This is a genomic window from Kitasatospora sp. NPDC058115, assembly GCF_042884635.1.
In the GTDB taxonomy this organism is placed as follows: domain Bacteria; phylum Actinomycetota; class Actinomycetes; order Streptomycetales; family Streptomycetaceae; genus Kitasatospora.
On sequence record NZ_JBHVTL010000022.1, the window covers coordinates 113,923 to 160,303 of the forward strand.

Genomic DNA, 46,381 nt, shown 5'->3' on the forward strand with positions numbered 1-46,381 from the left:
CCGGCCGCCACCCGGGGGTCGGCTACCGGGCCTTCGACCTGAACGAGGTCGGCCCGGAGCGGATCCGCGCGATGCTGACCGAGATCATGGACCTGTTCCGCGCCGGTGCGCTGGCGCTGCCGCGGCTGACCACCTGGGACGTGCGCCGCGCCGTCCCGGCGTTCCGCCACATGAGCCAGGCCCGGCACGTCGGCAAGATCGTGCTGACGGTCCCGAAGGCGCCGGACCCCGAGGGGACGGTGCTGGTCACCGGCGGCACCGGGACCCTGGCCGGGCTGGTGGTGCGGCACCTGGCCGGGCGCGGTGCCCGGCACTTCGTGCTGCTGAGCCGCAGCGGCCCCGCGGCGCCCGGCGCGGACGAGCTGCGGGCCGGGCTGGCGGAGCTGGGCGCGAGCGTCGACCTGGTCGCCTGCGACGTCGCGGACCGGGCCGACCTCGCCAAGGCCCTGGCCGCGGTCCCGGCGGACCGCCCGCTGACGGCGGTGGTGCACGCGGCCGGCGTCCTCGACGACGGGGTGCTGCCCTCGCTCACCCCGGAGAAGATCGACGCGGTCATGCGGCCCAAGGCCGACGGCGCCCTGCACCTGCACGAGCTCACCGCGGGCGCCGATCTCGCCGAGTTCGTGCTGTTCTCCTCCGGCGCCGGGCTGACCGGCGCCCCCGGACAGGGCAACTACGCGGCCGCGAACGTGTTCCTGGACGCGCTCGCCTCCCACCGGCGGGCCGCCGGCCTGCCGGCGACGTCGACGGCGTGGGGCCTGTGGGAGGAGACCAGCGCGCTGACCGCCGGCATCACCGGCTCCAACCGGGCCCGCATCACCGGGTACTTCGCCCCGCTGTCCACCCCGCAGGCGCTGGCGATCCTCGACGCCGCCCGCGGCTGCGCCGAGCCGGTCCTGCTGGCGTCGCGGGTGCGCACCGACCGGCTGCGGGCCCTCGCCCGCGACGGCCACCTGCCGTCGCTGTGGCGCGGTCTGATCGCCACGCCGGTCCAGGTCCGGGCGGCGGGCGCCGACCCCGCCACCGGGGTGGCGCGGCAGCTGGCGTCGCTGGGGGAGGCCGAGCGGCTGGAGTTCCTGCTCCGCCTGGTGCGCTCGCACGCGGTCGCCGCCCTGGGCGGCGGCGACGCGGAGGCCATGGAGCCGGACCGCCCGTTCCGCGACCTCGGGTTCGACTCGCTCACCGCCGTCGACTTCCGCAACCGGCTGGCCGGTGCGACCGGCGGCCGGTTCCCGGCGACGCTGGTCTTCGACCACCCGACCCCGGCCGAGCTCGCCGGCCACCTGCGGGCGACGCTCGTCCCCGAGGCGGCGCCGAGGTCGGAGCCGGTGCTCGACGCGATCGACGGCCTGGAGCGGTCCCTGCTGGGGGAGGCGCCGGACGACGAGCTGCGGGAGCGGATCACCAGGCGCCTGCGGGCGCTGCTGAGCCGCTGGGACGACGCCCGTCCGTCCTCCGGGGCGGCGGAGGTCGCCGTCGACTCCGCGAGCGACGACGAGCTCTTCGCCCTGCTCGACGGGGACTTCCCCGACACGCCCTGAGGTCTGCGCTCGAACCCCCCGCCGTCCGGCCGACGGGGGGTTCGAGCCGCGTCCCAGACGTCGCGGACCCGGCAAGGACCCAAGAGACAGACCCCAGCCCTAGAGCGCTCCGCTCCCGCCGCAGAGGCGCTGGGCGCTCTCCAGGCACAGCGCCTCCGCCGCGGAGGTGGTGAGGCGGTGGGCGGCGGCCTCCGCGGCGGCGGTGTGCTGGAGGCCGATGACGGCGGCGGCGAGCCAGCCGGCGGGGTGGGAGCGGTCGAAGACGCCCTCCTGCTGGCCCCGGTGGACGAGGCGCTCCAGCCGGGGCGGCACGACCTCGGAGAGGGCGTTCTGGCCCGGCCGCGGGGCCCCGGGGACGGTGGGGTCGAGCAGCAGGGGATGGCGCAGCAGGAACTGCCAGCCGGCGCCGAGGAAGCGGGCCAGGGCCTCGGCGGGCGGGCCGGCGTCGAGGTCCGCCTCGTCGAGCGCGGCGAGGTACTCGGACGACGCGGCCTCGGCGAGGGCGGACACCAGGGCGTCGCGCGAGGCGAAGTGGGCATAGACGGTCTGCCGGGTGACGCCGGCCTTGGCGGCGATGTCCTCCATGCTCGCGTCGCGCCGTTCGGCGAGCAGCACTCCGGCCGCGTCGAGGATGGCGGCGATGCTGCGCCTGGCATCGGCCCGGAGGCGGCGTCGGGGGGCGGTCTGGTGCGGGTCGTCCATGGATCGACGGTAAGCGTTCCACCGAAGACTTGACAAGACGTAAGAGATGTCCAAGTCTTACGTCATGTCAAAGAAAAGCTTGGGTGGAGATCATCCGGCGGTCGAGGCACACGGTCTGGTCAAGGTCTACAAGGGCAACCGGGCACTGGACGGGATCGACCTCACGATCCCGCGCGGTCAGGTCTTCGGGTTCCTCGGCCCCAACGGGGCGGGCAAGACCACCACGATCCGGATCCTGGCCACCTTGACGGGGCTGGACGGCGGCACGGCCCGCGTCCTCGGCCACGACGTGCGGACCGAGGCGGACGCGATCCGCTCCAGGGTGGCGTTGACCGGGCAGTACGCCTCCCTCGACGAGGACCTGACCGGCTACGAGAACCTGCTGATCCTCGGCAGGCTGCACGGCCTGTCGCGGGCCGCCACGCGCCGGCGCGCCGACGCCCTGCTCTCCGCGTTCGACCTGACCGAGGCGGCCGGCCGCGCGGTGGGCGGCTACTCGGGCGGCATGCGGCGCCGGCTCGACATCGGCGCCAGCCTGATCATCACCCCCGACCTGCTGTTCCTCGACGAGCCCACCACCGGCCTCGACCCGCGCAGCCGCAACCAGGTCTGGGAGCTGGTCCGCCGGGTCGCCGCGGCCGGCACCACCGTGCTGCTCACCACCCAGTACCTGGAGGAGGCCGACCAGCTCGCCGAGCAGATCGCGGTCATCGACCACGGCCGGATCGTCGCCGAGGGCACCAGCGCCCAGCTGAAGGCCCAGGTCGGCTCCGGAACCGTGCACCTGCGACTGCTCGACGGCGAACAGCGTCCGCAGGCGCTGCAGATCCTGGCCGCGACCGTCGAGGGCGCCGTCCAGCTCGCCGCCGACCCGCTCAGCCTGTCCGTGCTGCTCGCCGACCGCCCGCACGCCACGGACGTGGCCCGGCTGGTCGGGCACGCCATGACCCGGCTCGCCGACGCGGGCGTGGGCGTCGCGGACTTCTCCCTCGGCCAGCCCAGCCTGGACGAGGCCTTCCTCACCCTGACCGGCCACCGGGCCGGCCAGGGCGCCGACGACCGTGAGGAGCCGGGCCCATGAGTGCCCCTGCCGTCCCCGTCCGCCCCGCCACGGCGGAGACCGACCCGATCGACGTCCTGCTCGCCGAGGGCCGCGAACGCCACCACGCCGGGGCGCTGACGGCCTCGGCCGCCTTCGGCCGGCGCGCCCTGCTCAAGATCAAGCACGATCCCAAGCAGCTGGTGGACGCGACCGCGATCCCGATCCTGCTGACCGTCCTGTTCACCTACCTCTTCGGCGGTGCGATCAGCGGCTCGACCAGTGAGTACCTGAAGGCGCTGCTGCCCGGCGTGCTGGGCATGAGCATCTCCATCGTCACCATGTACGGCGGGGCCCGGCTGGCCCAGGACATGCAGACCGGGGCCTTCGACCGCTTCCGCGGCCTGCCGGTCTGGCGCGGCGCCTTCGTCTTCGGCGGACTGCTCAGCGACGCCGGGCGCTACCTCTTCGCCTCCACCATCGTGGTGGGCCTCGGCCTGCTCATGGGCTACCGGCCCGACGGCGGCGTGGTGGGCGTGCTCGCCGCGGTCTGCCTGGTCATCGCCTTCGGGGTCGCGCTGTCCCTGGTGTGGTCCATGCTCGCCCTGGTCGTCCGCGACCCGGCCGTCGTCCTCAGCATCGCCAACGCCGTGCTGATGCCGCTCTCCTTCGCCAGCAACATCTTCGTCACGCCCACCACCATGCCGGGCTGGCTCCAGGCCTTCGTCGACGTCAACCCGCTCAGCCACCTCGCGACCGCCGCCCGGGACCTGATGAACGACACCGGTGACGCCGGCGGCGCGGTCCTCTGGTCCCTCGCCGCGACCGCCCTGATCGTCCTCGTCTGCGCCCCGGTCACCCTGCGCCTCTACAGCAAGCAGGGCTGACGCCGCCCGGCCCCGCCGGCGCGCGACCCCGACGCGGGAGCCCGTGCCGGACCCGATGCGAGAGCCCGTGCGAGAGCCCCGCCCGGAACCGGGCGGGGCTCTCGCGGCGCTCCGCTCAGACGCCGGCGCGCATCGCGGCCGCCAGCCGGGCGACCGTGGGGTTGTCGAAGAGCTTGCGCAGGCCGTCCTCCTGGCCCTCGGTCATGCCGAACTCCCGGCCGATCCGCTCCAGGACGCCGATCGCGTGCAGGGAGTCCCCGCCGAGCTCGAAGAAGTTGTCCCCGGTCCCGAAGTCGTCACGCTCCAGGGCCTCCTGCCAGATCCGCAGCAGGGTGCGCTCCAGGTCGTCCTGCGGGGCGGCCGGCCCGGCGCCGGCCTGCTGCTCGCGCGGGGCGGGCAGGGCCGACACGTCGACCTTGCCGTTGGCGCTCAGCGGCAGCTTCGGGATGAGCAGGTAGTGGCGCGGCACCATGTACGCGGGGAGGACCTCCTCCAGCGCGGCGCGCAGCGCGGCGGCCTCGGGGTGGGTCCGTCCCGCGGTGGCCTCCCCCTGCTCGGGCACCAGGTAGGCGACCAGCTGCCGGCTGCCCGTGCGGGGGTTGGTGTCCACGGCGACCAGCGCGTCCTGGACGCCCGGGTACTGCCGCAGCGGGGCGGTGATCTCGCCGAGCTCGATGCGGTAGCCGTTGAGCTTGATCTGCGAGTCCTCGCGCCCCAGGAAGTCGATGTCCCCGCCCGGGAGGTAGCGGCCGAGGTCGCCGGTGCGGTAGAGCCGCTCCCCGGTGCGCGGGTGCGTGACGAAGCGCTCGGCCGTCCGCTCGGGGTCGGCCCAGTAGCCGCGGGCCACGCCCACCCCGCCGATGTGGATCTCACCCGTCGCCCAGACCGGACAGGGCTCCAGCCACTGGTCGAGGACGTGCATGGTCTGGTTGGCGAGCGGCTTGCCGTACGGGATCCGCGACCACTCCGGGGGCACCGCGCCGATCGGGTACGCGATCGACCAGATGGACGCCTCGGTGGCGCCGCCCTGGCTCATCACCACGGCCTGCGGGTAGAACCCGCGGATGCGGTCCGGCAGGGCCACCGGGATCCAGTCGCCGCTCAGCATGACCAGCCGCAGCCGGTCCCCGGGCGGGGCGGCGGCCGGGTCGTGCGCCTCGATCCACACCTGCATCAGCGCCGGCACGCTGTTCCACAGCGTCACCCCGTGCCGCTCCACCAGCTCCGACCAGTGCTGCGGCTCCTGGGAGCGGCCCGGCTCCGGCAGGACGACCGCGCCGCCCGCCGCCAGCAGGCCGAAGACGTCGTACACCGAGAGGTCGAAGCTCAGCGCGGACAGCGCCAGCACGCGGTCCTGCGCCGTGACCCGGTAGCGGTCGTTGAGGTCCTGGACGGTGTTCGCCGCGGCCCGGTGGTCGATCATGACGCCCTTGGGCGTGCCGGTCGAGCCGGAGGTGAAGATCACGTACGCCAGGTCGTCCGGGGCGGGACCGGTGGCCGGCGCGGTGGCCGGTGCGGAGCGCACCTCCTCGTCGTCCAGGGTCACCAGCCGCACGCCCTCGGGCCAGCAGAGCTCCTCCCGCAGCTTCGGGGTGGTGACCACCACCTCGACCCGGCCCTGCTGGATCAGCTGCTCGCGCCGGGCGGCCGGCCAGCCCGGCTGGACCGGCAGGTAGGCGGCCCCGGACCGGGTGACGCCGAGGGCCGCCGCGACCTGCGCGTACCCCTTCTCGGCGATGACCGCGACCAGGGTGTTCGGCGTCGCGCCGAGCGACTGCAGCGCGTGGGCCAGCCGATGGGTGTCGTCGAGCAGTTCGCCGTAGGTGTGCTCGCCGTCGGCCGCGATCACCGCGACCGCGTCCGGCGTGCGCGCCGCCTGCTCCTCGACCAGGCCGCAGAGCGTGCGGTCGGGGATGGGCGCGGCGGTGGCGTTGGCCAGGCGGCGTTCCTCGGCCTGGGCCCGCGGCAGCAGGACGAGCTCCCGCTCGTCCCAGGCGGCCTCGTCGCCGAGCCGCTCCAGGACCGCGTGGTGGGCCCGGAACATCTCGTCCACCATGCCGTCGGGGAACAGCCCCTCGACGAAGTCCCAGTTGACCAGCAGCTCGCCGCGGTCCTCCAGCACCTGGTAGTCCAGCCAGACCTGCGGCGTCTGGCTGACGCCGTACACGACGTCGCCGAACACCTGGGCGGTCCCGGCGGGCCCGTCCGCGGAGTCGAAGCCGATCATGCTGGTGAACACCACCGGCATCGCGGCCCCCGGCCGGCCGCCGAGCCGCCGGGCCCGCTCCCGCAGGACGCGGATGCCCGAGTAGGCGGAGTGCCCGAGGTCGTCCAGCAGCTGGTGGTGCAGCTGCTTGGCCCGCGCGGTGAAGGAGTCGCCCGCGTCGGCCCGGGTCTCCAGCAGCACCAGCGAGGTGAAGTCGCCGATCACCTCGCCGAGCTGCGGGTGCAGCGGCGGCCGGTTGAACAGCGTCAGGTTCAGGGTGAGTTCGGGCCGCTTGGACCAGCGCCGCAGCACGTCGGCGTAGACGGTGACCAGCACCGCGGACGGGGTGAGCCCCCGGCGCCGGGCGGTCTCCTTGACGGCGGACCACTGCTCGCGCGACAGCCGGGCGTGGTGCCGGGCGAACCGCGGGCGGGAGAGCTGCCCGGGCTGGACGGCCAGCGGCAGTTCCGGGGCGGGCGGCAGCTGGTCGAGCCGGTCCAGCCAGTACTGCTTGTCGGCCTCGAAGCGGGCCTCGCCCTGCTGGCGCTGCTCGGCGAGCACGAAGTCGCGGAAGGTGACCTCGATGGGGTCGGGCGGGGAGTCCGGCCGGCTGTAGAGCCGGAACCAGTCGCGCTGGAAGATGCCGAAGCTGTACCCGTCGATGACCAGCATGTCCAGGCTCAGGTGCAGCCGCCAGCGCCGCTCGTCCAGCCGGGTCGCGTGGACCTCGAACAGCGGCCAGCGGTCGGCGGGCAGCACCTGGTGCGCCAGCCGCTCCCGGATCCGCTCGATCCCCGCCTCCTGCGCCGCCCCGTCGAGGCCGGACAGGTCCGTGACGGCGATGTCGTACGGCGGGACCTCGGGCAGGACGCGCTGACGGCCGTCGGGCTGGATGACCGCCCGGAGCATGTCGTGGCGCCGCACCAGCTGGTCGAGGCTGCGGCTCAGCCTCGGCACGTCGAGGTCGGCGGCGTCGAACTCCAGGTAGCAGTGCGTGGAGTTGCCGCCGAGCTCCACCGACGGCGTCCGGCCGACCCAGTACGCCTGCTGGATGTCCGTCAGCGGGAAGGGCTCGTGCCGCTGCGCCGGCTGCGGTTCGATCCGCGCGGGCTCGTCCCGGCTCTGGGAACGCGTGATGATCTCGATGAGTTCGTCCCGGCGGAGCTTGATCTCCTCGCGCAGTTCGGAGGTCAGCGCGCCGGGTGGGGCCGTCAGGTGGAGTTGGCCGTAGACCACTCGCATCCTGATGCCGCGGCGGTACAACTCGGCGAAGAGGTCCGTGCTCACATGCCTGCCTTCCTGGCGTTAGAGGATGAGTTCTTCGACGTCGCCGGCGGCCTCGGGCGCCTCGTCGCCGGACACGACGAGACGCTGGGCCGCGAGCGAGCGGCAGACCAGGTCGACGATGTCCGCGACGGTGGTGTCACCGAGCAGGCGCTGCGGCGGGACGTCCACGAGGAGTTCCGTGCGGAACTGGTCCCTGAGCCGCATCGCACGCAGTGAGTCCAGGCCGAGTTCTCCCAGCCGGGAGTCGGGGAACCGGGCGCGCAGCTCGTCCCGGTCGGCCGCGGCCGGCCCGGTCATCGCGGACACCCGGTCGAACAGGAGGTCGGTGAGTGCCTGCCCGGCCGCCCGCGGCTCCTCGACGGCGAGCCGCGACAGCGCGTCGGCGTCCCACCGGAGGGTCTCCTGCGGTTCGGCGTCCCGCGGCCCGGGGGCCGCCGGGAGCGCGGGGTCCTGGGCGCTCTGCGGGTCGATCCAGTACCGGCTGCGCCGGAACGGGTAGCCGGGCAGACCGGTCCGCCGGGCGCCGGTCGCGGTGAAGGCGGTCTGCCACGAGACCGCCGCCCCGGCCGTCCAGGCCCCGGCGAGCAGGTCCAGCACCGCCTCGGGGGTGGTGAGGGCGCCCGGGTCGAGCACCAGGCAGACCGTCGCGCCCCGCTCCCGCGCCAGGGCCGGCAGGTCCACGGCCGCGGCGTGCAGGAAGTCGCCCTTCGCCCAGTGGCCCGGGTCGTCCGGCGCGGCGGGGGAGACGACGGTGAGGTCCGGGGCCGCGTAGCCGATCCGGTCGGCGGTGGCCCGCAGTCCGTCCGCGGCGCCGTCCGCACCCTCCGCCGCCCGCGCGGCCGCGGCCGCGAGCGCGGCGGCGTCCTCCGTCGACAGCACGCCGGCGGCACAGGCCGCGGCGATCTCGCCGATCCCCGCGCCGGCGACGATCTGCGGCGCCGGCCCGAACGAGCACAGCAGCCGGTACAGCGCGAGCTGGAGCGCGAACGCCGCGGCGCCCCGGTGGGCCGTCAGCGGCCCGCCGAGCGAGGCCTCCAGCCGGGTGCGCAGGTCCTCGTACGCCTCGGCGAAGGCAGGGAAGCGCCCGGCCAGCGCCCGGGCCCGGTCGCCGGAGCCCGGCTCGCCGCCGGTGAAGAGCACCGCCGGCGTCGCGGTCGCGGCCGTGCCGGTGACCAGGCCGGGCGCCTGCTCGCCGCGGGCCAGCGCCGCGAGCGCGGCGAGCAGGCCGTCGCGGGAGGTGCCCACGCAGACCGCGCGGTGCCGGAAGCCGGCCCGGGTCCGGGCGAGCGAGGTCCCGATGTCCGCGGCGGAGGGGTCCGGCCGGGCGGACACGACGGCGGAGAGCTCCGCGGCCATGGCGCGCAGCGCCGGTTCGGTCCTCGCCGACAGCACCCAGGGCGTGGCGAGGTCCACCGCGCCGCCGGGCGCCGCGGCGGGCTCCGCCGCCGCCGGGGCCTGCTCGACGATCAGGTGGGCGTTGGTGCCGCTGATGCCGAACGAGGAGACGCCCGCCCGCCGGGGGCGGCCCCGGTCCGGCCACGGCGCCGCCTCGCTCGCCAGCACGACCGTGCCGGCGGACCAGTCGACATGGGTGGACGGCCGGTCGACGTGCAGCGTCCGCGCGTGCACTCCCGCGCGGATGGACATCACCGTCGTGATCACGCCCGCCACCCCGGACGCGCACTGGGTGTGGCCGATGTTCGACTTGACCGACCCCAGCCGCAGCGGCCGGTCGGCCGCCCTGGACTCGCCGTAGGCGGCGATGACGGCCTCGGCCTCGATCGAGTCGCCCAGCGCCGTGCCGGTCCCGTGCCCCTCCACCGCGTCCACCTGGTCGGGGGTGAGCCCGGAGGTCTCCAGCGCCCGGCGGATGACCGCCTCCTGCGCCGAACGGCTCGGCGAGGTCAGGCCGTTGGTCGCGCCGTCCTGGTTGACCGCGGACCCGCGGATCACCGCGAGCACCTCGTGGCCCTCGCGCTGCGCCACCGACAGGCGCTCCAGCACCAGCAGTCCGGCGCCCTCGCCGAAGCCCATGCCGTCCGCGGCGGCCGCGAAGGGCTTGCACCGTCCGTCCCCGGCGAGCGCGCCGCGGCGGGCGAACTCCACGACGACGTCCGGGGTGGCCATGATCGTGACGCCGCCGGCCAGCGCGAGCTCGCAGTCCCCGCGCCGCAGGGCCTGGCAGGCCAGGTGGACGGCGACCAGCGAGGACGAGCACGCCGTGTCGACGCTGATGGCCGGCCCGTGCAGTCCCAGGTGGTAGGCGACCCGGCCGGAGGTCGTGCTCGGGGCGCCGCCGACGACCAGCTGGCCCGCGACGTCCGCCGGGAGGGCGGCCTGCGCGCCGGCGCCGTAGTGGGAGTAGGAGACGCCGGCGTAGACGCCGGTCTGCGTGCCGCGCAGGGCGGCCGGATCCAGCCCGGCGTGCTCCACCGCGTCCCACGCGGTCTCCAGGAGCAGCCGCTGCTGCGGGTCCATCGCCAGTGCCTCGTGCTCGCCGAGCCCGAAGAACCCGGCGTCGAAGAGGTCGGCGCCCGCGACGAACCCGCCCTGGTGCGCGGCCGGCGCCGCACCGGCGTCCGGACCGGACAGGCCGACGGCGCCCCAGCCCCGGTCCTGCGGGAACGGCGAGATGCCGTCGCCCTCTCCGGCCACGAACCGCCACAGCTCCTCCGGGGAGCGCAGACCGGGGGGAAGGCGGCAGCCCATGCCGACGATCGCGATCGGTTCGTTCTCCCTGAGTTCGGCCTCGCGCAGTCTGCGGGTGGCGCGCTGGAGTTCACCGGTGGCCTTCTTCAGGTACTGACGCAGCTTCTCTTCATCAGCCATCGGTCGTGCGGCTCCCCTGTGAATTGTCCGGCCCAATTGGCGCACCCGGAGGGAATGGTTCACGCTCGCGCGGATTCCCCGTCGAACGTACTGCGCGGGCCTGCCCCCTGATACCCCACCGTTACCCCTACGTGCGGCTCTCACCTGGACGGCTAAGGGTGTGTTAGGGGTTGATCGGGCATCGGCGGCCGGGTAGCAAGAGATAGTCGCGGCGGATCGTCGCCGCGGGGTATTTCATCAGGGCGTTCAAGTGGGAGAAGAGGGCGAAAAGCCGATGGCTGAACAGGGCAATGGGCTGAGCATCAAGGCGGCGGTGGCCTGGTACCCGGCCGACAAGGAGACCGTGCCCGAGGGGTTCGGCCCGGAGGACATCGAGCGCATCGGTGTGACCGAACTGGCCGTCTCGAACGAGCTGGCGGCGCCGGAGATGGCCGTGCTGGCCGCGCGCGAGGCGATCGCGGGCAGCGGGGTGGAGGCCGGCGCCATCGGCCACCTGCTGCACTCGAACCTCTACCACCAGGGCTTCGACGTCTGGTCGGCGGCCCACTACATCGCGCAGGAGTCGGGGGCCGTCGCCGGCCTGCCGATCAACGTGCAGCAGACCTGCAACGGCGCCGCGCTGGCGCTGCACCTCGCGGCCGTGCTGCTGAGCGCCACGCCGGACTCGGACGCGGCCCTCGTCACGGCCGCGGACCGGTTCTGCGGGCCCGGCTTCGACCGCTGGCGCAGCGACGACGAGGCCGTCTACGGGGACTCGGGCGTCGCGGTGGTGCTCGGGCGCAGCGGCGGGGGCAACGACCTGCTGGACCTGCTGGCGCTGGAGATGGGCGCCGACCCGGCGTTCGAGATCCAGATGCGCGGCGACGACGCGTTCGGCCCCGCCCCGCTCCACCACGGCGCCCCGGTGGACCTGGTGCGTCCCAACAACGTCTTCCGGGCCTCGGGCCAGGCGGCGCAGCTCGGCAAGAGCGGGGTCGAGAAGCTGTTCGGCGCCGCGCAGCGGGCGATGGCCAAGGCCGGCGTCACGCCGGAGGACATCCGCTGCGTCACGATCCCGCGGCTCACCAGGCACATGCGCGAGAACGTGTTCAAGCCCGGCATCGACCTGCTCCTCGGCCGCCGGCCGGAGTACCTGGAGCACGACACCGGCTGCCTGGGCCCGGCGGAGTACCTGGCGGACCTGGCGGAGATCGCGGAGGCGCTGGAGCCCGGCGAGGTCGGCATGCTCGTCCAGGGCGGCGGTGGATTCACCTTCTCCTGCACGATCGTCCGACGGTCGGCGAACTGAATCCGACGTTCCGAAAAATGCTGATCGCCTCGGCGGGACCCTGTCCCGGTGGGGCGTTCTGCCATTTCCTTTTTCATTGTGAAGAATGCACGGGTCAATGTGCGGGATGAATCTTTCGGGAATTATCCGCGCGCTGTATCGTCGGAAGAGTCATTGAGGATCCGAGCGTCGAACCTGCCTTGGGGAGATGGACTGTGCCGGGCCAGCCTGTAGTGGTGGAAGTACCCTGGGAAAGGGTCGCGAACTCCATCGAATTCATTCCCGCAGAATATTCCGAGCGGATTCAGCCGGAATCGGTGGCGCAGGAGATGCTGCGCTGCGGGCCTGCGGAGATCGACCGGCTCGTCGCCGCGGGCCTCCCCTTCGAGGAGCGGGACGGCGTCCGCTGCTTCGACCCGAACGACCTCTACAACCTCGGCATGTACTCCGACACCTCGCAGACGCAGCCGGAGCTCGCGTTCCGGATGCTGTTCCGCTTCGCGGGCCGGCCCGTGGACGCCCTGCTGCGGGACAAGACCTGGGACTTCCAGGTCCGGCTGGAGTGCCCGGACTGCGAGGGCGAGGCGCCCTGGCGCCTGGAGGAGCCGGACATCGCGCGCTTCGGCGGCGTCGTCGCCGACGTGACGCGGCCGGAGCCCGGGGCGGGGGCGGCCACCTGGACGGCCACGGTGACCACCACGGGTGCCCACACCCCGGTGGTCTCCCCGGTCCTGCGGGAGCTGACCGCCGACTACCTGGCGGCCGGCTACCGCTGGCAGATGATCCCGGTGCCGATGCAGGCCGACTACCGGCTGGTGCACCAGCTGGGCGCGACCAGCTGCATCGCGGCCAGCCTGCTGCTGGCCGAGCGGTTCCGGGAGGCCGGCTACCGGGCCGAGGCCCGGCGGGGCTGGTTCTGCGGGGTGCTCGGCGGCGCCCTCGACCTGCCGCACGCCAGCGTCGAGCTGGAGGACGACGACGGCAAGGTCAAGACCATCGACATCGCGAAGTCGCAGCTGGCCGCCCGGCTCCCGGGGAACACCGGTGAGTTCCGGGAGCTGTGCCTCGGGTCGATCTACAACAAAGTCATTCCGTCCACGGCGCAGGGCAACGCCCCCCTGGGCCATCACGAGTGCGGCTCGCGGACGCCGCTCCACGTGCGCGCGGACATCCGATCGGTGCGTTGAGGAGACGATTGCACATGGCGATACGTGAAATCGAGCCGGTCGTACTGGACCTGGACCGGCTGGAGCAGATGGCCGAGTCCGGCTACTACAACCCCTACACGATCTTCGAGTGGCCCGACGCGATCGAGTCCGACATGCCGTGGATGAGCGAGAGCCTGACCACGCTCGCCGGCACGGAGATGTGGGACGAGCTGACCCGCGAACAGCAGCTCGCGCTCACCAGGTTCGAGGCCGTCAACTTCTTCAGCCTCAACATCCACGGCATCCGGGAGCTGCTGAGCGAGGTGGTGATGCGCATCCACGAGCGCACCTACGCCGGCGTCTCCGAGTTCCTCCACCACTTCATCGGCGAAGAGAACGAGCACATGTGGTTCTTCGCCCAGTTCTGCCTGCGCTACGGCGGCAAGCTGTACCCGGCGCAGCCGAAGCTGCAGGCCGACTCGGTGGACCACCTCTCGCCGCTCGCCCGTGAACTGGTCGTGTTCGCCCGGGTCCTGATCTTCGAGGAGATCGTCGACCACTTCAACGCCCACATGGCGACCGACATGACGCTGCCCCACATCGCCCGCGAGGTGAACCGGGTCCACCACCAGGACGAGAGCCGTCACGTCGCCTTCGGCCGGATGATGTTCACCAACCTGCTGGAGCAGGTGAAGCGGAACAACCCCGACGAGGTCCCGCTGATCGCCGAGTACCTGGAGGGCTACCTCCAGTACAGCATCGCCACCCTCTACAACCCCGCCGCCTACCGCGACGCCGGAATCCCGGACGCGCTGGCGCTGCGTCGCCGCGCCCTGGAGCACCCCGCCCGCCAGGAAGCGCACGAGCGGATTCTCAAGCGGACCCGCAAGTTCCTGGCGAAGTCGGGCGTGAGCCTCAAGGAGCCGGTCGAGTGAGTGCCGAAGCCATGAAGGGCGTGCACGAGTTCATTCTGGTCCGCAACCCCGGGCTCGAAAAGCTCGACGGCGACCTGGACCTGATCGACAGCCGGGCGATCAACTCGCTCGCCTTCGTCGAGTTCATCTTCCTGCTGGAGGAGCTGACCGGCGAGCAGATCGACCCCGAGGACGTCGACCTGGACGACTTCCGCACCCTCGACGCGATCGAAGCGCGTTTCTTCAGCCGGAAGGCGGCCTGATGACCACGGTATCCGACAACGGCCTGGGCGTTCTCGACGCGGGCCAGCTGCGCCTGCTGAGGGCGCTGGACGCGGCGTTCCTGCGCCTGGCCGACGGCTGGCAGGCACCGGAGTTCCGGTTCCCGTTCCTGATCCGCGCCCAGGACCTGGACCGCTTCGACTACTTCGACAACTTCCCGCACCTGGGCCTGGCCGCCACCCGGCTCGACCCGGCGCGCCTCGGCAAGCTGCTGGCCGAGGCCGAGCGGCCGCTCGACCGCGTCCCGCCCGGGATCATGGAGCCGACCGCGTTCGCGCTGCCGTCCGCGGCCTGCTACGCCATCTACCTGGACCTGGCCGGCCGCACGCTGCCCGACGCCGGGGTGCTGCGCACCACCGTCGCCACCTGCTTCCGCAACGAGGACCACTACGACGGCCTGCAGCGGCTGCTCGGCTTCTCCATGCGCGAGATCGTCTTCATCGGCCCGGAGGACGGCGCCAAGGAGCACCTGCGCCGGGCCAAGGAGACCGTGCTGGCGCTGCTGGACCGGCTCGGCCTGGACGTCCGGGTCGAGGTGGCCACCGACCCGTTCTTCGACAAGAACAGCGGCAAGGCCAAGATGCAGCGGCTCTTCCCGGTCAAGGAGGAGTTCGTCGTCAACGGCCTCGCGATCGGCTCGATCAACTACCACCGCAACTTCTTCGGCGAGCGGTGCTCCATCCAGGCCGGCGACGACACGGCGCACACCAGCTGCCTGGCCTTCGGGCTGGAGCGCTGGGTGCACACCCTGACCCAGCGCTTCGGCGACACCGCCGCCGCGCTGGCCGCCGTGGAGAGCCTGGGCTGATGCGCGTCACGTTGGCCGAGAAGCTCGGGATCCGGGTGAGCCTGCTGCAGTCGGGGATGGGCGGCGTCGCGGGCCCGGACCTGGCCTGCGCGGTGTCCGAGGCCGGCGCGGCGGGCTGCGCGGGCGGCTACAAGCTGGTCGGCGACGCGCTGTCGGCGATGCTCGGGCGGCTGGTCGCGGGGACCGGCCTGCCGGTCGGGGTGAACCTGATCGAGGAGGTCGTCGGGCCGCGGACGCTCGTCGAGCAGGTCGAGCAGGTGCTCGGCGAGACGCCGCCGCACGTGTACCTCTCGCTCTTCGGCCCGGCCGAGGACGCCGTGCTGAAGCGGATCACCGACGCGGGGCGCCGGCTCGTCGTCCAGGTCGGGACGGTCGAGGAGGGGCTGCGCGCGGCCGGGCACGGCGCGGTCGTCGTCGTGCAGGGCACCCAGGCCGGCGGCCACCTCCTCGGCACGGCCCACCGGGACGCCCTGGTCGGCGAGCTGCGGACGCTGCTGCCCGACGCCTGCCTGGTCGCGGCGGGCGGGATCGGCTCCCCGCGGGCGGCGGCCGAGGCGGTCGCCGCCGGCGCCGACGGCGTGCTGCTCGGCACCGCCTTCGTGGTCGCCCGCGAGTCGATGGCCCACCCGTACTTCAAGTCGGCGGTCTGCGACGCCGTCGAGGACGACACGGTCATCACCGACGTGTACGAGATCGGGTGGCCGGGCCGGCGGCACCGCGTCCTCGCGACGGACGTCACCCGCGACCCGGACCAGCCCAAGAACTTCATCGGCCGCACCGTGGTGGAGGGCAAGCCCTACGTGGTCCCGCGGTTCAGCGCCGCGGTGCCGACCGTCGCCACCAGCGGCCGCATCGAGGAGATGGCGATGTACTGCGGTCTCTCCTGCGGCGACATCGCACAGGAGGTTCCGGCCGCCGACATCGTCGCCGGATTCGCTCGCACGCTCCCGGGCCCCGGGGCCCTCGAAGCAGGGAAAGGATAGAACCATGCCAGGGTACGAGAACCTGTCCCGCCTGGACCTCACGTACCGCGAGGACGTTCCTCGGGTCCGGACGCGGGAAGGGGTGGAGATCTACTACGAGTCCCGTGGTGAGGGCACCCCGATCACGCTGCTCAACGCCTTCTTCCTGACCAGCCCCTCGTGGCGGGTCTTCACCGAGCAGCTGGAGAAGGACTACCGCCTCGTCAGCTACGACCTGTGCAACCACGGCGCGTCCTCGCACGTCGCCGAGGAGCCCACCTGGGACGAGCACATGGCCGACCTGATCGGGCTGCTGGACGCGCTGGAGATCGAGTCGACGTACCTGGTCGGCGTGTCCACCTCCACCATCCTGGCGCGCGACATGGCGATCAAGCACCCGGACCGGATCAAGGGCATCGTGCTCGCGGGCCCGGTCTTCGGCCCCAAGGGCATGCGGCGCCAGCGCCAGATCCAGCGGGCGTGGCTGCGCACCCTGGAGACCCACGGCATCGCCGCGCTCTACGAGCACCTCTACCCGGAGGTCTTCAGCGCCGAGATGAACGAGTTCCTCGGCTCCCCGGGCTTCCTCGGCTTCCGCGAGGCCTTCTCGGCGCTCTCCACCGTCGAGGACCTCGGCAACGGCCTGCGCCGCTCCATGAAGGACGACCACAAGCCGGAGCTGCTCGCCGGCATCGAGGCGCCCGCGCTGGTCGTCGTCGGCGACGACGACTTCCTGCTCAGCCCCACCGGTGCCCGCCAGCTGGCCGAGCAGTTCCCGAACGGCCGCGCCGAGGTCATGCCCACCGCCGGCCACGTGCCGTACGTGGACGACGCCGAGACGTTCCAGGACCTGGTCCACGCCTTCATCCAGGGAGTGGACACGGATGCCTGAGCAGGCGGCCGAGGTGCGGCTGCGCATCAGGGAGCTGCTCGTCGGGCTGTTCACCGACGCGGGCTTCCTGGCGGCCGTCCCCGACTCCGCATCGCTGCGCCAGGCGGGGGTCTCCTCGAACGCCCTGGTCAGCCTGCTGGTGGCGATGGAGGACGACTTCGGCTTCGAGTGGGACGACGACGTCCGCCCGGAGGTCCTGCGTTCCATCGACTCGCTCGCCGACCACGTGCTGGCGCTGCGGGTCTGAGACCGACGGTGGCCGCGTTGGAGCTCCCGGCCGGAGTGCCCCCAGACCTCCGCGCCGCCTGGAGCCCGGTGCGGCCGCCGTACGGGCCGGCCGAGGAGTTCACGGCCGGCCGTCGTGCCGCCTCGGCGGCGCTGGCCGCGGCCGGCGCCGCCGACCGGGTGGTGCCGCGGGATCCCGACGGACGGCCGCGCTTCCCGCGCGGATTCGCCGGCTCGATCTCGCACACCGGCCGGCTGGCCGTCGCGGTGGTCGCCCCCGCCGCCGCGGCGGTCGGCGTCGACATCGAGGACGCGGTCATCGGCCCCCGCGTCACCCGTTTCGTGCTGCGCGAATCCGAGCGGCACGCTCTGCTCGCGCCGCGGGCGGGATTCACCTCACGTGAGCTCTTCGCCGCCAAGGAAGCCGCTTTCAAAGCGCTCCACGGCCCGGAGACCCAAAACGACCTGTTGTTCTGGCATGTCGGGCTCAGCCGATCCGGCGACGCACTGGAAGCGTCCTACCGCGGCGCGCGGGTGCCGGTCTGGGTCCGTTCCGAGCCGGAACTCTCCATCGCTGTGGCATTTCTGCATCACCCCAACGTACAGACCACAGATGAATTCTGAGAAGGAGTCGTCGTGTCGGACCCGAGGGACATAGCGGTCATCGGCATCGGGTGCCGATTTCCGGGCGGAGTGGATTCGCCGGAGGCATTGTGGGACCTGATCGAGCGCGGAGGCGACGCGATCACCGAGATCCCGGCCGACCGGTGGGACGCCGAGGAGTACTACGACCCCGAGCAGGGCGTGCCAGGCCGCTCGGTGTCCCGGTGGGGAGGCTTCCTCACCGACATCGCCGGATTCGACGCGAAGTTCTTCAAGCTCAGTGAGCGTGAGGCGCTGGCGACCGACCCGCAGCACCGGGTGCTGCTGGAGACCGCCTGGGAGGCCGTCGAGCACGCCGGCATTCAGCCGTCCGCGCTGGCGGGCACGCGCACCGGCGTCTTCGTCGGCATGGCCCACATCGACTACGCGCTGGCCAGCCACGGGCCCCAGGAGCAGGAGCAGGTCCACCCGTACGGGTTCACCGGCCCCGCCCTGAGCATGGGCTCCGGCCGGATCGCGTTCGCGCTGGACCTCGCCGGTCCGGCCCTGAGCATCGACACCGCCTGCTCCTCGGGCCTGATGTCGGTGCACCTCGCGGTCCAGAGCATCCGCAGCGGCGAGAGCGACATGGCGCTCGCCGGCGGCTGCATGCTCATGCTCGTCCCGGAGGCGGCGACGTCCGCGTCCGGTCTCGGCATGCTCTCGCCCACCGGCCGCTGCCGGCCGTTCGACCAGGGCGCGGACGGCTTCGTCCGCTCCGAGGGCTGCGGCATCGTGCTGCTCAAGCGCGCCAGCGACGCGGTGGCCGACGGCGACCGCATCCTCGCGATCATCAAGGGCGTCGCCTCCAACCAGGACGGCCGCACCGAGACGGTCACCATGCCCTCGGAGTCCGCCCAGGTGGCCGTCCACCGGGCGGCCCTCGCCGACGCGGGCGTCGCGGCCGAGAGCGTCGGCCTCATCCAGGCCCACGGCACCGGCACCCCGGTCGGCGACCCGATCGAGTTCCGGGCCCTCGCCGAGGTGTACGGCCGCGGCGACGACGCGTGCGCCGTCAGCTCGGTGAAGTCCAACATCGGCCACACCGAGTCCGCGGCGGGCGCGGCGGGCCTGATCACCGCGGTCCTCGCGCTGCAGCACGGCGTGGTGCCGGGGACGCTGCACCTGAAGGAGCTCAACAAGGAGATCAGCCCGCTCGACACCCAGCTGTTCGTGCCGGCCGAGATGCAGTCCTGGCCGGTCGGGCAGGGCCCGCGCCGCGCGGCGGTCTCCTCCTTCGGCATGTCGGGCACCAACGCCCACGTGATCCTCGAAGAGGCGCCGGCCGTCGCCGAGGCGCCGGCCCCCGAGCCGGAGGACGGCCCGCAGCGGCGGCTGTTCCCGCTCTCGGCCACCTCCGCCGAGGAGCTCGCGCCGACCGCGGAGCGCATCGCGGACTGGCTGGACGCCCACGAGGACACGGCGCTGGCCGACCTCGGCCGCACCCTCGCCCGCAGCCGCGAGCACCGCGGCGTGCGGACCGCCGTGATCGCCACCGACCGCGCCGAGCTGCTCGCCGGCCTGCGCGGCATCGGCGAGCAGGTCGCCGAGCGCCCCCCGGCGCCGGTGGTCGGCGACGACTCGCGCGGCCCCGTCTGGCTCTTCTCCGGCCAGGGCTCCCAGTGGGCCGGCATGGGCGCCCAGCTCCTGGAGACCGAGCCGCAGTTCGCCGCGATGGTGGCCGAGGTCGAGCCGCTCGTCCAGCGGGAGTCCGGCTTCTCGGTGACCGAGGCGATGACCCGGCCCGAGACGGTCACCGGCATCGACCGCGTGCAGCCGACCCTGTTCGCCATGCAGGTCGCCCTCGCCGCGGCCTGGCGGGCGGCCGGGGTGCGCCCCGGCGCGGTCATCGGGCACTCGCTCGGCGAGGTCGCGGCCGCCGTCGTCGCCGGAGCGCTCTCGCTGGACGACGGCGTCAAGGTGATCTGCCGCCGCTCCAAGCTGTGCGCCAGGCTCGCCGGCGCGGGCGCGATGGCCTCCATCGAGCTGCCCGCCGCCACCCTGGAGAAGGAACTCGCCGCGTTCGACGACGTCGTCGTCTCGGTCATCGCCTCGCCGGAGTCCACCGTCATCGGCGGCGCCACCGAGCGGGTGCGCGGCCTGGTCGCGGAGTACGAGCGCCGCGGCGTGCTCGCCCGCGAGGTGGCCGTCGACGTCGCCTCGCACTCCCCGCAGGTGGACCCGATCCTGGACGAGCTCGCCGAGGTGCTCGCCGACCTCGACCCGGCCACCGGGACGGTGCCGTTCTACGGGACCGCCCTGGACGACCCGCGGGCCCGGCCGTCCTTCGACGCCGAGTACTGGGTCAACAACCTGCGCCGCGCCGTGCGCTTCGGCAGCGCGGTGACCGCCGCGCTCGACGACGGCCACCGCGTGTTCCTGGAGCTCTCCCCGCACCCGCTGCTGACCCGTGCGGTGGACCAGTGCGCCCGCTCCGCCAGCCTGCCGGCCGCCGCCATCGCGAGCATGCGCCGCGGCCAGGAGACCCCGAACGGCCTGCTCAACGCCCTCGTCGAGGTGCACGCGGCCGGCGGCGGCGTCGACTTCGCCACCCTCCACCCGGACGGCGGGCTGGTCGACGCCCCGCTGCCGACCTGGACCCGCCAGCACCTGCTGGTGCGGACCGGCCAGTCGCGGCCCGCCCACACCGTCAAGATCCACCCGCTGCTGGGTGTGCACGTCCGCCTCGACGAGGACGAGGAGCGCCACGCCTGGCAGTCCGACGTCGGCACCGCCGTGCTGCCCTGGATGACCGACCACCGGGTCCGGGACGTCGCCGCCTACCCGGGCGCGGGGCACTGCGAGTCCGCGCTCAGCGCCGCCGCCGAGGCCTTCGGGCCCGGCGCCGAGGTCCACGGCCTCGGCTTCGAGCGCATGCTGCTGCTCAGCGGCCACACCGAGGTCACCACGACCGCGGCCGTGGAGATCCCGGGGCGGGCGCAGTGGGAGGCGTCCATCACCGAGAACGACGAGCGCTCCCGCCTCGCCTCGGCCACCCTGCACAGCGCGCCGGCGGACCGGGTCGAGCCCGTCCCGCTGGACATCGACCTGCTGCTGGAGGAGCACACCGAGCAGGTCTCCGGCGACGAGCTGCGCAGCACCCTGACCGAGCGCGGCATCCAGTACGGCCCCGCCTTCCAGGGCGCCGTCACCGCCCACCGGCGCGCGACGCCGGACGGCGACCAGACGGTCCTCGCCGAGGTCGCGCTCCCGTCCCAGCTGCGCAGCTCGCAGGACGGCTTCCTCGTCCACCCGGCCCTGCTGGACGCCTGCTTCCAGTGCGTCGCCGCGCTGCCCGCCGTCTCCGGCGAGGGCGGGGGCGGCCTGCTGCTCCCGCTGGAGGTGCAGCGGCTCCAGGTCTGGTCGCCGGCCGGCACCGCCGGGTACTGCTTCGTCCGGCTGCGCTCCAGCGACAGCAACCGGGTGATCGCCGACCTCCAGCTGACCGACAAGTACGGCTCGGTGCTGCTGAGCGTCGACGGCCTGGTCATGGGCACCAGCGCCGGGGACGAGGAGAACGCCGGCCAGCTGCTCAACGAGCGCCTGCTCACCATCGGCTGGCAGCAGGCGGAGCTGTCGGACGCCCCGGCGAAGGCCGCCACCGCGCCGTGGCTGATCCTGGCCCCGGCCGGGAGCGCGCCCGAGGAGCTCGCGGAGGCGCTGCGCGACCAGGGCGGCACGTGCGTGGTCCGGCCGTGGCCGGCCGCCGGCACCCGGCCGACGGTGTCCGACACGACCTGGCACGGCGTCGTCCTGCTCTGCCCGCCGCCCACCGGGCTCGCCGGTGCGGACGCCATCGCCCGCGGCCGCGAGCTGATCGGCTCGGTCGTCGAGGTGGCACAGGAGCTGGCCGCCGGCGACGGCGCCCCGCCCCGGCTGTACGGCATCACCCAGGGCGCGCAGCCGGTGCTGCCGGGCGACCAGGTCAACCTCGAACACGCCGCGATCCGCGGCCTGTTCCGGGTCATCGGCGCCGAGTTCGCCGACCTGCGGGTCACCCAGATCGACGTCGACGCCGATCCCGACCGGGGCTCGGTGGCGAAGAGCCTGGCGGCGGAGCTCACCTCGGACACGGCCGAGGACGAGACCGCCTGGCGCGCCGGCCGCTGGTACACCGCGCGGCTCCAGCACACGCCGCTCGCCGCCGACGAGCGCCGGTCGGCCGCGGTCGGCCGCGAGGACGACGGCGTGCGGATGGAGATCCGCCGGCCCGGCGACCTGGACACGCTGGAACTGACGCTGGTCGGCCGCCGCGCCCCCGGCGCCGGCCAGATCGAGATCGAGATCGGCGCCGCGAGCGTCAACTTCCACGACGTCCTGTTCGCCCACGGCAACTACTTCGCCTTCGAGGGGGTGACGCCGGCGCTCGGCGTCGACTGCGCGGGCACCGTCGTGCGGGTCGGCGAGGGCGTCACCGAGTTCCGGGCCGGCGACCGGGTGATGACCGGCGCCGCCACCGAGGGCGCCTGGGGCACCCACGCCACCCTCGACGCGGCGCTGGCGGCACCGCTGCCGGCCGGCCTGAGCGTCGAGGAGGGCGCGGCCGTCCCCGCCGTCTACGCCACCGTCTGGTACGGGCTGATGGACCTGGCCCGACTGCGCGCCGGCGAGCGGGTGCTGATCCACTCGGCCACCGGCGGCACGGGGCAGGCGGCCATGGCGGTCGCCCGCCACGTCGGGGCGGAGATCTACGCGACGGCCGGCAGCGAGGAGCGCCGGGAGTGGCTGCGCGCCCAGGGCGTCCAGCACGTCTACGACTCCCGCAGCCTGGAGTTCGCCGAGCAGATCCGCGAGGACACCGGCGGCGCCGGCGTCGACGTGGTGCTCAACTCGCTGACCGGGGCCGCACAGCGCGCCAGCCTCGACCTGCTCGCCTTCGGCGGCCGCTTCGTCGAGATCGGCAAGCGGGACATCTACCGCGACGGCAAGCTGGGCCTGGCGCCCTTCCGCCGCAACCTGGCCTTCTTCAGCGTCGACCTCGAACTGATGGCCGTCGCCGACCCGGCCCGGCTCGGCCGTCTGCTGCGGGAGGTCTCCGAGCGGATGGCGGCCGGGGAGCTGGCGCCGCCGATGGCGACCGCGTTCCCGCTGGCCGACGCGGCGACCGCGATCCGTCAGATGGCCTCCGCCCAGCACATGGGCAAGCTCGTGCTCACCACGGCGGTGGAGCCGGGCACGGCGGCGGTGCTCCCGCCGGAGCGGGTCCCGGTGTTCCGCGCCGACAGCGCGTACATCGTCACCGGCGGCCTGGGCGGCCTCGGCCTGCGCCTGGCCCGCCACCTCGCCGCGGCCGGCGCCGGCCGGCTGGTGCTCAACGCCCGGTCCGCGCCCGGCGAGTCGGTGCTCCGCGAGATCCAGGCGATGCGCGACGCCGGCACCGAGGTGCACATCGAGCGGGGGGACATCGCGGACCCCGGGACCGCCGAACGGCTGGCGGCCGCGGCCCGGGCCACCGGGCTGGCGGTGCGCGGCGTCCTGCACGCCGCGGCCGTGGTCGAGGACGCGACCGTCCCGAGCATCACGCCCGAACTGCTCGACCGGGACTGGGCGCCGAAGACCTACGGCGCCTGGTACCTCCACCAGGCCACCGCCGAGGACGACCTGGACTGGTTCTGCACCTTCTCCTCGGCCGCCGCACTGCTGGGCTCGCCCGGCCAGGGCGCCTACGCCGCCGCCAACAGCTGGCTCGACGGCTTCGCGGCCTGGCGGCACGCCAAGGGCCTGCCGGCGACCACGATCGCCTGGGGCGCCTGGGGCGAGATCGGCCGGGGCGCCGTCCTCGCGGAGGCCGGGGACACCACCATGATCACCCCGGAGGAGGGCACCTACGCCTTCGACGCCCTCCTGCGCCACACCCGGGTCCACACCGGCTACCTCCCGCTCGCCCGGGCGCCGTGGCTGACCGCGCTCGCCAAGCGCAGCCCGTTCGCCGAGGCGTTCCAGGACAACCGCGGCGACCAGGCGCAGTCCTCGGAGCTGCGGCTGGAGTTCGAGGCGCTCCCGGCGGAGGAGCGGCTCGGCTGGCTGCGCCGCTTCGTCGCGGGCGAGGCCGCGGCGATCGTCCGGGGCTCCGTCGACCCGAGCCGGCCGTTCAACGATTACGGCCTGGACTCGCTCGGCAACCTGGAGCTGCGCACCCGGATCGAGACCAACCTCGGCATCCGCATCGCCCCCAAGGCGGTGGCCGAGAACAACTCGGCCCAGGCGCTGGCCCAGCACCTGGCGGACCTCATCGGCAACACGCCGGCCGGCAGCTGAGCCGCCGTCCCCGTCGGCGCAACCCCTGGGGGAAGCATGACCGCGATCGTCCTGTCCGGTGCGACCGGATCACTCGGCGGCCACCTGGCCGCAGCCCTGCTCGACCTGCCCCACTCCGTCATCCACTGCCTGGTCCGGGCCAAGGACCCCGCGGCCGCCGACCGGCGGCTGCGGGCCCGGATGGCCGAGGTCGGCACCGACGACCCGGCCCGGCTGGTCGCCGTGCCGGCCAACCTGGAGGCCCCCCGGCTGGGCCTGGCTCCGCAGGCCTGGAGCCGGCTGACCGACGAGGTCACCGAGGTGTTCCACTGCGCCGCCTCGGTCCACCTCACCGCGCCGTACCAGCAGCTCGCGCCCGCCAACGTCGGCGGCACGCGGGAGCTGCTGGAGCTGGCCACGGCCGTCGGCGAACGCCGGGGCACCGCGGTCCGGTTCCACTACGTCTCGACGCTCGCGGTCTTCCTCGACGCGATCCGCGCCGGGATCGACGTGGTGGACGAGTCCACCCGGCCGTCCATGGACACCGCGGGGGAGCTCGGCTACCCGCGCTCCAAGGTCGCCGCCGAACGCGCGGTGCGCCGTGCCGCCGACAACGGGGTCGTCGGCACGATCTACCGCCCCGGGCTGGTCACCGGACACTCGGTGACCGGCGACACCTCCACTTCGGACCTGCTGATGCCGGTGCTGCGCGCCGCCGTCGCGATCGGCTGCGCGCCGGACGACGCGGAGGCGGTGCCCGGGGAGGCGGTCGACCTCGTCGCGCGCCACATCACCCGGCTCTCCGTCGACGCGCGCGGGGACGAGGCCTACCACCTGGTCAGGCCCCGGCCGGTGTCGCTGATGCACGGCATCGAGGCGCTGCGCCGGGCCGGGTACCGGCTGGAGGAGGTTCCGCGCGACACGTGGTGGGAGCTCGCGGCGCAGCGCCGCGAGGACCCGGAGGTCGCCCCGCTGATCCACCTGGGGGCGATCGGCCGCCGGATGCTGGGGCTGGAGCCGGCGTACCCGCCGCCGCCGGTCCACAGCGACCACACCTACGACACCCTGCGCCGCTCGTTCCCGGAGCCGGTGGCGCTCGACGAGTCCTTCTTCGACCGGCTGGTCGCCAACGGACTCAGCCGGTTCGCCCCGCTGCCGCAGGCACAGGGGGTCTGAGCCGGTCCCGGTGAGGGCCCTTCCGGCCGGTGCGGACGACGACGTCCGCACCGGTCCGGGAGGGCCCTTGCGGCGTTCCCGCGCGCGGGGCGGTGCGGCGACTGCGCGCGGACGGCGGTGCCCCGGCCACCAGTGGCCGGGGCACCGCCGTCCGCGGACCGTTCTCACGCCTCCCGGCGGGCCTTCTTCGCCCGGGCGGCGAACGCCTGGGCGGGCAGCGCCGCGGCGGTGAGCGCGCGCCGGTCGACCTTGCCGTTCGTGGTGACCGGCATCCGGTCGACCACCGCCCACAGCACGGGCACCATGAACGACGGCAGCTGCCCGGCCAGCCGGTCCCTCAGCTCGACGGGCGTGACGGCCGTCCCCGGGGCGAGCCGGACGGCGGCGAGCAGCCGCTTGTCGGCGCCGCCCTCGGCGACGGTGACGACGGTGTCCTCGACCTCGGGGAAGCCGTTCAGCACGTCGCTGATCGCGGTGAGCTCGATGCGGTAGCCGCGGACCTTCACCTGGTGGTCGGTGCGGCCGAGGAACCGGATCCGGCCGTCCCGGTCCAGCCGGACCAGGTCGCCGGTGCGGTAGATCCGTTCGGGGACGTCGGGGGAGAAGTGACCGAAGCACCGGTCGGTCTCCTCCTTGTTGTTGACGTAGCCGGTGGCGAGGCCCTCGCCGCCGGTGTACAGCTCGCCGACGGCCCCCGGCGGCAGCAGCCTCGCCCGCCGGTCCAGGACGTAGACGCGGGTCCCGGGCACGGGGGTGCCGATCGGCAGCGGGCCGTCGACGTGCGCCGGCTCCCGGACGGTGTGGAACGTCGTGAACGCCGTGTTCTCGGTCGGGCCGTAGGCGTTGGTGACGGTCAGTCCGGGGTGGTCCGCGAGCGCGCGCGCGACGTGCTCGTGGGGTATGACGTCCCCGCCGCTGAGGAGGTGGCGCAGGGTGCCCAGCGAGGCCGGCGCGAACTCCTGGACGAGCCGGAAGAGACCGGCCGTCAGCCAGGCCACGGTCACCTCGCGCTCCGCGATGAACGCACCGAGCTCGCCCGGCGACAGCAGCCCCGGCGGGCAGACCTCCAGGGCCGCCCCGGCCAGCAGCGCGCCCCAGAGCTCGAACGTCGAGGCGTCGAAGGCCAGCGTGGACAGGCGCAGCACCCGTTCGTCCGGCCCGAGCATCAGGTAGTCGGCCTCGTGGACCAGCCGGATGACGCCGCGGTGCGGGATCGCCACGCCCTTGGGCTCGCCGGTGGAGCCGGAGGTGAAGGCGATGTAGGCGAGCCGCTCCGGGTCGGCCGGGGCCGGCGGCACCGGCTCGGTGCCGAGCTCCCAGTCCGGCTGCCAGGGCGCGGTCACCGGCACGCCGTGCCGCCGGACCCCGTCGGCGTCCGCCTCGCCGACGATGGCGGCGGCCGGCGCCGTCCTGGCGACGATCTTCGCGGTGTGCGCCTCGGGCTGGGCGAGGTCCACGCCGATGTACACGCCGCCGGACCAGAGCGTGCCCAGGACGGCGACCGCCTCCGCCGCCGACCGCGGGACCGCCACCAGGACGGCGTCGCCGTCCCGGACGCCGGCGGCGCGCAGCCGCCGCGCCTGCTCGGCCGCCGCGCGGGCCAGTTCGGCGTAGGTCAGGGACGTCCGCCCGTCGCGGACCGCCACCCGGTCGGGGTGACGCTCCGCCACCGCGCGGAACAGCTCGTCCAGCGAGGCGGACGGGAAGTCGGCGGCGGTCTCGTTGAGGCGTCGCAGGGTGTGCAGCCCGTCGGGGGAGATGCACCGGACGTCCCCCAGCGTGCGGCCGTCGCCGGCCGCCCCGGCGAGCTGCTCCACCGCCGCCAGGTAGGTGCGGACGAAGCCCCGTGCCTCCTCCGGGCTCCACAGGTCCGTCGCGTAGGCGGCGTGGCCGGCGTCGACCGCCCCCTCCGGCCCGAACCGGACGCTGAGGTCGAAGCGGGTGTCGTCGTCGTGGGCGCCGAAGGCGGCCTGGACCAGCGGGTGGCCCGGGCCGGAGGACTCGATGCCCAGGTGTGCCACGAGCTGCGGGAAGGTGACGCCGTCGGCCTCCAGGCTCCAGGCGAGCGAGTCGTGGACGGTGCCGACGAAGGCGTCCGGGGTGCGGTCGTCGTCGATGTCGATGCGCACCGGCCGGAGGTCGCCGGCGGGCGAGGCGACGCCCACCAGCAGCCGCTCGGCACCGGTGAGCCGGCCCAGGGCCAGACCGAAGGCGGCGAGCAGGAAGGTGGAGGGGCTCACCTCCAGGGCCCGGGAGCGGGCCAGGACGGCCTGCGCCGTGCCGGCCGGGAGCTCGACGGGCAGCCGCCCGGTGGCCGTGTCCTCGCGGTGGGTCCGCGGCCGGTCGGCCGGGATCTCCAGGGCCGTCGGCACGCCGGCCAGCCGCTCGGCCCACGCGTGCGCGCCGGCCTCAGGCGCCATCGGGGGACTCCCCGCTCGCCTGCCGCATCCGGGCGAGCAGGTCCGCCTGGCCGCTGATGGTGTCGGCCTGGATGACGTCCAGGGTCTTGAGCCGCACCCCGCCGGCCTTGGAGAGGAGCTCGATGAGCACGAACAGCCGGTGCGAATCGCCCCCGCACTCGAAGAATCCGATGTCGTCGTCCGGTTCGAAATCCAGGATTTCCCGCCAGGTCGAGCGGACGAGGCCGAGGAGATCGGACGGATCGCTGAATTCGTGGTCAGCGGATTGCGAAGGCAAGTTCTCCATCACCAGCACCTTTTTCGATTTTTCACCGACCTGCCACGATATCGGCGGGGCCGGTTCCGGGGCGATATGAGAAACGCACCAATCGTCGTGCGTTCCGCACGTCTCGTGCGCCGGGACTCTCCGCCGGGCCGGATACGAAATAGATTCGGAGCGCGTGTGTCCCGGCGCGGCGCGCGGGGACACGTCCGATCGGATACGAGCGAGTACGTGGGAGAGTTGCGATGCCCCTGGACCGACTGCTCCGGCACCTGATCGCCTGGCAGAGCTCGGACGGCGTCCCGGTCCCGGACCGCGAACTGCCCGTCGACCGGGCCCGCGAACGGTACCTGGTGAACGCCGTGCGCCCGCTCTCCGACGCCGACCGCCGCGGCCCGGTCGTGGTCGCGGAGGACCGGCTGACCGACGGCCCGGACGGAACGGCGCTGCGGCTCAGGGTCTACACCCCGCAGCCGGCCGAGCGGGCCGGGACCAGGGTGGTCACCTATCTGCACGGCGGCGGGTGGGTGATGGGCGACCTCGACAGCCACGACCGGGCCTGCCGGATCCTGGCGGCGTCCCTGGGGGCGGTCGTGGTCGCGGTCGACTACCGGCGGGCGCCGGAGTCCCCGTACCCTGCGCCGCTGCACGACGCGACGGCCGCGGCCCGCTGGACGGCCCGGGCCTTCCCCGGCCGGGCGCACGTGATCGCGGGCGACAGCGCCGGGGCGAGCCTCGCCCTCGGGACCGCCCTGCGGGCCCGTGACCTCGGCTTCGCCGCCCAGCTCCTGATCTACCCGCCGGTCGACCCGAGCCTGGCCCTGGTCTCGTCCAGCCCGCACGCCGAGGGGTACCTGCTGACCGCCGAGGACATGGCCTGGAACTACGCGCAGTACGTCCCCGACGCGCGGCAGCGGGCCGACACCGCCGTGGACCTGCTGAACGCGGACCTCCGGGGCCTGGCGCCGACGGTCGTGGCCACCGCCGAGTACGACCCGCTGCACGAGGAGGGCGCGGAGCTGGTGGCGCGGATGCAGGCCGCGGGCGTCGACGCCCGGCTGGTCACGGGGGAGGGGCTGGTGCACGGCTTCCTGTTGATGCAGGACATCGTGCCGGCGGCGGCGGCCTGCACCGAGCGGGTCGTCAAGGAGCTGGACGCGCTGCTGGGGCCCTGAACGGCCCGGACGGCGGTCCGCCGCCGGTGTCCGTCGAGGACACCGGCGGCGGACCGCTCGCGCGCCCGGGGCGCGGCGCCGGTCACGGGACCAGTTCGGCCAGCCGCGAGGGCAGTTGGGTGCGGCGCCGGATGCCGAGCTTGCGGTAGGAGCGGGTGAGGTGCTGCTCGACCGTGCTGACCGTGATGAACAGCTTGCGGGCGATCTGTTCGTTGGTGGAGCCCCCGGCGGCGAGTTCGGCCACCCGCCACTCCGCCGAACTGAGCCGGCGGACCGGCTCGGCGGCGTCCGCGGGGTCCGCCTCCGTCCAGGCCTTCCTGGTCTCCGCCGCCGGTGGCTCCGGCAGGGAGGCCGCGGCGCACTGGGCGGCCAGCGTCCGGGCCATGTGGCTGTGGAAGCGGGCCTGGACCGGGTCCTCCAGCGCCTCGTAGGCCTGGCCGAGGTCGGCGAGGGTGTACGCCAGGTTCAGCGAGTCGCCGCAGCGGTCCAGCACGCTCGCCGCCTTCAGCAGGACCGGCGGACGCTCGTCGGCGCGCAGGGTGGCCGCCAGCGCGCGGTAGGCCTGGCCCCGGGTGCGCGGGTGGCCCGACGGGACCAGCGCCAGCTGTTCCGTCAGCAGTTCCCTGGCCTGCGCCGCCCGGCCCTGGTGGAGGTGGGCCCGGGCGGCGTCGACGCGCCAGGCCACCGTCGACGGGCAGTCGGCCCCCCACAGCCGCATCAGGTGCCCGGCCGCCAGGAAGTCCTGGAGCGCGGCGCCGTGCCGCCCGCGGGCCAGGTGCAGATGGCCCCGGGCGTCGAGGTACACCACCCCGCCGAGGGTCCCGAAGGCGGCGCTGGGCACCGGGAGGTCGAGGTAGGTCTCGGCCTCCCCGAGGTCCCCCATCGCCGTGGCGGTGAGGATGAGGAGCGACAGCGGGATGACGATGGCCGTTCCCCAGCTCTCCCTCGGCATCAGCGCGAAGGCGGCCCTGGCCTGGCGCCTGGCGTTCGCGAGGTCCCCCAGCCGGTAGTGGATCTCCGCGCGTGCCGAGATCAGCAGGGCGTTCCAGACCAGCCCGTACGCCTTCCCGATGGAGGCGAGCAGGGCGTCGCACCAGGCCGAGGCCTTGTCGAGGTGGTCGGAGTAGATCAGGACCAGGAGCGAGGCGAGCGAGGAGGCCGGGCCGGCCGCTCCGGCCAGGGCCTTGCGCAGGACGAGTTCCGCGGCCGGGAGGGCCTCCTCGTCGCCGGCGCCCCGCAGGACCGCGCCCAGGGCGGCGGTGGCCCGCTGGTCGGGGTCGAGGCCGGCGTCCATCGGGGACACGTCCGGGCTCCCCGGGGTGGGCGCGATGCCCGGGTACGCCAGCGGGAGCCAGAGGCGCAGCGGTTCGGCGTACCGGGCGGAGTCCTCGTCGCCCGGCGCGGGGGAGTCGTCGAGGTGCGCCATCACGCGCGTCGCCAGCTCCACCTGCCCGTTCCACAGCAGGCTCCGCACGACGGGCGCGGACTGCCGCACGGAGAGCTCGCCCCGCTCGGCCGCCGCCACCAGGTCGGGCAGGTAGCTCTTCGCCGCCGCGGGGTTGTAGCACCACACGACGTCGACGAGCTTCGCGGCGATGTCGAGCTGCTCGCGCCGGCTCGCGCTCTCCCGGTGGGCCCGCTCCAGGAACCCGACGGCCGTCTCGGGGTCCCCGCCCGCGAGGGTCTGGTCCGCGGCCTCGCACAGGACCTGCCGTGCCCACGGGATCGCCTCGTCCACGCGCATCAGGTGCTCCGCCGTCACGACCGCCGGGGCGCCCTCGTGGTGCAGGAGCCGGGCGGCGCGTGACCGCAGGATCTGGCGCTGCTGTTCGGGGATGCTGCGGAGCACGGCCTCGCGCACGCTCGGCTGGCGCAGCAGGTCGTGGTCCAGCAGCGCGCCGACGCCGGGGGTCGCGACGACCCGGCCGACGGACTCCGGGTCCATGCCGCACAGCCTCGCCACCACGGCGGCCGAGCGGAAGTCGCCCAGCGTGGCCATGGCCTGCGCGATCTCCAGCACGACCGGCTCGGCCCGGTAGAGGCAGGTGAGGACGGCGCGGCCGAAGGCCGGCCCGGCGACCGGCCGGTGCCGGGCGTCCGGCTCGGCCGTCCCCCTCGCGTAGTCCTCGGCCAGGGCCCGGACCAGCAACGGCCGGCCGCCGCTGAGTCGTTGGCACTCGGCGGCGATCCGGCCGGCCGTCCCGGGGTCGAGGCGGTCCTGCAGCACCGTCGTGACGCCGGCCCTGGAGAGCGGCTCGACGTCCAGCCTGGTACAGATCGGCAGCCGCAGGATCTCGGCCTGCACCAGGCGCTGCACCTCGCCCCGGCCCATGTCCGGACAGTAGGTGAGGGCGATCGTCATGGGCGCGTCGCCCATCCGCCGGACGAGCGCGAGCAGGTACTGCAGCGACTCGACGTCCGTGAAGTGCGCGTCGTCGATGCAGACGACCAGGGGCCGGCCGCTGGTCAGGCGCTGGAAGGCGCCGTGCAGCAGACCGAGGACGGACGGGTGGATCTCACCGCGTGCCCGCGTCCCGCCGTCCGCGGCCGAGCGGACCTCGGGCGCCGCGCCGTGCGAGAAGAGGCGCCGGGCCCGCAGGAGTTGATCGATGACCCCGAGCGGCTGGTGGCGCTCGGCCCGGGAGGCGGTGGCCTCCAGGACCTTCGCGCCCGCGTCGGAGGTCCGGCGGGCGAAGGAGGCCAGCAGGGCGGTCTTCCCGCTCGCCAGCGGGCCGCCGAGGGCGACGATCCGGGATCGGCCCCGGGAGGACTCGTTGTAGACCTGGGACAGTGTCAGCTCTTCCTGATCCCGTTCGACCAGCTTGTCCATCACTTCTCACCATTTCGCAACACAGTGAAGGGGGTGAACCTGCACCCGACGAATGCGCCGGAGCGCGTGTGCGATGTCAGGAGTGGTCCCCTACTTCGGCGACCGGGACCGGGGTGGCGGCCTTGGGCACCGGGCGGACGGCGGTCCTGCGCTCGATCGCGGTGATGAGCGGCCCGGTCATGCCGGTCGTGATCAGGGCCATCAGGACGAGGACGGTGAACATTCGCTCGTCGATGATGCCCGCGCTGAGGCCCACGTTCAGCGCGATGAGTTCGGTCAGCCCGCGGGTGTTCAGCAGCGCGCCGATCATGGCCGAGCGCCGGGTGTCGAGACCGCCGAGCCGCGCCATCGCGTAGCCCGCGGCGGCCTTCCCGCCGACGCCGCAGACGAGCATCACCACGAGCAGGAGCACGTCGGAGCCCTTCAGCGCCCCGAGGTTGGTGGTCAGGCCGGTGACGACGAAGAACAGCGGCAGCAGCAGCCCGCCGGACTGCTCCGTCGAGCGCAGCACGTCCGCGTCCGCCGTGCCGTCCGGCTTGGGCATGACCAGGCCGGCGACGAAGGCACCGAAGATCGCGTGCAGGCCGATGCTGGCGGTGGCCCAGGCACCCGCCGCGGCGAGCACCAGGGCGACGGTGACCTGGCTCGCCATCACGGCGTTGGTGCGGCGGAACCACCAGCCGAGCGCGGGGCGCACCACGAGGACCATCACGGCCACGAACACCGCGAGCAGCAGCGCCGTCTCCGGCCAGGAGCGGTCCCCGGCGCCCTTGGTGCCGATCAGGGCGGCGGCGAGCACCAGCCAGGCGGTCACGTCCATGAACCCGGCGGACGCGGTGGCGATGTTGCCCACCGAGGTCCCGGCGAGACCGCGTTCGCGCACGATCGTGGCGAGCACCGGGAGCGCGGTGATCGACGTCGCGACGCCGAGGAAGAGGATGAAGGACCGGCCGTCGGTGTGCTGGCCGTCGAAGGCGCCGGTGTGCTGCACCCCCAGGGCGATGGCGCAGCCGAGGGCCAGGGGAATGAGCATCGCCCCGACCGAGATCAGGGTCACCGGTCTGCGATGGTTCCTGACGGACTTGAGGTCGATCTCGTAGCCCACGCCGAACATGAAGATCACCACGGCGATCTGGGCGATGACGGCGATGAAGGGCATCGCCTGTTTGGTGAAGAGGTGGGAGGTCAGATCACCCGGGAGCCTGCCGAGCAGGCTCGGGCCGAGGATGATGCCGGCGGCGATCTGGCCGACCACGGTCGGCTGTCCGATCCGGCGCGCGAGGGCGCCGAGCACGCTCGACGCTCCGAGTACCAGTGCGATGTCCCCGACGACGGTGGCCGTCACTGCATCCATGCTCATGTGTACTACGCCCCCAAATGGTCGATGAATTCGGTGAGTCCGGCTGTCAGAGCCAGCGTGCGTCCCGGGCGATCCGCAGCGCGTCGATGCGGTTGCGCGCACCGAGCTTCGCCACCATGGATGAGAGGTAGTTGCGCACGGTCCCCTCGGAAAGGTGCAGTCGTGCGGCGATCTCGACGGTCGTGTCCCCGTGGGAGAGGCGTTCCAGAACCGCGAGTTGACGTGAGGTCAGGGGGCAGCCGGCGTTGGCCAGGGCGGCGACCGTCAGGTCGGTGTCGAAGACGCGTTCGCCCTGGTGGATCCGGTGCAGGGCCTCGAAGAACCGGCTCGGCGGGACGCTGCGATGCAGCATGCCGGCCACGGCGCCGGAGTAGGTCTGGCGGACGATCGACCGGGTGTAGCGCTCGGCCAGGACGAGGCTGCGGCACTCCGGAATGCCGGCGATCTTCTCGGCGACGGTGATCGTGCTGCTGTCCGCGCCGTCGAAGCCGATGACGGCCACATCCGGCCGGTGGATTTCGGCGAATTCCAGCGCATCGGAATCGCCGCCGACGGCGCCCACCACGTGGATGTCGTCGTTCTTCTCGATCAGCGCGGCGAGCGCGCTGCGGGAAAGCAGCAGATCATCGGCGACCATCACTCGGATACTCATCGGTTCCCTCGCGAATGACAGGTGTCACACAGGTGGCCGGAAACAGGATGGCTCGAATGCCGCTGTGGTGCCGCGCGCCGGGGCGGGGGCTGTGCCACCGCGCCGGCCGGTGCCGGACGGCGCCCGGGGTGCTGCTCCCCGGCACCGTCGAGGCGGCCGGAAGCGGGCGTCGATGACGCCGCGACGCAGGCCGGCTCGTACTCGTAACGCATGTGAACGCTCTGGACCAATGGCTCGACCCCAGACCGCAATGTGCTCAACTCCCCCGTTTGGAGCCGCGCATGACGACCGTAAGACTGTTCTGATGTTCGAATTCGAAGCTCTCCCCGGCCCGCCCCGACGAGCGGCTGCCCGGCGGGAGAGGGCATGGCGGCGCACCCGGCCTCCGGCCGGGAGGTGTTCTCGCCGCTAGCTCCTGGACCCGGCTCCGGCGTGTCCGGGCGCGATGACGACCGGCACCGAAACCCCCGTTCCGTGGTCGCCGACCTGCATGACACTCACCCCCCTACGCCTGCGAAGTCGGGTCAATTTCCTCGTCCGTACCGGAATCGTTGCAGATCAAGCCCGTGCGCCGGGCCGACCGGCCACTGGACGGGCCGTCTGATCGCGAGTGCACCCGTCACTGCAAGCGGTCGAGCCCAAAATCGAACATAAGATAGCCAGGCTTGATAATGAAGGTCAAGGATGAATGCAAATGGCTCAGGGCCCCAACCGTGGATGTGATCTCCGTGGCTTCCGGGTGGCCCGGGGGCAGCGGCGTCCGGCCGCCCGTCTGACCAGCGCCGTTGCCGGGCGGGAGTGCGGGCGGGGCGTGGCCGGGGTGGCGCGGACGCCCGCGGTCGCGGGCGGGTCCGCCGGCGCGGCGGGTCATCTGCGTTGTTGACTGATTGTCAATTTGAGTGCGGAAATGTCGCATTGGATCATTTCGCACCGCCGGAGCGGCGCCGCCGCCGGCCTCGGGCGGACGGCGGCGCCGGACGGCTTCACGCCGGCTGCGGCGGCCGGGTCGTCCGCAGATGGCGCAGGCCCTCCAGGAAGAGGTCCAGCCCGAAGGCGAACCGCTCCGCCGGGTCCGTTCCCGCCAGCGCGTCCAGGGCCGCCGCGTACTGCGGCGACACCTGGACGTCGAGCCGCTCGGTGCGGACCCGCCAGTCGTGCTCGGGCGGCAGCCTCAACTGGGCCTGTTCCTCGATGGCGTGGCCGAGCACGTAGTAGAACAGGGCGAAGCCGGCCCAGCCGGCCTGGGCGGGGGGCAGCCCGGCCCGGCAGAGGACCTGGACGGCCACGTCCGAGCCGATGATGGTGTTGGCCCCGGGCGCGAAGGTGCCGGCCACCACCCGGGCGCCGTCGCGCCGCCCGAGCAGGGCCCCGCGCAGGCGCCCGCCGAGGATGCGGAGCTGGTCGAGCCAGGGGACGTCGGGCAGCGGGTCCCCGATGCCCTCGACGATCCGGTCGGCCACCGCGTCGAGCAGGGCCTCCTTGTTCGGGAAGTGCCGGTAGAGCGCGCCGCCCTGGACGTTGAGCGCCGCACCGAGCTTGCGCATGGTGAGCTGGTCCAGTCCCTCGGCGTCGAGGAAGCGCAGCGCCTCGTCGACAACGTCGGTTTTGCGCAGGCGCATTGACTCTCCTTCAGATCGATTGACACCCCCTGGGCCCGAGGTTATCTTGAGCACCGTTCAGAGTGAACACTGTTCACTAGTGAACACTGTTCACCCTTGGGTCGCTACTGAGGAGACGTCATGTCCGAGGCCCGAGTCGCGGCCGCACCCCCTGCTCTCAGGCCGAACGTGCCGCTCGGCGTGGTCGTGGCGATGTCCTGCCTCGCCCTGTTCATGGTCGTGCTCGACGCCACCATCGTCACCGTGGCCCTGCCGGACATGCGCACCGGGCTGAGCCTGTCCACCGGCCAGCAGCAGTGGGTGGTCAGCGGCTACCTCGTCACCCTGGGCGGCTTCCTGCTCCTGGCGGCGCGGGCCGGCGACCTCTACGGGCACAAGCGGGTCTTCCTGTTCGGGGCGTTCCTCTTCACCCTCGCCAGCCTGGTCGGCGGACTGGCGCCCGGCGGAGCGGTCCTGATCGGCTCCCGGATCGCCCAGGGCGCCGGCGCCGCCGCACTGGCCCCGACCAGCCTGAGCCTGATCACCGCCACCCACACCGACGCCAAGGAGCGCGAGCGCGCGCTGTCGCTGTGGAGCATGATGAGCGGGGTCGCCGGCCTGATCGGCGTGGTCCTCGGCGGCGTGCTCACCGCCGAACTGAGCTGGCGCTGGGTGTTCTTCGTCAACGTCCCGGTCGGCATCGTGCTCCTGGCCGTCGGGGCGCGCCTGGTGCTCCCGCCCGCCCTGGCCGCGGAGAGCCGGCTCGACCTGGTCGGGGCCCTCTGCGTCACCCTCGGCATCGGGGCGCTCACCTACGGGCTCTCCGAGGCCTCCACCGAGAGCTGGGGTTCGCCGAGCGTCGTGCTGCCCCTGATCGCGGCCGTCGTCCTGCTCGCCGCCTTCCTGGTCGCCGAGGCCCGCAGCCCCCACCCGCTCATCCCGCTGGACCTCGTCCGGCCGCGGAACCTGCGGATCGCCAACCTGCTGATGTTCTGCCTGGGCGTGACGCTGACCGCCCTGCTGTTCTTCCTCTCGCTCTACTGCCAGCAGGTGCTCGGCTACAGCGCGCTGCGCACCGGCATGGCGATGCTGCCCATCACCCTCATCTTCATCGTGGGCGGCCTCACCTCCCGCAAGCTCATCTCGGTGGTCGGCCCCCGGCCCCTGCTGGTGGCCGGCGGCCTCATCGCCACCGCGGGCATCGTCTGGCTCTCCACCATCTCCACCGACTCGACCTACCTGACCCACATCCTCGGCCCCAACCTGGTCGGCGGGTTCGGCATCAGCCTGATGCTCCTCGCCGTCACCATCAGCGGCACCGTCGGCGTCGAGCCCAAGAACGCCGGCGCCGCCTCCGGGCTGCTCAACACCTCCCGCCAGATCGGCGGAGCCGTCGGCCTCGCCGTGCTGGTGAACATCGCCTCCACGGTGACCACCCACGCGGCCGACCGCGGCCGCCTGGACGCGCTGGTCCAGGGCTACCGCGCCGCGTTCCTGGTGAACGGCGGCCTGATGCTCGTCGCCGGACTCGCCGCGCTGGCGCTGTCCTCGGCGGGCACCTCCGCCGCCGAGAAGGGCCACGAAGCGCCCGGCGGGCACTAGGGCGGCGCGGCACGGACACGACGGAAGGGCTCGGCGGCATGTCGCACGGACCGGCGCCGACGGCGCGCCCCGTGTTGCGGGAACATTTCTCCAAGACAACGCGAAGCCGCACTTGTGAGGCTGCGGAGGTGTCCCAGAACCTCATCGGCGCCCTGCCGTCGCGGCTCCGCCCGCCCCGGTACGGTGTCGACGCGCCGGCCTTCCTGGCCGCCACCACCGTCACCGGGGCGGCGTGCGTGCTGGCCGCCGCCCGCCGGCGGCGCGGCCGGGGCCCGGCGGCGGCCGCCGGAGCGGCCCTGCTGGCCTCCGCCGGCGTCTACCTGCACACCACGCTCCGCGGCAAGCTGCGGGTCTGGGAGCGGGAACTGGACCGGATCGGCCTGAAGGGCGACGAACGGCTGCTGGACCTGGGGTGCGGCCGCGGCGCGGTCCTGGTGGCGGCCGCCCGGCGGCTGCCGGCCGGGCACGCCGACGGCGCGGACCTCTGGTCCCGCGAGGACCAGAGCGGCAACGACAGCGCCGTCACGCTCGCCAACGCCGCCGCGGCCGGAGTCGCCGGCCGGGTCGCGGTGCACACCGCCGACATCACCGCGCTGCCGTTCGCCGACGACTCCTTCGACGTCGTGACGAGCGCGCTGGTCATCCACAACATCCCCACCCGCGAGGAACGCGAACGCGCGCTGGACGAGGCGATGCGGGTGCTGCGCCCCGGCGGGCAGCTGCTCGTCGCGGACTTCTGGTGGGCCGCCGCCCAGTACGCGAAGCACCTCGGCGCGGGCACGCCGCGTCCGCTCGGGGCCGAGTACTGGTACGGCGGCCCGTGGCTCGGCGTCGTGCTGCTGCACGTGGTCAAGGAACCCCGGTCGATGGAGGAGCGCTCGTGCTGACCGCCGCCATGATCCCCTGGAACAGGCTGATGGCGAAGCAGCAGCTGCTGTTGCTGCTCTCGTCGATCGGGTCGATGGTGCTGTTCACCGTGGCCACCGTGCCCGTCGCCGTGCACACCGGCACCCACTGGCCGCTGAGCTGGCCGGTGACCGCCCTGGTCTACGCGTCCCTGACGGTGCGCCGGCACTTCCCGCTGGGCACGGTGGCGGTCTCCGTCATCGGCTCGGTGGTCCTGATGGCCGACGGGATGGTCTACCCGCTGACCCTGCTCGCGCTCTTCTGCGCGCTGTACTGGGTCGCGCTGGACTCCTCCCCGGTGCGCACGCTCATGGTCGGCGTCCCCGTCAAGGCCACCCTGCTCGTCGCCTCGCTCATCACCCACCCCGGCATCACCGGCGTGATCATCGTGATGTGGGCGGCGCTCGCCGTCACCACCGGCAGCGCCGCACGCAGCCACCGCGCCTACGTGGCCGAGGCCGAGGAGCGCGCCAAGCGCGCCGAGCGGGCCCGGGAGGAGGAGGCGAACCGCCGGGTGGCCGAGGAGCGGCTGCGGATCGCCCGGGAGCTGCACGACGCGGTGGGCCACCACGTCGCGCTGATCAACGTCCAGGCCGGCGCGCTGGGTTACCTGCTGGAGGACGAGGACCGGACCCAGGCCCTGGAGTCGGTCGCCCACATCCAGCAGGCCAGCGCGGAGGCCCTGGAGGAGCTGCGGCTGACGGTCGGGCTGCTGCGCCAGCCCGGGTCGACCGAGTCCGCCGAGCCGACCGAGCCGGTGCCGGGCCTCGACCGGCTCGGCGACCTGATCTGCTCGTTCGCCGGCGCGGGCCTCCAGGTCACCCGCGAGGTGACCGGCCAGGCCAGGCCGCTGCCCGAGGCGGTGGAGCTGACCGCCTACCGGGTCATCCAGGAGTCGCTGACCAACATCCGCAAGCACGCGGGCTGCGTCCCCGCGACCGTGCGGCTGGGGTACGGGCCCGGGGCGCTCAGGCTGGCCGTCGAGGACGACGGCGAGCCGGTCGCCTGGGGGAGCCGGCGCCCGGCGGCGCCCGCCACGGTCGGGGTCGGCGCGGTCGGCGGGCACGGCATCGTCGGCATGCGGGAGCGGGTGACCGCGGTGGGCGGCCGGCTCGCGGTGGGCCCGCGGCCCGAGGGCGGCTACCGGGTGTTCGCCGAGCTCCCGCTGCGCGCGGCCGGAATCGAGGGCGTGTGAACGGGACCGTCTCCGCCCCGCCGGCCTCCGCCGTCTCGGCGCCGACCCGCGTGGTCATCGCCGACGACCAGGCCCTCGTCCGGGCCGGCCTGCGGCTGGTGATCGACCGCGCACCGGGGCTGACCGTGGTGGGCGAGGCCGCCACCGGCCACGACGCGGTCCGGGCCGCCCAGGCGGAACGCCCCGACGTCGTGCTGATGGACATCCGGATGCCGGAGCTCGACGGGCTGGCCGCGACCCGGCGGATGGCCGCCGACGACAGCCTCGCCGGTGTGCGGGTGCTGATCCTGACGACCTTCGAGGTCGACGACTACCTCTTCGAGGCGCTGCGGGCGGGGGCCAGCGGCTTCCTCGGCAAGGGCGCGCGCCCCGAGGTCCTGATCGAGGCGATCCGCACCGTGGCCCGCGGCGACGCGCTGCTCTCGCCGTCCGCGACCCGGGGCCTGATCACCAGGTTCCTCACGCTGCACGACAGCGAGCCGGTCCGTCCCTCCCCGCTGGTCTCCACGCTCACCGAGCGCGAGCGCCAGGTCGTCGCGCTGGTCGCCGAGGGCATGTCCAACGCGGAGATCGCCGGCCAGCTCATGCTCAGCCCCTTGACCGTCAAGACCCACGCCAACCACGCCATGACCAAGCTCGGCGCCCGCGACCGGGCGCAACTCGTCGTTCTCGCCTACCAGACGGGGCTGGTGGACGCACCGCGTCCCCGGCCCTGACCCCCGTCGTCCCGCCCCGTTGCCGCGGTGTCCCCGCGACAGCGGGGTGACGGCTGCCCGCTCCCTCGCCCCTCCCGATCCCGCCTACTGCGAACGCAGTAGGCGAAGCCGTGCGCCGCGCCGGATGGCGCGGTCACGCCCCGGGCAACCGCTGCGGCCGGCCGGAGACGGCGGCGGCGCGGAACCGGACGATAGGGCACTGAATTGAAGGGAACGGAGAATCATGTCAACCCTTGCACGCTGGTGTTATCACCACCGCTTCGTCGTGATCATCGCCTGGGTGGGGCTCCTGATCGGGCTGGCGCTGATGTCGGGGGCCGTGAAGACGGCGTACGACAACTCGCTCAGTCTGCCGGGAACCGGATCGGGCAAGGCTCAGGAACTGCTGCAGCGGGCGGCGCCGTCCCAGGCCGGTGACTCCGACCAGATCGTGTGGCAGGTGAAGGAGGGCGCCGTCACCGACCCGGCCATCGAGCAGCGGATGTCGGCGATGCTCAACGACGTCTCGCACATGCCCGCGGTGGCCTCGGTCGTCAGCCCCTACGCCGAGGGCGGCCAGATCCAGGTCAGCCAGGACAAGCGCACCGCCTACGCCACGGTCAACTTCGACGAGGCCGCCGACAACCTGGACAAGGCGGACATCAAGCGGGTGATCGACGCCGCGACGGCGGCGCAGCAGCCCGGCCTCGCGGTCGAGCTCGGCGGCAAGGGCATCACGGCGGCGGAGGAGACCCCGGCGTCGGACGCCTCGGCGATCGGCATCATCGCGGCGGCCGTCATCCTCCTGATCGCCTTCGGATCGCTGCTGGCGATGGCCCTGCCGATCGTGACCGCGGTGGCGGGCGTGGGCAGCGGCATGATGCTGATGGCCCCGCTCAGCCACATGATGTCCGTGAACGGCATCGCCCCGATCCTCGGTGCGCTGATCGGCCTCGGCGTCGGCGTCGACTACGCGCTGTTCATCGTGACCCGGCACCGCCGCGGCCTCGGCTCCGGACTGGACCCGGAGGAGTCGACCGTCCAGGCCATCAACACCTCCGGGCGCGCCGTGCTGTTCGCCGGCGGCACGGTCTGCATCGCCCTGCTCGGCCTGCTCAGCGTCAACCTGGAGTTCATCAACGGCCTGGCCGTCCCGGCCGCGATGACCGTGGTCTGCACCGTGGTCGCCGCCGTCACGCTGCTCCCCGCCCTGCTCGGCGTCTTCGGCATGCGCGTGCTGAGCCGCAAGCAGCGCCGCGCGATGCAGGCCGGTACGGCGGTCCAGACGGAGAGCGACAACGGCCTGTGGGCGCGCTGGTCGCGCATCGTGCCGCGCTTCCCGGCGGTGCTGACCGTCCTGGGCCTCGCGGTGATGATCGTGGTGTCGGCCCCCGTGTTCAGCCTGCGGCTCGGCTTCGCCGACGCCTCCAACGACGCGACCTCGACCCACACGTACAAGTCCTACCAGATGCTCGCCAAGGGCTTCGGCCCCGGCTTCAACGGCCCGCTGGTCCTGGTCTCCGAGGCGAAGAACCCGACCGACCTCGCCGCGGTGGAGAAGCTCGACCAGGCGCTGGCCGCCGTGCCCGGCGTGGCCGCCGTGGAGAGCGCGCCCCCGCAGACCGCGGAGGGCAGCACCTCGTCGATCGTGATCACCCAGGTCATCCCGACCACGGCCCCGCAGGACGAGGCCACCTCCGACCTGATCAACCACCTGCGCGACACGGTCGTCCCGCAGTACACCCAGGGCACCTCCCTCCAGGTGTACGTCGGCGGGCTGACGGCCACCTTCATCGACTTCGCGACGGTGACCAGTGAGAAGCTGCCCTGGCTGCTGATCACCATCGTGGGCTTCAGCTTCCTGCTGCTCGTCCTCGCCTTCCGCAGCCTGCTCATCCCGGCGGTCACCGCCGTGCTCAACCTGCTGTCGGCGGCGGCCTCGTTCGGTGTCCTCACCGCCTTCTTCCAGTGGGGCTGGGGCACCGACCTGTTCGGCCTCGGCGCACCCAGCCCGATCGAGGGCTACCTGCCGGAGCTGGTGCTCGCCGTCCTGTTCGGCCTCTCCATGGACTACCAGGTCTTCCTGGTCAGCAGGATGGCCGAGGAGTGGGCGATCTCCCGCGACAACGCCCGGTCGGTGCTGGCCGGCGTGACCCACACCGCACGGGTGATCACCGCCGCGGCGCTGATCATGATCGCGGTGTTCACCGCCTTCATCTTCACCGGCCAGCGCGGCATCGCCGAGTTCGGTGTCGGCCTCGCGGCCGCCGTGGCACTGGACGCCTTCGTGCTGCGGACGGTGCTCGTGCCGGCGGTGATGTACATGTGTGGCAAGGCCAACTGGTGGCTGCCGGAGTGGCTGGACCGCCGCCTCCCGCATCTGGCCATCGAGCCGTCCGTCGAGGAGCCGCCGGCCCGCGTTCCCGGTCCCGCCCTCGTCTGACGGGGCACCCGCACGGCGCCGGGGGTGCCCGGCGCACATCCGTCCGATCGGCGACCGGGTGCCGGGGTCGACCCCCGGTCACCCGTCGCCGTCGGCCACCCTCCTCCCGCGTGCTCGTGAACTCCGGCGGTGCCGGAGAGACGGGGTGGCCGGTCTCTTTCGTTGTCCCGGAGGTTGCTGATGCCGTCGACGGTGGGGCTCGTGGAGGACCTGGAGGAATGGGCGTGGCGCGAGGTCGAACGACTTCGCTGTGAGACGGCCCAGTTGGCCATCGCCCTCGGGGAGGTGGAGAAGGAGCTGTCACGGCTGGCCGGTGCCCGGGAGACGATGCGGCGGGCGCTGCGGGCGCTGCGCCCGGACCTCGCGGAATGCGCGGGCCCGGCGGCTCCCGCCGGGGCCGGCCGGTCCGGCGGCGCCGCCCCCGCGGACGCCCCGGCGGACGGGGCGGTCGCGGCCGGCGCCGGGCCGGGCGCGGGGATCCGGGTGACCGTGCCGGTGCGGGAGCCCGGGATGGACCTGACGGCGCTCCCGGGGATCTACCGGCGGCTGGCGCAGATCCTGAACGACTCGCGGACGAGCCTGCAGGCCCACGAGTTGACCCGGCTGCTCGGACTGGAGCTGACCGCCTCCGCCGTGGAGGGCGTGCGGGCGCGGGCGAAGCGCCTGGTCGCGCGCGGCTGGGCGGTGCAGGCGGGCCGGGGCCGGTTCGCCGCGCCGCCGGCCTGAGCGCCGCCGGCCCGAGCGCCGCTCACCTGAGCGCCGCTCACCTGAGCGCCGCCGCTCCGAGCACCGCCCGCCCCGGGTTTCCGCCCGGCGGAGCGCCGCCCGCCCGACCGGCCGCCGTCCGGCGCGTGCGTCCGTCGGAGTGTTCCTGAGCGGCCGGGGAGTGAACCTGGGCCACGTCGGACACTCCGGACAGTTCATCAGAACATCATCAAGTCGCACTGCGCTCATTCTGGCTCCCTTTCCCCGCCTCCCCGGCACGTGAGCGCAGGGTCGAAAGGACCTCTGATGACGCGCTGTCCGCCCACACCCCCGCCCCAGGGCCCCGGACCTGACGGACGCTCCGCCCGCCGGCCACCGGGCCGGGCCGTCACCCTGCTGGCGGCCTTCGCGGCGGCCGTCGCCTCGCTGACCGCCCCGGCCCTCGCCGCCGGACCCGCCGACGGCCGCGCCGCCACGGCGGCCGACCGGCCCGCCGCGGCGCGGCCGGCGGACCCCCAAGCGGGCCGGCAGGGCCGGCAGCAGCCGGTGACCCTGGAGAAGACCGGCACCGACCTCGCCACCGGCAGCACGACCACCACCGCCCACGGCGACACCGTCCGCTGGGTGGTCTCCGCCACCAACCCGGAGACGGTCCCGGTCTCCACCACCGTCACCGACGTCATCCAGGGCGGCCCGGGCAGCACCCCGCAGGCCCAGACCTACGTGCCCGGCTCGCTCCAGGTGCCGCCGGGCTACAGCAAGCAGTGGTCCACCGACGGCGGCACCACCTTCGCCGCCACCGACCCGGGCACGGCCACCAACGCCGTCCGGGCGACCAACCCGAGGCTCTCGGGACCGGCCACCGGTGACGTGGTCCAGATCCCGCCGCCCCTCACCCCGGTCAACACGGCCACCGGCGGCGACGGCTTCACCCCCATCCTCTACACCGCCACGATCAACGGCGTCCCCACGCCCGAGGCCTGGAACATCTACCACCACGGGTTCTCCAACGAGGCCAGCGTGGTCTGCACCGACCTGCTCACCAACGGCCCCTGCCCGACCCCGAGCGGCGCCCCCGCCGTCTGGCCCCAGGCGCTGAACTCCTCGGTGGCCGGAGAGACCACCGGCGACCTCGGCAGCACCCGCACCCCGACCTACGTGCAGATCGGCTCCAAGCTGTACTACGCCGCGATCAGCCGGCTCACCCTCGGACTGATCGGCGTCGGCTGCATCGACCTCCAGACCCAGGCCAGCTGCGGCTTCACCGCCCTCCAGACCGGCACCGGACTGGTCGTCGGCGGCGTGGTCCAGGCCCCGAACCAGCTGATCTACGCGGTCTCCGGCACCGGCGAGATCCTCTGCTTCGACCCCGCCACCAACGCCTCCTGCGGCACCTTCGGCATCGGCCTGCCGCCCAACGAGGGCCAGGACGTCTTCAGCGGCGACTACGCGGGCATCATGCGGGTCGTCAACGGCAAGATCTACGTCACGGACAACACGCTGGCCCCGCTGCCCACGGTGATGTCCTGCTTCGACCCGTCGACCAACACCGCCTGCACCGGCTGGGCCGTGCCGAAGACCGTGGTCACCCCGACCGGCACCGAGCCGGCCCGGGCCGACAACATCTTCGAGACGTACGACGCGGCGGGCACCGTCCTCGGCGTCTGCACCGCGGTCGGCGGCTTCTACCAGGAGGTCGTCCCGCCGGTCGGCACCGTCGTCTGCTTCGACCTGACGGGCAATCCGATCGCCGCGCCGCCCGGCCTGCAGACGCTGCTCATGACCAACGTCGCCCTCGGCGAGGCCAACTTCCAGGTGCCGTTGACCATCGTCGCCCCCAACGGGCACCTGGAGACCGAGTTCCCGCTCTGGATCTACCGGGGCATCACCCCGACCTCCAACAGCACCGAGTACTGCTACGACTGGAACACCCAGGCGCCCTGCACCCAGTACGGCACCAACGGCATCGTGAACGGGCCGCTCAACGTCAACGGCGGCGACACCCGCCCGTACGGCTTCGCCTACGACGGCCAGTGCAAGTACAGCCTCGGTGACACCGGCTACCTGTTCTCGATCGACCCGGTCACCGGCGCCTCGCCCTGCCTCAAGACCAAGGCCCAGGCCACCATCAACCCGTCGGCGTACTACTGCGACGGGGCCACCGGGCACGTGCGGTCCTACGGGACGGTCAGCCTCGCCGGCATCGACCCGACGACCGTCGACTTCGCCCAGTCCACGGTGACCGTGCTGGCCGCCGACGGCACCCCCCTCGGCACCTTCCCGTTCGACCCGGCCACGGGCACGGCGGACATCTCCTCCGTCCCGATCGCCGACCAGCCGATCCAGGTGATCGGCAACATCGACCTCGTCAGCGGCGCCTCCTTCACCCCGGACAACCATCCGGTGATGCAGGTGACCTTCGTCGGTGACGCCCCGCAGATCTGCTACCGGACCACCGTCGCCACGGACTGCGCCGTCACCTCGATCACCGACCAGGCGTCCGCCGTCACCAACGGCGGGACCCCCGTCACCTCCAACACCGTCACCCTCCAGGTGACCCCGGGACCGGAGTGCGCGCCGCAACTGAAGATCGAGAAGGAGGTCTGCACCTCGGCGAACGCGGCCGACTGCGTCGACGGAGGCCCCGGCCCCTGGGCGAAGAACGCGACGCTGCTCCCCGGCGCCACGGCGTACTGGCGGATCACGGTGACCAACAGCGGGACCGTCCCGGTCACCGGGATCACGCTGGAGGACAGCGTCTCGCCGTCGTGCGTGACCGCTGCGGGGACGTTCGATCTCGCGGTGGGCGCGTCCCATCAGGTGTTCTGCGATCTGACGAACGTCACCCAGCACACGGTGAACACCGTGACGGCGTCCTTCCCGGGCCCGGGCGGGGAGACGATCACCACGCCGCCGTCCGAGGCGATCGTGGACGTGCAGTCGCTGGCGATCGACAAGGAGGTCTGCACCTCGGCCGACGCCGCCGACTGTGCCATCGGCGGCCCGGGTCCGTGGGCGAAGGCCACGACGGTGGCGTCGGGTGCCACGGCGTACTGGCGGATCACGGTGACCAACACCGGGAGCGTTCCGGTCACCGGGATCACGTTGGCGGACAGTGTCTCGCCGTCGTGCGTGACCGCTGCGGGGACGTTCGACCTGGCGGTGGGCGCTTCTCACCAGGTGTTCTGTGATCTGACGAACGTTACGCAGCACACGGTGAACTCCGTGACGGCGTCGTTCCCGGGTCAGGGTGGGGAGACGGTCACCACGCCGCCGTCGGAGGCGACGGTGGACGTGACACCGCCGCCGCTGCCGGAGCTGAGCATCAACAAGGAGGTCTGCACCTCGGCCGACGCCGCCGACTGCGTCGACGGTGGTCCGGGTCCGTGGGCGAAGGCCACGACGGTGGCGTCGGGTGCGACGGCGTACTGGCGGATCACGGTGACGAACACCGGGACGGTGCCGGTCACGGGGATCACGTTGGCGGACAGTGT

Annotated in this window: 31 protein-coding genes (1 of these 31 cut by a window edge); 22 read left to right on the plus strand and 9 right to left on the minus strand. The window is 73.5% G+C overall.

Annotated elements, in window-relative coordinates; genetic code table 11:
• Positions 1–1,541, plus strand: the 3' portion of a protein-coding gene (locus tag ACFVVL_RS23530) for an SDR family NAD(P)-dependent oxidoreductase (protein WP_387678351.1). Its footprint begins 5,023 nt before the window's first position; 1,541 of the gene's 6,564 nt are visible here — the last part of the coding sequence; its start codon lies off the left edge, out of view; it ends in the stop codon at positions 1,539–1,541.
• A gap of 99 nt (positions 1,542–1,640) precedes the next feature.
• Here the strand turns inward: ACFVVL_RS23530 and ACFVVL_RS23535 are convergent, their stop codons facing one another.
• Positions 1,641–2,243, minus strand: a complete 603-nt coding sequence (locus ACFVVL_RS23535) for a TetR/AcrR family transcriptional regulator (protein ID WP_380287852.1) — start codon at positions 2,241–2,243, stop codon at positions 1,641–1,643.
• 64 nt (positions 2,244–2,307) lie between these two features.
• Between ACFVVL_RS23535 and ACFVVL_RS23540 the strand changes: the two genes are divergently transcribed.
• Together ACFVVL_RS23540 and ACFVVL_RS23545 are read left to right on the plus strand one after the other, a co-directional pair.
• Positions 2,308–3,324 (plus strand): ATP-binding cassette domain-containing protein, encoded by a 1,017-nt coding sequence (locus tag ACFVVL_RS23540; protein ID WP_380287850.1) that lies wholly within the window; start codon positions 2,308–2,310, stop codon positions 3,322–3,324.
• Positions 3,321–4,169: an ABC transporter permease gene (locus ACFVVL_RS23545; RefSeq protein ID WP_387678257.1), complete on the plus strand. Its 849-nt coding sequence runs from the start codon at positions 3,321–3,323 to the stop codon at positions 4,167–4,169. Before ACFVVL_RS23540 ends, ACFVVL_RS23545 begins: the two co-directional genes overlap by 4 nt.
• A 115-nt stretch (positions 4,170–4,284) precedes the next feature.
• Here the strand turns inward: ACFVVL_RS23545 and ACFVVL_RS23550 are convergent, their stop codons facing one another.
• Together ACFVVL_RS23550 and ACFVVL_RS23555 are read right to left on the minus strand one after the other, a co-directional pair.
• Positions 4,285–7,662, minus strand: coding sequence for an amino acid adenylation domain-containing protein (locus ACFVVL_RS23550; RefSeq protein ID WP_387678260.1), 3,378 nt, complete (start codon positions 7,660–7,662; stop codon positions 4,285–4,287).
• A gap of 18 nt (positions 7,663–7,680) precedes the next feature.
• Positions 7,681–10,491, minus strand: a complete 2,811-nt coding sequence (locus ACFVVL_RS23555) for a type I polyketide synthase (protein ID WP_387678263.1) — start codon at positions 10,489–10,491, stop codon at positions 7,681–7,683.
• A gap of 274 nt (positions 10,492–10,765) precedes the next feature.
• Between ACFVVL_RS23555 and ACFVVL_RS23560 the strand changes: the two genes are divergently transcribed.
• From ACFVVL_RS23560 to ACFVVL_RS23610, 11 genes are all read left to right on the plus strand, one after another.
• Positions 10,766–11,779, plus strand: coding sequence for a hypothetical protein (locus ACFVVL_RS23560; protein WP_387678266.1), 1,014 nt, complete (start codon positions 10,766–10,768; stop codon positions 11,777–11,779).
• A gap of 296 nt (positions 11,780–12,075) precedes the next feature.
• Positions 12,076–12,945: a hypothetical protein gene (locus ACFVVL_RS23565; protein ID WP_380287840.1), complete on the plus strand. Its 870-nt coding sequence runs from the start codon at positions 12,076–12,078 to the stop codon at positions 12,943–12,945.
• A gap of 14 nt (positions 12,946–12,959) precedes the next feature.
• Entirely contained in the window at positions 12,960–13,841 is an 882-nt protein-coding gene (locus tag ACFVVL_RS23570) for a diiron oxygenase (RefSeq protein ID WP_380287838.1), read from the plus strand.
• Positions 13,838–14,083: an acyl carrier protein gene (locus ACFVVL_RS23575; RefSeq protein WP_380287836.1), complete on the plus strand. Its 246-nt coding sequence runs from the start codon at positions 13,838–13,840 to the stop codon at positions 14,081–14,083. The genes ACFVVL_RS23570 and ACFVVL_RS23575 overlap by 4 nt, the downstream gene beginning before the upstream one ends.
• On the plus strand, positions 14,083–14,910 hold the full coding sequence (locus tag ACFVVL_RS23580; protein WP_380287834.1) for a hypothetical protein: 828 nt from the start codon (positions 14,083–14,085) through the stop codon (positions 14,908–14,910). Before ACFVVL_RS23575 ends, ACFVVL_RS23580 begins: the two co-directional genes overlap by 1 nt.
• On the plus strand, positions 14,910–15,893 hold the full coding sequence (locus ACFVVL_RS23585) for an NAD(P)H-dependent flavin oxidoreductase (RefSeq protein ID WP_387678271.1): 984 nt from the start codon (positions 14,910–14,912) through the stop codon (positions 15,891–15,893). Before ACFVVL_RS23580 ends, ACFVVL_RS23585 begins: the two co-directional genes overlap by 1 nt.
• A gap of 4 nt (positions 15,894–15,897) precedes the next feature.
• Entirely contained in the window at positions 15,898–16,764 is an 867-nt protein-coding gene (locus tag ACFVVL_RS23590) for an alpha/beta fold hydrolase (RefSeq protein ID WP_380287830.1), read from the plus strand.
• On the plus strand, positions 16,757–17,011 hold the full coding sequence (locus ACFVVL_RS23595; protein WP_380287828.1) for a hypothetical protein: 255 nt from the start codon (positions 16,757–16,759) through the stop codon (positions 17,009–17,011). Before ACFVVL_RS23590 ends, ACFVVL_RS23595 begins: the two co-directional genes overlap by 8 nt.
• Positions 17,012–17,046: 35 nt before the next feature.
• Positions 17,047–17,613: a 4'-phosphopantetheinyl transferase superfamily protein gene (locus tag ACFVVL_RS23600; protein WP_387678275.1), complete on the plus strand. Its 567-nt coding sequence runs from the start codon at positions 17,047–17,049 to the stop codon at positions 17,611–17,613.
• A 12-nt stretch (positions 17,614–17,625) separates the two neighbouring features.
• The gene (locus ACFVVL_RS23605; protein WP_387678278.1) at positions 17,626–23,889 is read left to right on the plus strand and encodes an SDR family NAD(P)-dependent oxidoreductase; all 6,264 of its coding nucleotides are present in this window, start codon (positions 17,626–17,628) and stop codon (positions 23,887–23,889) included.
• 36 nt (positions 23,890–23,925) lie between these two features.
• Positions 23,926–25,044: a thioester reductase domain-containing protein gene (locus ACFVVL_RS23610; protein ID WP_380287822.1), complete on the plus strand. Its 1,119-nt coding sequence runs from the start codon at positions 23,926–23,928 to the stop codon at positions 25,042–25,044.
• 164 nt (positions 25,045–25,208) lie between these two features.
• Here ACFVVL_RS23610 and ACFVVL_RS23615 read toward each other — a convergent pair whose 3' ends face one another.
• Both ACFVVL_RS23615 and ACFVVL_RS23620 read right to left on the minus strand, forming a co-directional pair.
• Complete coding sequence (locus ACFVVL_RS23615; RefSeq protein WP_387678281.1) at positions 25,209–27,464, minus strand: amino acid adenylation domain-containing protein; 2,256 nt, start codon at positions 27,462–27,464, stop codon at positions 25,209–25,211.
• Positions 27,454–27,750, minus strand: coding sequence for a phosphopantetheine-binding protein (locus ACFVVL_RS23620; RefSeq protein ID WP_380298477.1), 297 nt, complete (start codon positions 27,748–27,750; stop codon positions 27,454–27,456). Before ACFVVL_RS23620 ends, ACFVVL_RS23615 begins: the two co-directional genes overlap by 11 nt.
• A 221-nt stretch (positions 27,751–27,971) precedes the next feature.
• Between ACFVVL_RS23620 and ACFVVL_RS23625 the strand changes: the two genes are divergently transcribed.
• Complete coding sequence (locus ACFVVL_RS23625; protein WP_380298475.1) at positions 27,972–28,901, plus strand: alpha/beta hydrolase; 930 nt, start codon at positions 27,972–27,974, stop codon at positions 28,899–28,901.
• Between the two features lie 82 nt (positions 28,902–28,983).
• On the opposite strand, the gene ACFVVL_RS23630 is transcribed toward ACFVVL_RS23625, so the two are convergent.
• The 4 genes from ACFVVL_RS23630 to ACFVVL_RS23645 form a co-directional block, all read right to left on the minus strand.
• On the minus strand, positions 28,984–31,731 hold the full coding sequence (locus tag ACFVVL_RS23630; RefSeq protein WP_380296821.1) for an AAA family ATPase: 2,748 nt from the start codon (positions 31,729–31,731) through the stop codon (positions 28,984–28,986).
• A gap of 76 nt (positions 31,732–31,807) precedes the next feature.
• Complete coding sequence (locus ACFVVL_RS23635; protein ID WP_387678284.1) at positions 31,808–33,091, minus strand: cation:proton antiporter; 1,284 nt, start codon at positions 33,089–33,091, stop codon at positions 31,808–31,810.
• 46 nt (positions 33,092–33,137) lie between these two features.
• Positions 33,138–33,728 (minus strand): response regulator transcription factor, encoded by a 591-nt coding sequence (locus tag ACFVVL_RS23640; RefSeq protein WP_387678287.1) that lies wholly within the window; start codon positions 33,726–33,728, stop codon positions 33,138–33,140.
• A 998-nt stretch (positions 33,729–34,726) separates the two neighbouring features.
• Positions 34,727–35,362: a TetR/AcrR family transcriptional regulator C-terminal domain-containing protein gene (locus ACFVVL_RS23645; protein WP_387678290.1), complete on the minus strand. Its 636-nt coding sequence runs from the start codon at positions 35,360–35,362 to the stop codon at positions 34,727–34,729.
• Between the two features lie 120 nt (positions 35,363–35,482).
• On the opposite strand from ACFVVL_RS23645, the gene ACFVVL_RS23650 reads away from it, so the two are divergent.
• The 7 genes from ACFVVL_RS23650 to ACFVVL_RS23680 form a co-directional block, all read left to right on the plus strand.
• Complete coding sequence (locus ACFVVL_RS23650; RefSeq protein ID WP_387678293.1) at positions 35,483–36,943, plus strand: MFS transporter; 1,461 nt, start codon at positions 35,483–35,485, stop codon at positions 36,941–36,943.
• A gap of 128 nt (positions 36,944–37,071) precedes the next feature.
• Positions 37,072–37,830, plus strand: coding sequence for a class I SAM-dependent methyltransferase (locus tag ACFVVL_RS23655; RefSeq protein ID WP_387678296.1), 759 nt, complete (start codon positions 37,072–37,074; stop codon positions 37,828–37,830).
• Positions 37,824–39,044 carry a sensor histidine kinase gene (locus ACFVVL_RS23660; protein ID WP_380296832.1) on the plus strand — a complete coding sequence of 407 codons (1,221 nt, stop codon included), beginning with the start codon at positions 37,824–37,826 and terminating at the stop codon, positions 39,042–39,044. Before ACFVVL_RS23655 ends, ACFVVL_RS23660 begins: the two co-directional genes overlap by 7 nt.
• The gene (locus ACFVVL_RS23665; RefSeq protein WP_380296834.1) at positions 39,041–39,760 is read left to right on the plus strand and encodes a response regulator; all 720 of its coding nucleotides are present in this window, start codon (positions 39,041–39,043) and stop codon (positions 39,758–39,760) included. The genes ACFVVL_RS23660 and ACFVVL_RS23665 overlap by 4 nt, the downstream gene beginning before the upstream one ends.
• Positions 39,761–39,983: 223 nt before the next feature.
• Positions 39,984–42,182, plus strand: a complete 2,199-nt coding sequence (locus ACFVVL_RS23670; RefSeq protein ID WP_380296836.1) for an MMPL family transporter — start codon at positions 39,984–39,986, stop codon at positions 42,180–42,182.
• 180 nt (positions 42,183–42,362) lie between these two features.
• Entirely contained in the window at positions 42,363–42,908 is a 546-nt protein-coding gene (locus tag ACFVVL_RS23675) for a hypothetical protein (protein WP_387678301.1), read from the plus strand.
• Between the two features lie 525 nt (positions 42,909–43,433).
• Positions 43,434–46,381: hypothetical protein (locus ACFVVL_RS23680; RefSeq protein WP_387678304.1), on the plus strand; the 2,948-nt coding region annotated here is incomplete at its 3' end.

Coding starts and splice junctions, on each gene's coding strand:
- ACFVVL_RS23650 (WP_387678293.1), top strand. CDS start 35,483: ATGTCCGAGGCCCGAGTCGCGGCCGCACCCCCTGCTCTCAGGCCGAAC.
- ACFVVL_RS23535 (WP_380287852.1), bottom strand. CDS start 2,243: ATGGACGACCCGCACCAGACCGCCCCCCGACGCCGCCTCCGGGCCGAT.
- ACFVVL_RS23635 (WP_387678284.1), bottom strand. CDS start 33,091: ATGAGCATGGATGCAGTGACGGCCACCGTCGTCGGGGACATCGCACTG.
- ACFVVL_RS23670 (WP_380296836.1), top strand. CDS start 39,984: ATGTCAACCCTTGCACGCTGGTGTTATCACCACCGCTTCGTCGTGATC.
- ACFVVL_RS23560 (WP_387678266.1), top strand. CDS start 10,766: ATGGCTGAACAGGGCAATGGGCTGAGCATCAAGGCGGCGGTGGCCTGG.
- ACFVVL_RS23595 (WP_380287828.1), top strand. CDS start 16,757: ATGCCTGAGCAGGCGGCCGAGGTGCGGCTGCGCATCAGGGAGCTGCTC.
- ACFVVL_RS23590 (WP_380287830.1), top strand. CDS start 15,898: ATGCCAGGGTACGAGAACCTGTCCCGCCTGGACCTCACGTACCGCGAG.
- ACFVVL_RS23540 (WP_380287850.1), top strand. CDS start 2,308: ATGTCAAAGAAAAGCTTGGGTGGAGATCATCCGGCGGTCGAGGCACAC.
- ACFVVL_RS23610 (WP_380287822.1), top strand. CDS start 23,926: ATGACCGCGATCGTCCTGTCCGGTGCGACCGGATCACTCGGCGGCCAC.
- ACFVVL_RS23630 (WP_380296821.1), bottom strand. CDS start 31,731: ATGGACAAGCTGGTCGAACGGGATCAGGAAGAGCTGACACTGTCCCAG.
- ACFVVL_RS23625 (WP_380298475.1), top strand. CDS start 27,972: ATGCCCCTGGACCGACTGCTCCGGCACCTGATCGCCTGGCAGAGCTCG.
- ACFVVL_RS23545 (WP_387678257.1), top strand. CDS start 3,321: ATGAGTGCCCCTGCCGTCCCCGTCCGCCCCGCCACGGCGGAGACCGAC.
- ACFVVL_RS23620 (WP_380298477.1), bottom strand. CDS start 27,750: ATGGAGAACTTGCCTTCGCAATCCGCTGACCACGAATTCAGCGATCCG.
- ACFVVL_RS23675 (WP_387678301.1), top strand. CDS start 42,363: ATGCCGTCGACGGTGGGGCTCGTGGAGGACCTGGAGGAATGGGCGTGG.
- ACFVVL_RS23640 (WP_387678287.1), bottom strand. CDS start 33,728: ATGGTCGCCGATGATCTGCTGCTTTCCCGCAGCGCGCTCGCCGCGCTG.
- ACFVVL_RS23570 (WP_380287838.1), top strand. CDS start 12,960: ATGGCGATACGTGAAATCGAGCCGGTCGTACTGGACCTGGACCGGCTG.
- ACFVVL_RS23585 (WP_387678271.1), top strand. CDS start 14,910: ATGCGCGTCACGTTGGCCGAGAAGCTCGGGATCCGGGTGAGCCTGCTG.
- ACFVVL_RS23645 (WP_387678290.1), bottom strand. CDS start 35,362: ATGCGCCTGCGCAAAACCGACGTTGTCGACGAGGCGCTGCGCTTCCTC.
- ACFVVL_RS23555 (WP_387678263.1), bottom strand. CDS start 10,491: ATGGCTGATGAAGAGAAGCTGCGTCAGTACCTGAAGAAGGCCACCGGT.
- ACFVVL_RS23580 (WP_380287834.1), top strand. CDS start 14,083: ATGACCACGGTATCCGACAACGGCCTGGGCGTTCTCGACGCGGGCCAG.
- ACFVVL_RS23615 (WP_387678281.1), bottom strand. CDS start 27,464: ATGGCGCCTGAGGCCGGCGCGCACGCGTGGGCCGAGCGGCTGGCCGGC.